Raw genomic sequence first — 57,671 nt, 5'->3', positions numbered from 1 at the left:
CACCGCCGGGCCGCCGGCCTGCCGGCCGTGTCGCTGGCGTGGGGGCTGTGGGCCGACGCCGAGGACGCCCCGGCGAGCGCGATGACCGGCCGCCTCCGCGCCGCCGACCTCGACCGGCTCGCCCGGTTCGGCATCGGCGCGCTCACCCCAGCCGCCGGGCTGGCCCTGCTGGACGGCGCGGTCGCCGGCACCGAACCGGTGGTGGTCCCGGTCCGGCTCGACGTCCCGGCGCTGCGGGCCCGCGCCGACGGCGTGCCGGCCGTGCTCCGGGGAATCGCCGGCGTGCCACCCAGGAAGGCGCCGGTGGCGGTCGAGGTCCCGCTGGCCGAGCGGCTGGCCGAACAGTCCACCCAGGACCGCGACCGAACCGTGCTCGACCTGGTGCGGGACCACGTCGCCGGGGTGCTCGGCCGTCGCGACCCGCGCTCGATCGACCCGGACAAGGGGTTCCTCGACCTCGGGCTGGACTCCCTCGCCGCGCTTGAGCTGCGCAACCGGCTGGCGAAGGCCACCGGCCAGCGGCTGCCCGCGACGCTCGTGTTCGACTTCCCGACCGCCGCGCTGCTGGCGAAGTTCCTGCGCACCGAGCTGGTCGGCGACGACCCGGCCGAGCCGGAACCGCCCGCCGCCGAGCCCGACCGGGCCGAGTCGATCAAGACGATGGACATCGACGACCTCGTCCGGACCGCGCTGAGCCGCGGCGCCGGCCAGCCGAAGGGTTGACGACCGTGGAAGCCTCCGTCGAACAGATCGTCGCCGCGCTGCGCGAGTCCATGGTGGACAACGAGCGGCTGCGCGAGCAGCAGGAGCGGACCACCGAGCCCGTCGCGATCGTCGGCATGGCCTGCCGGTACCCCGGCGGCGTCGGCTCGCCCGAACAGCTGTGGGACCTGGTCGCCGACGGCGTCGACGCGATCGGCGAGTTCCCCACCGACCGCGGCTGGGACGTCGAGCGGCTGTACGACCCCGAACCGGGCGTCCCCGGCCGCAGCTACACCCGCTCCGGCGGGTTCCTGTACGACGCCGCCGGGTTCGACGCGGAGTTCTTCGGCATCAGCCCACGCGAGGCGACCGAGATGGACCCGCAGCAGCGGCACCTGCTCGAGGTGTCCTGGGCGGCGCTGGAGAACGCGGGCGTCGACCCGCGCTCGCTGCGCGGGGGCCGCACCGGCGTGTTCGCCGGCGTGATGTACCACGACTACGGCTCCGGCGGCGCCGACGGCAGCCTGGTCTCCGGCCGGGTCGCCTACACCCTCGGCCTGGAGGGACCGGCCGTCACCGTGGACACGGCGTGCTCCTCGTCGCTGGTCGCGCTGCACTGGGCGATCCAGGCACTGCGCAAGGGGGAGTGCACACTCGCCCTGGCCGGCGGCGTGACCGTGATGGCGACCCCGGAGACGTTCGTCGAGTTCAGCCGCCAACGGGGGCTCGCCGCCGACGGGCGGTGCAAGTCCTTCTCCGACGACGCCGACGGCACCGGCTGGGGCGAGGGCGCCGGCGTGCTCGTCGTCGAACGGCTCTCCGACGCCCGCCGCAACGGCCACCGCGTACTCGCCGTGGTCCGCGGCAGCGCGGTCAACTCCGACGGCGCGAGCAGCGCGATCACCGCCCCCAACGGCACCGCGCAGCAGCGGGTGATCCGCGCGGCGCTCGCCGACGCCGGACTGTCCACACGCGACGTCGACGCGGTCGAGGCGCACGGCACCGGCACCACCCTCGGCGACCCGATCGAGGCGCAGGCCCTGCTCGCCACCTACGGCCGCGACCGGGACGAGCCGCTGTGGCTCGGCTCGCTCAAGTCCAACATCGGCCACACCCAGGCCGCGGCCGGCGTCGGCGGCATCATCAAGGTGATCCAGGCGATGCGGCACGACACGCTGCCCAGGACCCTGCACGCCGGCACCCCGTCCCGGCAGGTCGACTGGACCGCCGGCCGGGTCGAGCTGCTCACCGAGCCGGTGCCGTGGCCACGCGGCGACCGCCCGCGCCGCGCCGCGGTGTCCTCGTTCGGCATCAGCGGCACCAACGCGCACGTGATCGTCGAGGAGGGCGACCCCGCCGACGCCCCGGCCCCGGACCCCCGGCCGGTGCCCGTGCTGCTCTCCGCCCGCACGGAGCCAGCCCTGCGTGCGCTGGCCGCCCGGCTCGCGTCCCGCGCCGACGACGCCACCCTGCCGGACCTCGGCTACACGCTCGCCACCGGACGCGCCGCCCTCGACCACCGCGCCGCCGTCGTCGCGGCCGACCACACCGAGCTGCGCCGCGGCCTGGACCTGCTGGCCGAGGGCGGGGGAGCGGTCGCCGCGGGCGACGGCCGCACCGCGTTCCTGTTCACCGGTCAGGGTGCCCAGCGGCCCGGCATGGGCCGGGAGCTGGCCGCCGCGTTCCCGGTGTTCGCGGACGCCCTGGACGAGGTGTGCGCGCTGCTCGACCCGCACCTGGACCGGCCGCTGCGCACCGTGCTGTGGGCCGGACCGGACACCGCCGACGCGGCCCTGCTCGACCAGACCGCCTACACCCAGCCCGCGCTGTTCGCGTTCGAGGTCGCACTGCACCGGCTGCTGGCGTCCTGGGGCGTGCGCCCGGACGTGGTCGCCGGGCACTCGATCGGCGAGGTCACCGCCGCGCACGTCGCCGGCGTGCTCTCCCTGCCCGACGCCTGCACCCTGGTCGCCGCCCGCGGCCGGCTGATGTCGGAGCTGCCGGCCGGCGGCGCGATGCTGGCCGTCGGCGCGCCGGCGGACCGGGTGCGTCCGCTGCTCACCGCCGGGTTGGACCTCGCCGCGGTGAACGGCCCGGCGTCGGTCGTCGTGTCCGGAGTGGACTCCGAGGTGGCCGCGCTCGCCGCGCGGTGTGCGGACGAGGGCCACCGGACCACCCGGCTCAGCGTGTCGCACGCGTTCCACTCCGCGCTGATGGACCCGATGCTGGCCCGGTTCCGCGAGGTCGTCGCCGGGCTCACGTTCACGCCGCCCCGCCTGCCGCTGGTGTCCACCGTGACGGGCACCGTGACCGGCGCCGAGGTCGACCCGGAGCACTGGGTGCGGCAGGTGCGGGACACCGTCCGGTTCGCCGACGCCGTCACCACGCTCGCCGGCACCGGCGTGGACACGTTCGTCGAGGTCGGCCCGGACGCGGTGCTCGCCGCGATGGGCGCCGCCACGCTTGACGCGGTGTTCGTGCCGACCGCCCGGCGCGGCCACGACGAGGTCGGGGAGCTGACCGCCGCCGTCGCCCGCCTGCACACGCACGGCGTCGCCGTCGACTGGGCCGCCGTGTTCGCCGGCCGCGGCGCGCGCCTGGTGCCGCTGCCGACGTACCCGTTCGAGCACCGGCGCTTCTGGCTGTCCCAGGACACCGGCCGGGACCGCGCCGTCGCCACCGCCGGGCTGACCGGCCTCGACCACCCGCTGCTCGGCGCCGTCGTGCCGGCCGCGGACTCCGACGGCCTGGTGCTGACCGGGCGGCTCTCGGTCGAGGCGCAGCCGTGGCTCGCCGACCACGCGGTGCACGGCGCGGTCCTGGTGCCCGGTACCGCGCACGTCGAGCTGGCCAGGTGCGCCGCCGAGCAGGCCGGGTGCGCCTCGGTCGAGGAGCTGACCCTGCTGGCCCCGCTCGTACTGCCCCCACGCGGCGACGTGCCGGTGCAGGTGGTCGTGGGCGCGGACGAGGCGGGCCGCCGCCCGGTGCGGATCTTCTCGCGGTCCGACGCGGACACCTGGACCTGCCACGCGAGCGGCACCCTCGCCCGCGACACCGCCCCCGGCACACCGCTGACCCAGTGGCCGCCGCCGGACGCGGTGCCGCTCGACGTCACCGGCGCGTACGACCGGCTGGCCGGGCGCGGCTACGACTACGGCCCGGCGTTCCGCGGCCTGCGCGCGGCCTGGCGCCGGGGCGAGGAGCTGTTCGCCGAGGTCGAGCTGCCCGAGCAGGCGCGTGGTGGCGGGTTCGGGCTGCACCCGGCGCTGCTGGACGCCGCCCTGCACGTCGGCCTGCTCGCCGACGACGGCCAGGACGTCGCGCTGCTCCCGTTCGTGTGGCACGGCCTGCGCTGGCACGGCGCCGCGGACACCGTGCGGGTCCGGCTCACCCGCGTGCGCGGCGACGAGGAGACCGCCCTGGTCGTCGCCGACCAGGCCGGGCGGCCGGTGGCCGAGGTGCGTTCGGTGGTCGCGCGTCCGGTGTCGGCCACCCAGCTCGCCGCCGGCACGGTCCACGACGCCCTGTTCGGCGTCGACTGGATCCCCACCGGCGACGCGGCCCGCGAGCCGGTGCCCGAGTCGGCGCTGCTCGTCCTCGACCCCGACGTCGACGACCAGCCGGCCGCCGCGCGGGCGCTGCTCGGTGCCGTGCTCGACGCCGTGCGCGCCAGGCCGGCCGGCTTCCGCCTGGTCGTGGTGACCAGGAACGCGCAGGCGAACCCGGCCGCCGCCGCCGTGTGGGGGCTCGTGCGGGCGACGGAGGCGGAGAACCCCGGCCGGTTCGTGCTGCTCGACCTCGACCCCGGTGCCGAGGTACCGGCGTCGCTGCCCCCGCACGAGCCGGAGCTGGCCGTGCGCGGCGGCGACCTGCTGGTGCCCCGGCTGGCCAGGGTCACCCCCGGCGAGTCCACTGTGGATCTCGGTGCCGGCCCGGTCCTGGTCACCGGTGGCACCGGCGGGCTCGGCGCGCTGCTCGCCCGCCACCTGGTGACCACGCACGGCGTCCGGCACCTGCTGCTCACCAGCCGCCGCGGCCAGGACGCCCCGGGAGCGGCCGAGCTGCGGGCCGAGCTGACCGCGCTCGGCGCCACCGTCACGATCGTCGCCTGTGACGTGTCCGACCGGGACAGCGTCGCCGCGCTGCTGGCCGCGCACCCGGTCCGCGCGGTCGTGCACGCGGCCGGCGTCGCCGAGGGCGGCACCTCGGACACCCTCACCGTCGAGCGGATGGACCGGACGCTGCGGGCGAAGGTCGACGGCGCCTGGCACCTGCACGAGCTGACCCGCGACCGGGACCTGGCCGCGTTCGTGCTGTTCTCCTCCGCCGCCGGCACGCTGCTCGGCGCCGGGCAGGGCGGCTACGCGGCGGCGAACGCGTTCCTCGACGGCCTCGCCGAACGCCGCCGCGCCGACGGCCTGCCCGCGGTCTCGCTGGCCTGGGGCCTGTGGGCCGACCGCACCGGCATGGGCGGCGACCTCACCGACGCCGACCTGCGCCGGATGGACCGCCTCGGCCTGCCCGCCCTGTCCACCGCCGACGGCCTGGCCCTGTTCGACGCCGCCCTCGCCACCGACCGTCCCGTCCTGCTGCCCGTGCGCCTCGACCTGCCGGTACTGCGCGCCAGGACCGACGCGATCCCGGCGGTGCTCCGCGACCTGGTCCGCCGCCCGGCCCGCGGCACGTCCGCCCCGGCCGGGCTCGCGCACCTGGCCGGCCTGCCCGCCGACGAGCGCGACCGCGCGTTGCTCGACCTCGTGCGGACCCAGGTCGCCACCGTCCTCGGGCACGCCGGCCCGGACGCGGTCGAGCCGGGCCGCGCCTTCGCCGAGCTGGGCTTCGACTCGCTCGCCGCGCTGGAGCTGCGCAACCAGCTGTCCGGCGTCACCGGCCTGCGGCTGCCGGCGACCCTGGTGTTCGACCGCCCGAACTGCCGCGCCGTGGCCGACCTCCTGGCCGGCGAACTGTCCGCCCCCGCACCCACGGTCACCCGCCCGGCGGCCGAGCTACCCGACGACGACCCGATCGTGATCGTCGGCATGGCCTGCCGCTACCCGGGCGGCGTGGCGTCCCCGGAGGACCTGTGGCGGCTGGTCGCCGACGGCGTGGACGCGATCGGCGAGTTCCCCACCGATCGCGGCTGGGACACCGGCGCGCTGTTCGACCCGGAGCCGGGCCGGCCGGGTCGCAGCTACGTGCGGCACGGGGGTTTCCTGTACGACGCGGGGGAGTTCGACGCCGGCTTCTTCGGCATCAGCCCGCGGGAGGCGCGGGCCATGGACCCGCAGCAGCGGCTGCTGCTGGAGACCTCGTGGGAGGCGTTGGAGCGGGCCGGCATCGATCCCGCCGGGCTCGCCGGCAGCCAGACCGGCGTGTTCACCGGCGTCATGTACCACGACTACGGGCCGGGCGGGAGCGCCGGCAGCATCGTCTCCGGTCGGGTGGCCTACCACCTGGGGCTGGCGGGGCCGGCGGTGTCGGTGGACACGGCGTGCTCGTCGTCGCTGGTGGCGCTGCACCTGGCGGTGCGGTCGCTGCGGCAGGGCGAGTGCTCACTGGCCGTGGCGGGCGGGGTGACGGTGATGGCGACCCCCGGCATGTTCGTGGAGTTCAGCGAGCAGCGCGGCCTGGCCCCGGACGGGCGGTGCAAGCCGTTCGCGGAGGCCGCCGACGGGACGGCGTGGTCCGAGGGCGCCGGGATGCTCGTGGTGGAGCGGCTCTCGGACGCGCGGCGCAACGGGCACCCGGTGCTGGCGGTCGTCGCCGGCTCGGCGGTCAACTCCGACGGCGCGTCGAACGGCCTGTCCGCCCCGAACGGTCCGGCGCAGCAGCGGGTGATCCGTGCCGCCCTGGCGGACGCGGGACTGTCATCCGCCGATGTGGACGTGGTGGAGGCGCACGGCACCGGTACGGCGTTGGGTGACCCGATCGAGGCGCAGGCCGTGCTGGCCACCTATGGCCGGGACCGGGACGAGCCGTTGTGGTTGGGGTCGCTGAAGTCGAACCTCGGCCACACCCAGGCGGCCGCCGGTGTGGGCGGCGTGATCAAGATGGTGTCGGCTATGCGCGCCGGGATCCTGCCGAGGACCCTGCACGTGGACGAGCCGTCGTCGCATGTGGACTGGTCGTCGGGGAATGTGCGGCTGTTGACCGAGGCTCAGGAGTGGGCCGCCGGTCCGCGCCGCGCGGCCGTGTCCTCCTTCGGGCTCAGCGGCACCAACGCCCACGTCATCCTGGAGCAGGTCGCGCCGGTCGAGGTGGAGCCGTCGCCGGATCGGGTGGTGCCGTTGGTGTTGTCGGCGCGGAGTGAGGTGGCGTTGCGGGAGTTGGCGTCCCGGTTGGCTGATGATGTGGAGCCGCTGGTCGAGGTGGCGCGAACGCTTGCGGTGTCGCGGTCGTCGTTGGAACACCGGGCTGTCGTGGTGGCCGCCGATGGGGACGACGCGATCGTGGGTCTGCGTGCGGTGGCCGATGGTGGCGGGATCACCGGTACGGCTGTGGATGGCCGGTTGGCGTTCGTGTTCACCGGTCAGGGCGCGCAGCGGATCGGGATGGGCCGTGAACTGGCCGCCGTGTTCCCCGTGTTCGCGTCGGCGTTCGACGAGGTGTGTGCTCAGCTTCCTGGGGTGTACTCGGGTGACGACCCGGAGGTGTTGAACCGGACCGAGCACGCGCAGGCGGGGCTGTTCGCGTTCGAGGTGGCGTTGTTCCGGCTGCTGGAGTCCTGGGGTGTGCGCCCGGACTCGGTGGTCGGGCACTCGATCGGGGAGATCGCGGCCGCGCATGTGGCCGGGGTGTTCTCGTTGGCGGATGCCTGCGCGTTGGTGTCGGCGCGTGGCCGGTTGATGCAGGCCCTACCGGCGGGCGGCGCGATGGTCGCGGTGCATGCCGCCGAAGCCAATGTGCTGCCGCTGTTGACCGAGGGGGTGGCGATCGCGGCGGTGAACGGGCCGCGCTCGGTGGTGGTTTCCGGTGTGGAGGCCGAGGTGCTGGCGGTGGTGGAGCGGTTGGGTTGTCGGCACACGCGCCTTCGGGTGTCGCACGCCTTCCACTCGCCGTTGATGGACCCGATGCTCGACGAGTTCCGCACCGTCGCGGAGTCCCTGACCTACCAGTCGCCCCGGCTGCCGCTGGTGTCCACTGTGACCGGTCGTGTCACGGATGTGGCGAATCCCGGCTACTGGGTGGACCAGGTTCGGGCGACCGTGCGGTTCGCCGACGCCATGGCCACCCTCGACGATGCCACCTGCCTGGAGGTCGGTCCCGACGCCGTGCTGCCCGGCTGTGTCCCGACCCAGCGCGCGAGCCAGCCAGAGGACGGCGCCCTGCTCACCGCGGTCGGACGGCTGCACGTCACCGGCATCAGCCCCGACTGGACCGCCCTGCTCGGCGCACCGACCCGGCACGTCGACCTGCCCACCTACCCGTTCCAACGCCAGCGGTACTGGACCAGCACCGGAACCGCGCTGCTCGACACCACCGTCACCCTGGCCGACTCCGGCACCGTCGTGCTCACCGGACGCCTGTCCACCGACACCCAACCCTGGCTCGCCGACCACACCGTCGACGGCACGATCCTGTTCCCCGGCACCGGGTTCGTCGAACTCGCCCTGCACGCCGCCCACGAGACCGGCCACGACCGCGTCGAGGAACTGACCCTGCACGCGCCCCTGCCACTCGACCACGGCGCCGACCTCCAGGTCGTGGTCACCGAGGACCGGTTCACCGTCCACGCCCGCCCCCACGACGAAGCGCCCTGGACCCGGCACGCCTCCGGCACCCTCACCACCGGCGACCACCGGACCCCCGCCCGGCTCGACGAATGGCCACCCCCCGGCGCCGAGCCACTGCTCCTCGACGACCTGTACGACCGGCTCGCCGAGCGCGGTCTCGCCTACGGTCCCGCCTTCCAGGGAACCCGAACCGCCTGGCGCCGCGGCGACGAGGTGTTCGCCGAGGTCACCCTTCCCGGCAACGATCCGTCCTCGTTCCACCTGCACCCCGCGCTCCTCGACGCCGCCACGCACGCCCGCCTCGACACCGACGGCCCCGTCGAGGTCCCGTTCGCCTGGCACGGCGTCACCTCGCACGCCACCGGCGCCACCGCCGCCCGGGTGCGGATCGCACCCGCCGGCACCGACGCCGTCACGCTGACCCTCGCCGACCAGGCAGGCGAACCCGTGGCCACCGTCGAGTCCCTCATCGCCCGCCCGATCGCCACCACCGGCCGCACTGACGACCTCTACACCCTGGACTGGCGCCCCGGCCCCACCCCGGCCGCCGCCGACCCCTACCCCGAGTTCGACACCCTGCCACACGGGACTCCCGAGGTCGCCGTCCTCACCTGTCACGCCGAGCCGGGCCTGGACCCCGGCACGGCCACCCACCGCGCGGTCCTACGCGCCCTCGACGCCACCCGCCGCTGGCTCACCGACGAACGGTTCGCCACCTCCCGGCTCGCCGTCGTCACCTCCGGCGCCGTCGCCACCGGACCAGACGACCAGGTCACCGACCTCCCGGCAGCCGCCGTCTGGGGCCTCGTCCGCGCCGCCGAGGCCGAGAACCCCGGCCGGTTCACCCTCGTCGACGCCGGCCAGGAGGTCCCGCCGCACACCCTCGCCGGCGCCATCGCCACCGGCGAACCCGAGCTGGCCGTCCGCGACGGCGCGCTCCTGGTGCCGAGGCTCCGCCGCGCCGACCAGCCGACCGGTGAGCCGGCCTGGCCGACCACCGGAACCGTCCTGGTCACCGGCGGCACCGGCGGCCTCGGCCGCCTGGTCGCCCGCCACCTCGCCGGCACCCACGGCGTCCGGGACCTGCTCCTGGTCAGCCGTCGCGGCCCCGCCGCCCCCGGCGCCGACGACCTCGTCGCCGAACTGGCCACCCTGGGCGCCCGGGCCACCGTCGCGGCCTGCGACGTCGCCGACCGCGCCGCCCTGGCCGACCTGCTGAGCCGGCACCGACCCACCGCCGTCGTGCACACCGCCGGCGTCCTCGACGACGGCGTGCTCACCGCGCTCACCCCGGAACGCACCGCCGCCGTACTGCGCGCCAAGGTCGACGCCGCCTGGCACCTGCACGAGCTGACCCGCGACCACGGCCTCGACGCGTTCGTCCTGTTCTCCTCGATCGCCGGCATCGGTGGCGCCGCCGGCCAGGCCAACTACGCCGCCGCCAACGCGTTCCTCGACGCCCTGGCCCAGCACCGCCACGCCCGAGGCCTTCCCGCCCACGCACTGGCCTGGGGCCGCTGGTCCACCGGCGACGACATGACCGCGACCCTCACCGCCACCGACCAGACTCGGATGTCCCGCTCCGGCCTGACCCCGATGCCCGAGGCGCTCGCACTGTCCCTCCTGGACACCGCACTGTCCACGCGGGACCCCTACCTGGTGCCCGCCCGCCTGGACCTCCCCGCACTGCGTGCCCAGGCCGACACCCTGGCCCCCGTCTTCCGCGGCCTCGTCCGCCACCGCACCCGCCAGGCCGCCGAGCCCACCGAGTCCGCTCTGACCACCCGCCTGACCACCGCGCCCCCCGCCGAACGCCGCCACCTGCTGCTCGACCTGGTGCGCACCCACGCCGCCGCGGTGCTCGGCCACGACCGCCCCGACGCGATCCCCGCCGAACAGGGCTTCCTGGAGATGGGCTTCGACTCCCTGACCGCTTTGGAACTCCGCAACCGCCTCACCGGCGTGACCGGCCACCGCGTGCCGGCGACCCTGGTGTTCGACCACCCGAACCCCGCCGCGGTGGCCGACCACCTCGCCGCCGAACTGGCCCCCGACGACCCGGCCCGCCGCCTCGACACCGAGCTGACCGCCCTGGAGAAGTCGGTGGCCGCCGCCCCCGCCGAGGCCCGCGCCCAACTCGCCACCCGACTACGCGAGCTGGCCGCGCGCTGCGCCCCGCAGGCCGGGACGGACCTGGAGACCTCGACCGCGGACGAGCTGTTCGCGATCCTCGACGCCGAACTCAGGTGAGCCGGGAACGCGCGTTGGCGTACTTGCGGGCGGCGAACGCGTGCGCCTCCGCCAGCAGCGGCGGAATGGCGTCCCGGGTCGCCGGCCCCGGGTTCACCACGGCCACCCAGTATTGCGACGCGTAGATCGGATGCGGCGTCAGCCGGTCGCGCGCCGCGTGGTCGTGCCCGGTCACCAGGATCCCGTTCTCGTCCCGCTCGGTCGGAGCGGCACCGAACATCGACGTATAGGTGCCCTTCGTCAGCCCGATGTTCAACCGGTACGCGCCCGGCTCGTCCAACGCGGACACGCTGTCGTAGTTGTCCCCGGTCACGATCGTCACGAACGGGAACGTGCGCTCGTCGGGCAGGTCGGCCTCCGGGTCGTAGATCAGGAAGATGTCCCCGGCGTTCTCCATCACCCGGATCCCGTCGAACGTCTCGCAGATGTGCTGCTTCATCTCTTCGGCATTCATGCCTTCAAGTCTGTCATTGAACTCCTTTTGGAGACTTGGACGCCGATACTCGCCAGCCTGCCTGGCGAAGCCTCAAATCGGACTATGGTCGCGCAACGCCCGCGCCGCGTCGTCGGACACCTCGGCTTCGACCAGCAGGTCGTAGGACTCGGCCCGCAGGTTCGGCACCGAACTGAAGTCCCGCCGCCCGCCCGTGCCGAGATGGGACAGCCACCCCACGATCGCGCCGATGACCGCCCCGATGACCGCGCCGTAGAGGGCGACCAGAAGCCCGGAGATCACCGGCGCCATCCAGTTGAAGAGGCCGAGCAGCCAGCCGAGCAGCGCACCGGCGACCGCCCCGGACGCGGCCCCCCGCCCGGCCGCCGTGAGCGCGGTGAGCCGACCCGTGACCTGCTCCACCCACTCCAGCCCCCGGCCGACGATCGCCGTATGCCGAACGGGGAAGCCGTTGTCGGACAGGAAGTCCACCGCCCGCTCCGCGTCCGCGTAGCGCGGGTACGACGCGATGACGACGCTCGGGCGCTGGGTGGTGTCCTCGGTTGGTGGTGTCATCGTCAGCTCTCCTTGTCGGGTTCCTCCCGCAGCGCTACCCATGCCCGGCGGTCGGAAACCCGGGGGAGAGGCCGAGCGCACGCCGCGTCTGGAATCCGAGACATTCGCTCCGGACGTCGTGTTCCGCGTGGTGGAAGAGCGTGCGAGGCTGCCCGGGCGGAGGTGGTGTGCCGATGGCGACAGAGCAGCACGGCGAAGCCCGGACCAGCGAGAACGTCACCGGTGACGTGCCCATGTGGACGTTCTTCGTCTACAGCCTGGTGGGTGCGTTCGTGTTCTTCGTGCCGGTCGAGCTGAACGGTGAGAGCTCCATCCTGCTCGACCACACGGTTAGCGCGATCGAGTCGTGGGTGCCCGGCGTGCTGCCGTACTTCGCGCTGGCGATCATCCTGGCCGGCGCGGTGCACCCGTTCGTCACCGGCACCTGGCGGCGGTCGGCGGTGACCGTGGTGTTCTCGGTGTTCAAGGTGGTCGGGCTGGTCGTGGGCGTGATGCTCGTGTTCGACGTCGGTCCGGCGTGGCTGTTCGCCGAGGACATGGGCCCGTTCCTGCTGAACAGTCTGGTGATCCCGGTCGGCCTGCTGGTGCCGATCGGCGCGGTGTTCCTGGCGCTGCTGGTCGGCTACGGCCTACTGGAGTTCATCGGTTCCCTGGTACAGCCCGTGATGCGCCCGGTATGGCGCACCCCAGGCCGCTCCGCGATCGACGCCGTCGCCTCGTTCGTCGGCAGCTACTCGCTGGGTCTCCTGATCACGAACCGGGTCTACAAGGAGGGCAAGTACTCCGCCCGCGAGGCCGCCGTCATCGCGACCGGGTTCTCGACGGTGTCGGCCACTTTCATGGTGGTCGTAGCGACGACGCTGGACCTGATGGGCAGCTGGAACACCTACTTCTGGACCTCGTTGTTGGTGACGTTCGCCGTCACCGCGATCACCGTACGGATCTGGCCCCTGTCCAGGATCGAGGACAGCTACTTCGAAGGCGCCGTGCCCCAACCGGAGCAGGTCAGCCGAGGCCAACGCTTCCCCCAAGCGTGGCGCGAAGCCCGCAAAGCCGTCGCCGAAGCCCCACCCCTGGGCAGGAACATCCTCCGCAACCTCCGCGACGGCATCCTGATGACGATGGCGATCCTCCCGTCGATCCTGTCCATCGGCCTACTCGGTCTGGTGCTCGCGACCTACACCCCGGTGTTCGACTGGCTCGGGTACGTCTTCTACCCGTTCACCTGGGCCCTGCAACTCCCCGAACCACTCCTGGCCGCCAAGGCCTCCGCGGTCGGCATCGCCGAGATGTTCCTCCCCGCATTGCTGGTCGTGGAGTCAGCGGCCGCGGTGAAGTTCGTTGTCGGCGTGGTGTCGGTGTCCCAGATCATCTTCTTCTCCGCGCTGGTGCCGTGCATCGTCGCCACCGACATCCCGATCTCCGTCCCCAAGCTGATCGTGATCTGGTTCCAGCGCGTGGTCCTCACCCTGATCATCGTGACCCCGATAGCCCTACTGCTGTACTGACGCCGAGCCTCCACGCTTTCACTCGTGGTCCAACAGCGTGAAGCCGAGCCGGGTGACGACCGCCATCGAGGCGGCGTTCTCGGGGCCGACAGCGGCACGATGCGGTGCAGACCGAGCGTGACGAACCCGAAGGTGACCATCGTTCGGGCGGCGTCGGTGGCGTACCCCTTGCCCAGTGGCGGGCGGAGATGGCGTAACCGAGTTTGGCCGCCTTGACTCCGGTCAGACCGAGGAAGAACTCCGTGCGAGGATCCAGTCGCGCACGCTCGATCACGCCGACAAGCAGCGCCGTACCGACCACGCAACTCGTGTGGGAGCCCGGTCATCCGGACGGGTGAGCGCCGAGGGCTGCGATCTGGTCGGAGAGCGCGGTGACGATCTCCTGTTGGTGGTCCTGGAGGAAGAAGTGGCCGCCGGGGAACACGGTGAGGGTGAACGGGCCGGTGGTGTGGGCGGCCCAGTCGCGGGCCTCGTCGACGGTGACCTTCGGGTCGTTGTCGCCGACGAGGGCGATGATCGGGCAGCGGAGGGTTTCGCCGGGGGAGTGGTGGTACGTCTCGGCGGCCCGGTAGTCGGCCCGGAGCGCGGGCAGGATCATCCGCACCAGCTCGTCGTCGGCGAGGAGCGTGGCTTCGGTGCCGGACATGCGGCGTAGTTCGGCGAGGAGGCCGTCGTCGGGGAGTAGGTGGACGCGTTCGTGGCGGGTGGTGGTGGGGCCGCGGCGGCCGGAGGCGAACAGGGCGACTACCTCCCGTCCGGACGACTGGAGGCGGCGGGCCGTCTCGTACGCGATGCTCGCGCCCAGGCTGTGGCCGAACAGGACGATCGGGAGGTCCAGCCACGGGTCCAGTGCCGAGGCGGCGGCGTCGGCGAAGGCCGACACGTCGTCCAGGCACGGCTCGGTGCGGCGGTCCTGGCGGCCGGGGTACTGCAGGCAGATCACCTCCACCGACGGGGCCAGCGCCCGCGACACCGGGAAGAAGTAGCTGGCCGAGCCCCCGGCGTGCGGGAAGCAGACCAACCGTGCGCGCGGGTCGTCCGAGGGGTGGAAACGCCGGACCCATTCCGTCACAGGGGCTCCTCACCCTCGATCGTGGACACCGTGAGCAGGAGCGGGCTGGTGACGCCCTGCTGCGCGGCCAGGTCGCCGAGGAACGCACCCAGCCAGCCGAGAGCGTCCGGCGACCACTCGGCGAGCGTCCCCTCGAACGTCACCCGCTGCCCGGGCGGCCCGTTCCAGAAACCGTCGTCGAACGGCGGCGCCGGCGGCTCGTGCCCACCGACCTCGGAGGACTCACACACGAAAACGTCCTGGTGCAGCTGGCGGATCCGGTCACGTAGCGCGCCGGCCGCCTCGGGCACCGACGTGGCCCGCCCGCTGTCCAGCGTGACCCGCACCGGCGTCCTCGACCGGGGATCCCGGTCATCGAACCATCGGGCGGCGAACATCGACGGCGTCCTCGGCGACGGTTCCAGGCCCTGTACCGGCAACAGCACCTGCACCGCCCGCAACCCCAGCCGCCCGATCCGCGCCACCACGTCCCCCGCACAGCGCAGGAACGGCTGCACCGGAAGCGGCCGATCCCCGGGCACCGCCTCGGCCCCCACCTGGAACCACGCGACCAGCGACGACCCGGGATCACCCAGCCCGGCGTCGTTCATACCCCACAGGCCGTCGATCCACCCCATGGCGACCGACCGGTCGTGGAACAGGGCGTACGGGTCCCGCGAACCCCGCTCCGGGTGCGGCCGCAACGACCCGTACAGCGCCGCGAACATCGGGCCAGCGGTCCTCGGACCCGCGGGATCCAGGCCGGGGTGGGCGTCAGTAGGCATGCCTCACAGCATGCCTCACAGCCAGTCGTGTTCGCGGGCGTACCGGGCGGCTTCGTGCCGGGTCCTGGTCTGGGTCTTCTGCATGGCGTTGGACAGGTAGTTGCGCACCGTGCCCTCGGCGAGGTGGAGCTGGCCGGCGATGTCGGCCACCGAGTAGCCGTCACCGGTCGCGCGGAGCACGTCGACCTCGCGGTCGGTCAGCGGGCAGTCGTCCACGACGGCGAGCGCGGACACGTCCGGGTCGATCCACCGCTTGCCCCCGTGCAGGGTTCCGATCACCGTGGCGATGTGCGCCGGCTCCGCCGACTTGCTCACGAACCCCTGCACCCCGAGCTTCAGCGCCTTGCGGAGCACCCCCGGCCGGGCGTGCCTGGTCAGCATCAGGATCACCTGGTCCGGCCGGGTCCGGCGGATCTCCGCGACGGCGCCGAGCCCGTCCACGCCGGGCATCTCCAGGTCGACGACGAGCACGTCGGGCCGGTGCCGCAGGGTGGCCTCGACGGCCTCCGCGCCGTCCGATGCCTCGGCGAGCACGGTGATCTCGCCCTCGAGCGGGAGCAGCGACGCCATCGCCTTGCGGAGCAGGGCCTCGTCGTCGGCGAGTACGACCGTCGTCATGGGTCCTCCCGCCATTGGCCACCGGGGAACGCCGCCGCGGTCAGGAAACGCCCGCCCTGCTGCTCCACTGTCAGCTCGCCTCCGTCGCCCGCCACCCGTTCCCTGAGCGTAGCCAACCCGCGCAGCTCGTCGAGCGGGGCTTCCGGTGCGCCGTCGTTGTCGATGGCGATGCCCGACCGGGACAGGGTGATCAGCACCTCCGTGGCCTGGGCGTGCCGCAGGATGTTCGTCGTGGTCTCCCGGAGCACCTGGCCGAGCAGCTCGTTGGCGTGCGGGTCGACGTCCGACTCGCGCTCGACCCGCACGCGAATTCCCGCGGCCTCGAACAGGTTCTTCGCGTTCTCCAGCTCCGCGGACAGGTTGAGCCGCCGCTGCGCGTAGGCGAGCTCCTTGGTCTGCTTGATCGTGTCCCCGACCAGGGCGTGGATCTCCCGGAGCTCCTCGGCCGCCCGGTCGGCGTCGGTGCGCACGAGCCGCTCGGCCAGCGCGACCTTCAGCTTCACCACGTGCAGGGTGTGGCCCTGGATGTCGTGCAGGTCGCTGGCGAAGCGGGCCCGTTCCTGGACGACCGCCAGCTCCGCCTCGCGTTCCCGCGCCTCGTCCAGCTCGTCCAGCACTCTGTAGAACGCCTGGTTGGCGAACATGAACCCGATCGTCACCACGATGACGCCGGTGGGGATGAGCACGTACGTGACCAGGACGCCGGGCACGTCGTCGGACAGCGACAGCCTGGTCGCGCCCACCGCGGCGACCAGCGCGGTCATCCCGACGGCCGCCGCCCCACGGTGGCGGGGCAGTGCCGGCACGATGAGACAGGCGACGACGGAGATGCCGTAGAACGCGGTGTGGCCTTCCGTCAGCACCCCGAACACCCACACCGCCATGCTGACGACCAGGCACGGGACCGCCACCCGAGCGAGGTCGTCCGCCGCCCAGCGCACGACGGCCACCAGCGCCGTCAGCACGCCCAGGGCCAGGACCGCGGCCTGCCACCAGTTCGTGGCGTCGATCACGACCAGGAGCGTCCCCACGGGCGCGAGCGCACTGACCTGCGTGACGATGTTCAACGTCCGCAGCCTGCCCCGCGCCGTGTCGCCGCAAGCGGCCGAGCGGTAGGTCCGTCGGTGCTCGGTCACCGCCGCGTCCTCGGGCTGATCAGGGGGAGCGCCAGTGCACTGGCGACCGCGATGGCCACGGCCGTCCACATCAGCCACTCGTTGTTCTCGAACCACGCCGCCACGTCGTCCGGGAAGAGGCCGAAGCCGAGGTAGTGCAGCAGGAACGCCACGCACACCAGGAGGAACACGGCCAGGTTGGCCGTCAGCAGGATGCGCATCGGTCTGGTGTCCATTGTGCCCAGTATTCGTCGAATCCCCCGACCTCACCAGTGACGCCGTGTCATGCCTTCACCCCGAGATTCGTCATGCCCAAGTGGTGACGTGGCCGCACTGGTCGGTGGCCGTTCCGACGGCTGGAATTCAGGGCATGACCTCCACAGCAGTCATCGACGTCGAACACCTGCACCTCTCCTACGGCGACTTCCACGCCGTCCGGGACCTGTCCTTCCAGGTGCGGCAGGGCGAGCTCTACGCCCTGCTCGGCACGAACGGCGCGGGGAAGACCTCGACGCTGGAGACCGTCGAGGGCCACCGCGCGGCCACCTCCGGCACGGTGCGGGTCTTCGGGCAGAGCCCCCGCGACCGGCGCGCCGTGCGGTCCCGGATGGGCATCATGCTGCAGGAGAGCGGGTTCTCCCCGGACCTGACGGTCAAGGAGTCGGTCGGACTGATCGGCGGGCTCACCGGGCGCACCGACCGGGTCGACCGGGTGCTCCACATCGTCGACCTCACCCGCAAGGCCGGCACCAGGGTGTCCCAGCTCTCCGGCGGCGAGAAGCGGCGCCTGGACTTCGCCACCGCCGTGTACGGCACGCCCGAGCTGGTCTTCCTGGACGAGCCGACCACCGGCCTGGACATCCAGTCGCGGGACGACCTCTGGGCCACCGTGGGCAGGCTGCGCGAGGCCGGCTCCACCATCGTGCTCACCACGCACTACCTGGAGGAGGCGCAGCAGCACGCGGACCGCATCGGCCTGATGCACCAGGGCACGTTCCACCGCGAGGGCACCGTCGCCGAGCTGACCAGGACCCTGCCCGCCGTCATCCGCTTCGGCCTGCCGACGCCCGCGCCCGCGCTGCCGGTGCAGGCCACCCGTGAGGCCGACGGCAGGTTCCTCGTCGAGACCTTCAGCCTGCAGAAGGACCTGCACGTCGTGCTCCGCTGGGCGCGGGACAACGGGTTGGAGCTGCGGGACCTCGAAGCCGGCCCGACCCGGCTCGACGACGTCTTCCGCGCCATCGGCACCGAATAGACCACGTACGGAAAGGACTTCCGCAATGCTTCCCATCGCGCTCAGCGAACTCGTTCAGATCTTCCGGAACCGGCTGGTCCTGGTCACCAGCTTCATCATGCCGGTGGCCATCGCCGCGTTCTTCATCTACCGCCACGAGCTGTTCGCGTCGGTCGGCAGCCTCGGCTACATCGCGGCGATCGTGATGTTCACCGTCGGCGCGTTCGGCCTCTACACCACGACCGTGACGACGCTGGCCTCGCGCCGGCAGAACCTGTTCCTCAAACGCCTGCGCTCCACCGCGATCGGCGACGCCGGCATCCTGTCCGGGCTGCTGCTCCCGGTCACCGTGATCGCGCTGGTCCAGGTGGTGGTGATCCTGGTGGTGCTGGCAGTGGTCGCCGGCGGTCCGGACAACGTCGTCCTGCTGGCGGCGGCCGTCGTCTCGATGCTGGTGATGATGCTGGGCCTCGGCCTGGCCACGGCGGGCCTGACGAACTCCCCGGAGCACGCGCAGGTGACCACCCTGCCGGTCAGCATCGGCACGATCGCCGTGGCCAGCTGGGTGGGCATCGCCGGCACCGAGGAACTCACCCTGGTCAAGCGGCTGCTGCCCGGCGGCTCGGCCACCGAACTGGTCGTCAACGCCTGGAACGGCGGCGTCGCCGTGACGGACTCGCTGCTCCTGCTGGCGCCCACGCTGGCCTGGGTGATCGTCGCCGTCACGCTGGCCTCCCGGATGTTCCGCTGGGAACCGCGCCGCTGACGATGGTGGCGAGCCGATGGATGCCTTCCTCGATGCGGTGGGGCGTGAGCCTGCTGTAGCCCAGTACGAGCGCCGCGGGCCGTTCTCGCGTCGAGCCGAACCGGTAGCGGTCCAACGGCCGGACCAGGATGCCGTGGCGTGCGGCGGTGGCGGCGAGACGGGGCGCGTCCGTGCCCTCGGGCAGCCTGACCAGGACGTGCAGACCCGCGGAGATGCCGGTCGCACGGGAGCCGGGCAGCAGTCGGCGCAGGGCCGCGATCAGCGCGTCGCGTCGAAGGCGGTACTCGCGACGGGTTCGCCGCAGGTGCCGGTCGAGGTCGCCGCGGGCGACGAACTCGGCGACGGTGGCCTGGATGATCGAGGCGGTGAACCCGTCGCCGTGCGCGCGGGCGGCGACCACTTCGTCGCGCAGCGCCGGAGGAACGACCAGCCAGCCGAGTCGCAGCCCGGGCGCCAGGCTCTTGGACAGGCTGCCGACGTGGATGACGTGATCGGGCGCGATCCCTTGCAGGGCACCGACCGGGTGACCGTCGTAGCGGTACTCGGCGTCGTAGTCGTCCTCGATGACGTACGCGTCGCTGGTGCGTGCCCAGTCGAGCAGGTCGATCCGGCGGCCGGCCGAGAGCACCACGCCGGTCGGGTACTGGTGGGCGGGCGTGACGAGCACCGCGCCCGCCCCGGACGCGGCCAGCCGGTCCACCCGCAGCCCCTCGTCGTCGACCTCGACGGGGTGGCAGCCGGCGCCGAGCTGCTCCCGCCAGCTGGGGTGGCCCGGGTCCTCGACCGCGACGCCCCGCGAGGCGAGTACCCGGGCCAGCAGGCTCAACCCGTGCGAGAACCCGTTGCACACCACGATGTCGTCCGGCCCGCAGGACACGCCCCGGACCCGGCCCAGGTAGTCGGCCAGCGTCTCGCGCAGTGCCGGGAGCCCAGCCGGGTCGCCGTAGCCCAGTGCCTGGTCGGGTAGGGACCGCATGGCGGTGCGGGTCGCGCGAGCCCAGGCCGCGTGCGGGAACAGGCCGACGTCCGGGGCTCCCGGCCGGAAGTCGTGACGAACACCGTCCGGCCGCGGGTGCCGGGATCGTGGTTCCCGGGGCGTGGTGATCGCGTTGACGACGGTGCCCCAGCCCTGCCGGGAGGTCAGGTAGCCCTCGGCGGTCAGCTGGTGGTAGGCCGCGACGACGACCCCGCGGGTGATCCGGAGGTCCGCGGCGAGCGTGCGGGACGAGGGCAGCCGGACGCCGGGGCGCAGCCGGCCCGCCCTGATGGCGTCCCGCAGGTTCCGCTCCAACTGGGCGCGCAGACCGCGCGGACGGGAGCGGTCGAGCTCCACGAACAACTCGGGTGAACTGGTACTCATAACCGGTCCGGAATTGGAACTCCTATCGGCACCACCCTACGCATAGTGTCGGCCGATGAACACGACCGAATCCCGCCCGGCGCTGGGAAAAGTGCTCTTCGCCTTCACGATGTCGCTCGACGGCTTCGTGGCCGGACCCCAGCACGACATGAGCTGGATGACCGGTTTCACCGCCCAACGCGGCCTGATCGACGAGTACATCGCGACCACCGGCGCCGTACTGGCCGGCCGCGACGGCTTCGACAGTGCGATCGGCGACTCCCGGCCCTGGGGCGGGGCGTGGACCGGACCGATCTTCGTCCTGACCCACCATCCCGAGGACGCACCGCCCACTCCGGACATCACGTTCCTGTCCTGCCCCGTCGAGGAGGCGGTGCGGACCGGGCTGGCCGCGGCCGGCGGCCGGAACCTCGGAGTGTTCTCGCCGACCATCGGCGCGCAACTCCTGGAACTTGGCCTGATCGACGAGATCGACATCCACGTCGCGCCGATCCTGCTCGGCGACGGGATCCGGCTGCACCACAACCCCGGTACGGCGCCGATCCGCCTGCACCGGCTCGACGGCGACCCCACCGCCGCCACCCGCATCCGCTGCCGGCCCGATGCCCGCTGAGTATCGGCCCCACCGAGAAGGTCTTGGACGATCCCCCGGGGTACGGGCTGGACTGGGGGCGTGGACGACGACGGAACACCGAACCTGGACCTGCCCGACCCGGCGGTCGACCCGGCCCGTGCCGAGGACATCGCCCCCGACCTCCTCGTCGTGCCGAACCGCGGCGTCCAGCTCGTGCCGAACATCGGCGTCGTCGGCGGCAGCCACTCGGTACTGGTGATCGACACCGGCCTGGGGCGTGACAACGCGGAGCAGGTCCTGGCCTTCGCCAGGGAACAGGCCCGCGGCCGCCGGATCTACCTGACGACCACCCACTTCCACCCGGAACACGCCTTCGGCGCCCAGGTGTTCGCCGGCGAGGCGACCTACCTGGTCAACCGGGCCCAGGCCGACGACCTGGCGACCAAGGGCCCCGGCTACCTGAGCATGTTCCGCGGCCTGGGGGAGTCGGTCGCCCGCCGCCTCGACGGCGTCCAGCTCGCGACCCCGGACGTCGTCTACGCCGACGACCGGGGCCACGACCTCGACCTGGGCGGACGCGTGGTCCACCTGCGGCCGACGGGACGCGCCCACAGCCGGGGCGACCAGGTCGTCACGGTCCCCGACGCGGGCGTGCTGTTCACCGGTGACCTCGTGGAGACGGGCCAGTTCGCCATCTTCCCGTGGTTCCCGCCGCACGACACCGACGTCTCGGGCGTCCGCTGGATCGAGGTCGTGGACCGGCTCGCGGCGCGGCGCCCCGCCACCGTGGTCCCCGGGCACGGCGACCTCGGTGGCGCCGACCTCCTCCACGTCGTACGCGACTACCTCACCGAACTCCGCGACGAGACCTGGCGCCGCCGCGACTCGGCGATGTCCGAGGAGACCGTGGTCGCCGAGGTGACCGACGTGCTGCTGCGGCGCCACCCGGACTGGGCCGGCCGCGAATGGATCGCTCCCGGCGTCGGTTGCCTGTGCGCCGAGCACTCCGGGTAGCGATACCGTTCGAAGGTGGACCTGCGCCTGCTCCGCTACTTCGCCGTGGTGGCCGACGAGCGCAACTTCGGCCGCGCGGCCAACCGCTTGCACATGACCCAGCCGCCCCTGAGCCGCGCCATCCGCCGGCTCGAGCGTGACCTGGGCGCCGTGCTGCTCGAACGGTCGCCCCGGGGCGTGACCCTGACCAGCGCGGGCGAGGCTCTGTACCGGGAGGCCCGTGACCTCCTGGAACGCGCGGACCGGACCAGGGCTCGCGTCGCCGAGGCAGCCGGCGGCATGAGCGTCACCATCGGCACCCTCGCCGACAGCGTCCGGGAGACCGGTTCCCGCCTGGCGCGGGCCTTCCGCGAGCAGCACCCCGCCGTTCCGGTCACCGTCCGCGAGGCCGACTTCGGCGACCCGAGCGCCGGTCTGCACGCCGGCGTGGTCGACCTCGCGCTTACCCTGCTGCCCTTCGACACCACCGGGTTGCGTACCCGGGTGCTCCGCACGGATCCGGTCGGCGCCGTGCTCCGGCTCGACGACCCGCTCGCCGGACGCGCCGGCATCAGCCTCGCCGACCTCGCCGACCGGCAGTGGTTCCGCTTCCCCGACACGACCGACCCGCTGTGGTGCGAGTTCTGGACCGGCGCCGCGCCCCCGCACGCATCGCGACCCGTGGTCCGCACCGCGAGCGAATGCCTCCAGGCCGTTGTCTGGAACAACACCGTCGGCCTCATCCCGCTGTCCCACGACCTACCGGAAGGACTGACCGCGGTTCCACTGGTGGACCAACCACCCACCGAACTCGTCGTCGCCTGGCGAGCCGATGACGGCAACCCGCTCGTCCGCTCGCTCGTCCGGATGGCCGTCGACGGCCATCAGGACGCGACCGAGTCGAGCAGCCAGTGATAGCGGAGCCGCAACGCCCGTTCGACGGCGGCCAGGACCCCCGCGACGGCCAGCGCGACGGTTCCCCACCCGGGCAGCCGCACCGGCGAGGTGAACGCGCCGACGTGCTCGGCGACGGGAGGGATCCGGGTCACGGCCTCCACGCCCTTGAGCAGGGCGACGGCGAGCGCCGTCCCCAGGACGACGACGGCCACCGTGCCGATCACGGCGCTGGTACGGGGAAACCGCTGCTCGAACCGTGCCCGTAGCCCTTCCTGGGACCGGCGGTGCGGGCGCAGGGCGTGTTCGCTGCCGTCCTCGGCGACGAAGCGCAGGCGCTTGAGCCCGAACGCGCTGGTGGCGACCTCGATGACGCCGCCGGGCACGGGGAACGTCGCCGGCAGGTTCGAGCGGTGGACCTGGACGCCGTCGCGGTACAGCGCGGCGGGGCTCTTCCCGGCCCCGTCCTCGTGCTGCTTCCTGGTCTTCGCGTCCGCCAGGTACCGCACGTCGACGGCGAAGACGTGGTTGCCGCCCGCGGGGGCCGCGAGTTCGAGGAAGAACAGCGAACGGGTGAAGAGCTGCCAGCCGCGGTACTCCTTGAGCGCACTTCCGTCGCCGCGCCCGACCCTGCTGAGCTGCCAGTTCCGCCGGAGCTTCTTGACCATGCGCCCAGTACAAACGCTGACCTTGGGGCACGGTCAAGTCGCCGTGCGGCGACCCGGCCGGTTTCCGAATACGGTTGTCCAATGGGCGCGAGGCTGAACGCGACGAGGACCCGGACCGCGCTGCGCACCTCGGCGCGCGTCTCCTTCGACCTGTTACTCGTCCTGCTGCTGACCTGGGTGGTGCTGTGGCTGCTCGGCAGGGCGTGGTCGATCATCTGGCCGATCGTGATCGCACTGCTGATCACCACGCTCACCTGGCCCGTCGCCCGTTTCCTGCGTCGGCGAAGGTGGCGGCCGGCGTTGGCCGCGTCGGTGGTGACCCTGGCGTTCCTCCTGGTCGTCGGGGGAGTCGTGGCGTTGATCGCGGTGCCGGTCGCGTCGGAGTCGGGTGAGCTGGCCGACGGGGTGGTGGCCGGGATCGACAAGCTGCGCGAGTGGGTGGCCGGACCTCCGTTGAACATCGACGAGGCGCAGATCAGTGGCGCGCTGGACTCCGCGGTGTCCCGGGTGCAGGACAGCATGGGCAGCATCGCCAGCGCCGCCGTCACCGGCGTCGGCACCGTGGTGAACGGCGTGGTCACCGCCGTGCTGGCGCTCTTCCTGATGTTCTTCCTGCTCAAGGACGGCCCCCGGTTCCTGCCGTGGCTCGGCCGCCAGCTGCCCGGCCGGCTGGCCGACGACGTCCCGGCGGTGGCGGCGCGGTGCTGGGCCACGTTGGGCTCGTTCGTGCGGTCGCAGGCCTTCGTGGGGTTGCTGGACGCGGTGTTCATCGGTCTTGGGCTGTGGATCCTGGGCGTTCCGCTGGTGCTGCCGCTGGCGGTGCTGACGTTCGTCGGCGCGTTCGTGCCCATCGTCGGGGCGCTGTTCGCCGGGTTCGTCGCGGTGCTCATCGCCCTGGTGTTCAACGGGCTGACCACCGCACTGATCGTGCTGGCGATCATCATCGTGGTGCAGCAGCTGGAGGGAAACGTCTTCCAGCCGATGCTGCAGAGCCGCGGTCTTGGCCTGCACGCCGCCGTGGTGCTGCTCGCGGTCACCCTGGGCGGCAACCTGGCGGGCATCGCCGGCGCCCTGCTCGCCGTCCCGGTCGCCGCGATGATCGCCGTGGTGTGGAACTACGTGCGCGAGCAACTGAGCGACCCGCCGCCCGAACCGGCCGCCGGAACCGAAACGGAAACCGGGACGACCTGACCACCGGGCGGCCTGGTCACGTCGGCAGTCGCCCCGCGAGCAGTTGTTCGGAGCGCTCCCACAGTCCACGGGCGAGTTCGGCGTCGAGCGCCTGCGCGTTCCGCGGCCTGCTGGCCCTGCGCTTGTAGTAGTAGGCCCCCGACCGCCAGTCCGTTCCGGGAGTGCCCTCGGCGAGCCACACGATCTGGTCCGCACCCTGGTCGGGCGTGGACAGCATGGCGCGCCGGATCAGCGGGTTGGCGCCGAGGAAGCGGACGAGACGCATGGCCGGGCTGGTGGACTCGGCGGCGAAGTTCGTCCAGACGTTGCCCGGGTAGAAGGACGCGGCCGAAAGACCGTCGGCGTGGTAGCGCCGGTGGAGTTCCGTGGTGAACAGGATGTTCTCCAGCTTCGCCGCACCGTAGGCGCGCACCGGGTCGTAGTTGCGGTCGTGGTCGAGGTCGTCCAGGTCGATCTCCTTGGTGAACCGCACCGTGCTGGACGTCTGCAGCACCGACGCCCGCGACGCGACGAGCGTGTCCAGGAGTCGTCGGGTGAGCAGGAACGGCGCGAGATGGTTGATCTGGAACGTCTTCTCGAAGCCGTCCACGGTCCTGGTGCGCGGACCGAAGACACCGCCGGCGTTGTTGGCGAGCACGTCGATCCGTGGGTACGCGGCACCGAGTTCACCGGCGAGACGCTCGACGTCGTCGAGCCGGGTGAAGTCCGCGACGTGGCTGTCGACACCGAGTTCCGTGGCCACCGCACGGGTCTTCTCGGCCGAACGGCCCACGACGACGACGGTGTGCCCGTTCGCGTGCAGCCGTCGCGCCGCGGCCGCCCCGATGCCGTCGCTGGCCCCGGTGATGACGACCACCTTCTTATCGCTCATCGCTCTCATCTCTCCGTGGTACTGGATCGCATATATGAGACACAGTATCACCAATGAACCGTAGTACCATCGCGCTCATGGGTCCGAACCAGCCGGCGCGGGGCGTACGGGCGCGAGCGCGTGCGGCCATGCGTGCCGAGGTGGCCGCCGCCGTCCAGAACCTCGTCCTCGAGCGCGGCTACGAGGAGACGACGGTGGAGGACATCTGCGCGGCCGCCGAGATCTCCCGCAGCACGTTCTTCCGCTACTTCCCCTCGAAGGAGGACGCCCTCTTCGGCGCGGTGGCCGACGCCGGTGAGCGCCTGCGTGCCGCGCTCACCGCTCGACCGCCCGACGAACCGCCCTGGGTGGCCATGCGGCGCGCGCTCGACGTACTGATCGAGCAGTACGAGGCCCACGACGAACGCATCCGACGGCTCACTCGCCTGATCGTGAACACACCGGCACTGGCCGCCCGGCATCGCGAGAAGAACGCCCGCTGGCACGCCCTGCTCCGACCCGAGGTCGCCCGCCGACTCGAAGCCGATCCGGCCGACGGTTCCGACCCCCGCGCCGACGCGGTCATCGGCGCCGCCCTGGCCTGCGTGGAGGCGGCGCTGACCGCGTGGACCTCGAACGACCAGCCACAACCGCTCGCCACGATCCTGGACCGCGCCATGGGCGCCTTCGCCCCTCCGGCGTGAGTCAGTCCTGGGTGGCGGTGAAGTCCGGTGGTGCCTGCAGGTCGTGGGCGCGGAACAGGACGGCGTGCTCAACGCCCACGGCCTTGCCGCTCATCGCGGTGAACGTCGGGATGAAGTCCTTGGGGGCGGGGTGGTTCGGGATCGCGGCCAGGTACGCCCCGTGCGCCTCGAGCGAGGCGACGCCGCGGCGCAGCGGCTCGCCCGTGACGTCGACGCCGTGGGTCGCGCCGGAACCGGGCAGTCCGGGCACGACGAGCCAGCGCGCGGAGTGCGGTTCGAGGCCCTCGTCGTCGACCTGTTCGGGGAAGACCCACCGGTTGCCCGCGTCGCGCACCGCGTCGAGCGTCGCCAGGCCGGCCGCGCGGTGGTCGGCCTGGTCGAAGCCGAAGGGCGTCTCGACGTCCCACCCCATGCCGAGCACCACGTCGGGTCGGAACCGCCGGATCTCCCGGCAGATGTCGCGGCGCAGGTCGAGGCCGTGGACGAGCACCCCGTCCGGATGCTCCAGGACGGTCAGGTGCGTGACGCCGACGACCTCGCACGCGGCCCGCTGCTCGGCGACGCGCAGCCGGGCCGTCTCCTCGGGCGGGTTCGGCATGCCGGCCTCGCCCCGGGTGAGCAGGAGATAGCCGACCTCGATGCCGCGCGCGGTCCAGCGCGCCACGGCCGCGGACGTGCCGTACTCCATGTCGTCGGGATGCGCGACGACGCAGAGCACGCGCTGGAAGGACTCCTCGGGGAGGGCGGGCAATGCCATGTCGCCCATCCTTCCGTGTTCGGCGCCGTCGCGCATGTAAGGTTTTCTTGACACGAAGTCGGCACCGCTTTACATTGGCCATGTCAAAGTTGCTTTACATCAGGAGCTCGCGTGGCACTCGACGAGAAGCGTGCGTGGATCACGGCGGTGGTCTCGGCCTGCGGATACGTGGTCTACCTGGTGATCGTGCTCAGCCGTGCCGCCGGTGACGTCCCGCTCGCCGACGTGGCGTACGTGGCCCCGCTGCTGTGGACGGTCGGCGCGGCGATCGTGGTGACGATCGGGATCGGCATCGCCACCGGCCTCGCGTCGCCGCGGGAGGCCATGCGCACCGACGAGCGGGACCGGGAGATCGACCGGTTCGGTGAGTACGTCGGCCACTCGTTCGTCGTGATCGGCGGGGTCGCCACGCTCGTCATGGCGATGGCCGAGACAGCGCACTTCTGGATCGCGAACACCGTGTACCTCATGTTCGCGCTGTCCGCGATCGTCGGCTCCGTAGCCAGGATTTTCGCCTACCGTCGGGGATTTCAGCAGTGGTGAAGTCGACCAAGGTGACCAACTCGATTCGCGCGCTGCGGTTCGCGAACGGCGAGATGACCCAGGCCGAACTGGCCGACCGGGTCGGCGTGACACGCCAGACCATCATCGCCGTCGAGCAGGGTCGCTACTCGCCGTCGTTGGAGATGGCATTCCGGATCGCCCGGGTCTTCCGCGCGCCGATCGACGACGTCTTCCAGTACCCGCCAGGGGAGGAACCATGAAAGCGATCACCCAGGACAGCTACGGTCAGGCCGACGTACTGGCGCTCACCGACGTCGAGCAGCCCGTCGCGGGCGAGGGCGAGGTGCTGGTCCGGGTTCGCGCGGCCGGGCTCGACTACGGGGTCTGGCACTTCATGGCCGGCCTGCCCTACCCGGTGCGCGCCGTCACCGGCTTACGCACCCCCCGCGACGGCTTCCGAATCCGCGGCCGGGACGTCGCCGGAGTCGTCGACGCGATCGGCTCCGGAGTGACCGGATTCCGCCCGGGCGACGAGGTGTTCGGCATCTGCGAGGGCTCGTTCGCCGAGTTCGCCAGGGTCCCGGTGCGCAGATGCCTGCCGAAGCCGGCGCGCCTGTCCTTCGAGCAGGCCGCCGCCCTGCCCATCTCCGGCCTCACCGCGTTGACCGCCACGGAGAACGTGGTGCGCCCAGGTGACGACGTACTGGTGATCGGCGCGGCCGGCGGAGTCGGCACCTTCGCCGTACAACTCGCGAAGACGTTCGGCGGCACCGTCACCGGCGTGTGCAGCACGGCGAAGGTCGACCTGGCCGGCTCGGTCGGCGCGACCCGGGTGATCGACCACACCCGCGAGGACTTCGCCGACGGAACCCGCTACGACGTCATCATCGACACGGCGGGCCGCCGCCCGCTCCGACACCTGCGCCGAGCACTGGCCCCGAAGGGAACCCTGGTCATCATCGGCGGTGAGGGCGGCGGCCGGTGGCTCGGCGGCCTGGAGCGCAACCTGGCCGCGCGCCTGCTCTCCCCGTTCGTGCGGCAACGCCTGACCGCGCCGATCTCCCGGGAACGCAAGGACGCCCTCGAACGACTCGTGAACCTCGTCGAGGCCGGGCACATCGCCCCCGTGGTGGGCCGGACCTACCCGCTCGCGGACGCCCCCCAGGCCATCCGCGACCTGGTCGACGGCCGGATCCCCGGCAAGGCCGTCATCACCGTCTGAGCCCCGACCAGGCCCGTGCCGGTAGCCACCGAACGGATGCGCTAAGCTTCCCACCGTCGGAGACGACGGGCCCTTGTAGCTCAGGGGATAGAGCACTGCCCTCCGGAGGCAGGTGTCGCAGGTTCGAATCCTGCCAAGGGCGCCCTATTTGTCAGAACATCTGTCGCACCAATGTCGTCATGGCTGTGACCTCCTGGGGCACGACAGTGGAATGGCTGACAAGGGGGATCGGCTGTCTGCCGATCCTGGTGGTGGGGCACGGAAACCGGCATCGTCAAGGGCGCGGTCGTCTTCGTCGGCGTGGCGACGATCCAACTGCGACGAGCCGCACGCCGCATCCGCGACACCCGGCCGCCGGCGGCTCCCTGACCGGCTCAGGAGGTGCCCCGCCGGCCGTGTCGGTACCACTCCTCGGCATCCTCGCCCTTGACCATGCCGATGACCGCGACGGCGAGCGCGAAGCCGAGGAAACCGGACGGCACACCCTGGACCAGGTTGACCACACTGCTGACGACGGCGATCGCCTCGATGGTGAAGATGATCGGTCGCACCCAGGCACGGGGGCGCAGCGTGAAGACGACACAGGCGAGCAACACCCCCGCGATCACCAGGTTGAGATAGGAGAGGAAGTACGCCAGACCCGCGCCGTCCGGGGTACGGCCGTGGCTGGCGTCCTCGTTGAGTTCGTCGATGACCAGCCAGCCGATGAAGCCGTCGGCCAGCATCTGGACGACCAGGATGGCCAGGACGGCCCAGAGGCGGCGGGGCATGGTCATCCGCTGCTCGGTTCGTTCACTCGTGCGCTCGCTCATGGCGGCCATGATGGGCGGCGTCGGTCGACCGCCACTACCGGAAACTTCCGAACTACGGTGGCGGTATGAGCGCGAAGCGGCGGCAGGTGGAGTCGGGCGGGGTTCGGCTGGCGGTGTTCGAGCGCGGCGACCCCGGCGCGCCCACCGTGGTGTTGGTGCACGGCTACCCGGACAACTCACACGTCTGGGACCGGGTGGCGGACCGGCTCGCTGAGCGGTTCCACGTCGTCACCTACGACGTCCGTGGGCACGGGGAGTCCTCGACGCCGGAACACCCGGACGGGTACCGGATGGCGGAGCTGGTCGCGGACCTGCACACCGTCATACGCGCGGTGAGCAGCGAACCGGTGCACCTCGTGGCCCACGACTGGGGGTCGGTGCAGGCCTGGCCCGCGCTGGAACCCGACCTCATCCGCTCCTTCACCTCCCTCTCCGGCCCGCACCTCGGGCACGTGGGGGAGTGGCTGCGCGGATGGCGCCGCCGGCCGCTCGCGGTCGCGCGGCAGAGCCTGCACTCGTGGTACATCGCCGCGTTCCGGGTGCCGGTCCTGCCCGAGCTGGCCTGGCGCGTGTTGCGGGGGAGGTTCCGGGCCGACTACCGGGACGCGCGGAACGGGCTCCAGCTCTACCGGACGAACATGTTCCGGCGCCACGAGACCCGGCGCGTCACGGTTCCGGTGCAGCAGGTGGCGCTCACCGGCGACCCGTTCGTCACGACCCGGCTGCTGGAGGCGGCCGAACCCTGGTGCGAGCGGCTGTACCGGCGCGACCTGGTCGCGGGGCACTGGGCACCCCGCACCCACCCGGACGCGGTCGCCCGGATGATCACCGACTTCGTCGAGCACGTCGACGGGGCGCCCGCCGCCCGGGAACTCGCCCGGGCGCGCGTGGGGGAGCGGCGGGAACCACTCGCCGGGCAGCTCGCGCTGGTCACCGGCGCGGGCAGCGGGATCGGGCGGGCCACCGCGGTCGCGCTCGGGCGACAGGGGGCACGGGTGCTGTGCGCGGACATCGACTTCGCCGGCGCCGAGCGGACGGCCGCGGACGTCGGCGGGGCGGCGTTCCAGGTCGACGTCGCCGACGAGGCCGGCATGCGACGGCTCGCCGAGCACGTCACGGCCGAGTACGGGGTGGTCGACCTGCTGATGGCCAACGCAGGGGTCGGGGTCAGCGGGCCGTTCCTGGACACCTCGGTCGAGGACTGGCGGCGGGTGCTCGACGTCAACCTGTGGGGCGTCATCCACACCCTGCGCGCGTTCCTGCCGGGCATGGTGGACCGGGGCGAGGGCGGCCACGTCGTCGTCACGTCGTCGGCGGCCGGGTACTTCGCCACTCCCTCGCTCCCGGCCTACGGCACCACCAAGGCCGCCGTGCTGATGCTGGCCCAGTGCCTCGCCGGCGAGCTGCGGCCGGCCGGGGTCGGGGTGAGCGCGATCTGTCCCGGCTTCGTGCACACCAACATCGCCGCAACCTCGCGGTTCGCTGGGGCCGGGGTCGAGGAGGAGCGGCGCCGGCAGGCCAGCGCCGACGCCGCCTACCGGAAGCGCGGGTACGGTCCGGAGAAGGTCGCGAACGCCGTGCTCAGGGCCGTGCGGGACGACCGGCTCGTCGTGCCGGTGACGCCGGAGGCCAGGGTCGGCGCCCTCGGCGCGCGGTTTCTCCCCGGCACCACGCGGGCACTCGGACGGTGGATGAACACCCAGGCGCGTAAGCTCTGAGTTGCAAAGATGCGCATGTGACTATATGTTCGGCCGGCGAGAAAGGAGCCGGTAGATGGGGCACGGTCACGGGCACGGCCAGGTCGCCAGCGCCTCCGGGCGACACGTGGGCCGGCTCGCCGCCGCGTTCGCGGTCACCGCCGCCTTCATGGTGCTCGAGCTCACCATGGGCTTCGCCACCTCCTCGCTCGCCCTCATCTCCGACGGTGCCCACATGGTCACCGACGTCCTCGGCATCGGCCTCGCGCTCATCGCCATCCTCGCCGCCCGCCGCGCCAGGCAGAAGGCGGGACGCACCTTCGGGCTCTACCGCGCCGAGGTGCTCGCCGCCCTCGCCAACGCCGTCCTCCTGTTCGGCGTCGCCGGCTACGTCGTCTACGAGGCGATCGCACGCTTCCAGGACCCGCCCGCCGTCCCCGGGCTCACCGTGCTGCTCGTCGCCGCCGGCGGACTGGTGGCCAACGTCGTCGCGTTCCTGCTGCTCCGCGACGGCGCCAAGGAGAGCCTGAACCTGCGCGGCGCCTACCTCGAGGTCCTCGCCGACCTCGTCGGCTCCGTCGGGGTACTGGTCAGCGGCCTGGTCACCCTGCTGTTCGGCTGGCGGTACGCCGACCCGGTCGTCGGGGTCGCCATCGGCCTGTTCGTGCTGCCCCGCACCTGGGCGCTCGCCCGCCGGTCGCTGCGCATCCTGTTCCAGCACGCGCCGGAAGGGGTCGACGTCGACGCGCTGACCGCCTCCGTCTGCGCGCTCGACGGCGTCCGCGAGGTGCACGACGTGCACGTCTGGACCCTCACCTCCGGCATGGAGGTCGCCTCCGCGCACGTGGCCGTCGAGCCGGGCCGGGACCAGTCCGCGATCCTCGCGGCCGCCCAGCGGCTGCTCGCCGAGGAGTACCAGATCGAGCACGCCACCCTGCAGGTCGAGACCGGCGAGGCCGCCGTCGGCTGCCGCGAGCTGCGCTGGTGAACTACGGTACCGGCAGTGGCTCGGCGCCCCGCCTGGCCAGGTACGCCGCCATCAGGTCCGCCTCGGCCTGCTGGCTCTCCACGATCTTCTTCGCCAGGTTCCGCACGTAACCCGTGCTGGCGTGCACGGCCCCGTACGCGGCCATCTCCAGCCCGCCCTGGTGGTGGCGCAGCATCAGCTGCAGGAACATCACGTCCAGCTTGCGACCGGTGGCCTCGCGCAGGGCGTTCAGCTCCTCGGTGGTGGCCATCCCGGGCATCCGCTGGACCGCCTCGGTGGTCTCGCCGCCCGAGCCGTCCGAGTGCATGTGCGTGCCGCCCTCGGACATCCAACCCATGTGCCCGGCACCCGGCGGCGGCAGCGTCGAACGGCCCCAGACCGTCAGCCAGCCCGACATCTGACCCGCCTGCGCGAGCTGGGTCGACTCGATGTCGAAGGCCAGCCCCCGGATCACGCCGTCGTCGCTGTTGTCCCGCGCGATCCCGGCCATGGTCACCGCCTGCAGGTGGTGCACCCGCATGTCCTGCGCGAAACCCACGTCCACCGATTCCGGCCCGGGCGGGGTCGCGCTGTCCACCTGCGAGAGCGTCAGCAGCATGCCGCCGGCCGCGCCGACCAGCAGCACGGCCACCATGGCGGCGACGATCACCACGACCCGGCTCGACCGGCTGGGCCGGGCGTCCTCCTGCTCGCGCTGTGTCATGGTTCGCTGCGCTCCTCCGCTACCCGCCGCCTTCCCTCGTCGCGTGCTCGGGGACGCTCCGTCGCTCCGCTCACTACTGGCTGGGCGGTGCCCCGGTCGAGGCGCCGGTCGGCTGCGAACCATCGGTGGCCGGCGGCTCGGACGCGCCGGTCGGCGCGGGCGGCGTCATACCCTCGTCGGTGGCCTCGATCGCGCCCGTGCCGTCCATCTGCACGGCGCCCTCGCCCGGCGGCTCGGCCACGAACGGCGGCGGGTTCAGCGGGTCGAAGCCGGTGCCGTCGGAGTCACAGCGGCCACCCGGCTCCGGGTGCTGGTACTGGTTCTGGCGCAGCGCCCTGATGAACTGGTCGACGCGCTCGTCGTCGGCGCTGTCCAGCTTGAGCTGGTGGCCCCAGGACTGCAGCGAGATCGGCCGGTCGAGACCGGGGTAGGGCGACATCATCATGTGCGGCTGGCCCTCGACCTTGGCCTTGAGCGTGTCCAGCGCTGCGCCCTTGACCTCGTCGGGGTTGTAGGCGATCCAGATCGAGCCGTGCTCGAGCCCGTGCACCATGTTCTCGTTGCGCACGGCCGTGTCGTAGACGGTGCCGTTGCAGTTGGCCCAGACCTGGTCGTGCGGGCCGCCGAACGGCGGGCTCTGGTCGTAGGCGACCCGCTGGTCACCGCTGACGTGCTGGGCGCCGTCGTACTCGACCTTGGTGACGCCCTCGATGTCGTCGGACGGGTCCTGGTTCTCCTCGGACGCCACCCACTGTTCCTGCTCGTCGATCTGCATGAACGCGTAGGTGAACACGCCGGCGGCGAGCGCCACGACCAGCACGACCGCGCCGATCGTGCCCCACGGCTTGGGCCTGCGCGGCCGCGACACCGACGAGCCGCGCCCGCTCTTGGCCCCGCCCTTGCCCTTGGGCTTGCCCTTGTTCTTCGTCCCGCTCGCCATGCCGGTCTCGGACCTCGTCTCGTACAGGTGAACGCGCTGCAGCGACTTAGTGTAAGGACCCGGTGTGGGCTCGGCGTCAACGGCCGGGTTCAGTCGCCCGTCACGGGCATCGCGTCCGGGCCTGGCTCGCTCGGGTCGAACGGCGGCGGGTCGGTCGGGTCGAACGCGCGCGGGTCGATGTCGCACGGCGCGCCGGGCTCCGGGGTGGTGTACGGGTTCGCGCGCAGGGCCTGGATGAACTGGTCGACGCGCTCGTCGTCGGCGCGCTCCAGCTTGAGCTGGTGGCCCCAGGACTGCAGCGAGACCGGGGTGTCCATCTCCGGGTAGGGCGACATCAGCAGGTACGGCTGGCCGTCGACCCGCTCGGCCAGCGCGGTCACTTCGGCCTCGTCGAGCACCTCCGGGTCGTAGGCGATCCACACCGCGCCGTGCTCGAGCGCGTGCACCATGTGCTCGGTGCGTACCGCGCGGTCGTACACCACGCCGTTGCAGCTGGCCCAGACCTCGTCGTGCGCGCCGCCGAGCGGCGGGTGCCGGTCGTAGGCCACCCGCTGGCCGGGGTCGGCGTGCATGCCGCCCGGGTAGTCGACGGTCTCCACGCCCTCGATGCGCTCGGACGGGTCCTGGTCGTCCTCGTTCGGCGCGTACGGCCCGGCCGGCGGCGCGGACGTCTCCGCGCCCTCCTCGCCCTCGGCGTTTCCGCCGTCGTCCGTGCCGCAGCCGGCCAACAGGACGAGCCCGGCGGCCAGGGTGGCGAGTGTGCGTGGCATGTTGATGGCGATCGTCCTCCCGGTCCTGGCCCCCCGGGCAAGGCTACCTAGACTTCCGCAGGTGACTCCCGCCGCTCTTGCCGACCTCGTCCGCGCCGTCGCCGTGGACGTGCTGACCAGCCGAGACCTCGATCACGCCGCGCTGCCGCCGACCGTGGTGATCGAGCGTCCGCGCAACCCGGAGCACGGGGACTACGCGACGAACCTCGCGCTGCAGGTGGCCAAGAAGCTCGGCGTGCCGCCGCGTGACCTGGCCGGCTGGCTCGCCGAGGGCATCGCCGGACGCGACGGGGTGGCCTCGGCCGAGATCGCCGGGCCAGGGTTCATCAACCTCCGGCTCGCGGCGGACGCGCAGGGCGAGATCGTCCGGCAGGTGCTCGCCGCCGGCGCGGACTACGGCCGGGGCGACGCGCTCACCGGCACGAGGATCAACCTGGAGTTCGTCTCCGCCAACCCCACCGGACCGCTGCACCTCGGCGGTACCCGCTGGGCCGCGGCCGGCGACGCGCTGGGCCGGGTGCTGTCCGCGCAGGGCGGCGAGGTGGTCCGCGAGTACTACTTCAACGACGCCGGTGCGCAGATCGACCGGTTCGTCCGCTCGCTGATCGCCTCCGCCAAGGGCGAGCCACCGCCCGAGGACGGCTACGCGGGCGCCTACCTGTCCGACGTCGCCGCCGCGGTGCTGCGCGCCGAGCCGAACGCGCTGGCGCTGCCGGACGCCGAGTGCCGGGAGACGTTCCGCCGGATCGGCGTCGGGCTGATGTTCGACGAGATCAAGCGGAGCCTGCACGAGTTCGGCACCGACTTCGACGTCTACTTCCACGAGGACTCCCTGCACAGCTCCGGCCAGGTCACCGAGGTCGTCGAGGCGCTCAAGGAGCACGGCCACCTGTACGAGGCCGACGGCGCGTGGTGGCTGCGGTCCAAGGAGTACGGCGACGACAAGGACCGGGTGGTCGTCAAGTCCGACGGCGCCCCGGCCTACATCGCCGGCGACATCGCCTACTTCCGGGACAAGCGGCGCCGCGGGTTCGACCTGTGCATCTACATGCTCGGCGCGGACCACCACGGCTACATCGCCCGGCTCAAGGCCGCGGCCGCCGCGCTGGACGACGACCCGGCCACCGTCGAGGTGCTCATCGGCCAGCTGGTGAACCTGGTGTCCGACGGCAAGCCGGTGCGGATGAGCAAGCGCGCCGGCACCGTCGTGACGATGGACGACCTGGTCGACGCGGTCGGCGTGGACGCGGCGCGGTACGCGCTGATCCGGTCGTCGGTGGACGCCACCCTGGACATCGACCTGGACCTGTGGAGCAGGCGCAGCAACGACAACCCGGTGTTCTACGTGCAGTACGCGCACGCCCGGCTGGCGTCGCTGGCCCGCAACGCCGAGGACCTCGGCGTCAAGGTGCCGGACAGCGCGTCCGACGTGGACCTGTCGCTGCTGACCCACCAGCGGGAGGGCGAGCTGATCCGCACGATCGGCGACTTCCCGAAGGTCGTCTCGACCGCCGCCGCGCTGCGTGAACCGCACCGCGTCGCGCGGTACCTGGAAGAACTGGCGAGCGCGTACCACAAGTTCTACGACGCCTGCCGGATCCTGCCGCAGGGCGACGAGGAGGCGACGCCGCTCACCACGGCCAGGCTCGCCCTCTGCGCCGCCGCGCGCCAGCTGCTCGCGAACGGTCTCGGCCTGCTGGGCGTGACCGCACCGGAACGGATGTAGGAAACAGTGAGAGCACACCCGGCCGGGCCCCGGCACGCCGACGTCCTGCCGCCAGGCCACGCCGCCATCCCGCGACCGTCCACGAGTGACGAACTGGACGAGCTGCTGCCCGCCGTCTGGCCACGCAACGCCGGGCGCGCCGACGACGGCTCGGTGCGGATCGCCGGCGTCGACGTGCGCGACCTCGCGGCCGAGTACGGCACCCCGCTGTTCGTCGTCGACGAGGCCGACTTCCGCGCGCGCTGCGCCGAGCACGCCCGCGCGTTCGGCGACCCGGCGCTCGTGCACTACGCGTCGAAGGCGTTCCTGTCCGTGCAGGTCGCCAAGTGGGTGGCCGAGGAGGGCCTCTCGCTGGACGTGTGCAGCGGTGGTGAACTGGCGATCGCGCTGCGCGCCGGGTTCCCGCCGGAGCGGATCGCGTTGCACGGCAACAACAAGTCCGCCGCCGAGCTGGCCGAGGGCGTGGCCGCCGGGGTGGGCGCGGTGGTGCTCGACTCGTTCTTCGAGATCGCCCGGCTGGACCGGATCGCCCGTGACCACGGCGTCGTGCAGCCGGTGCTGGTGCGGGTCACGGTCGGGGTCGAGGCGCACACCCACGAGTACATCGCGACCGCGCACGAGGACCAGAAGTTCGGCTTCTCGCTGGCCGGCGGGGACGCCGCCGAGGCGGTACGCCGGGTGCTCGGCTCGCCCGGGCTGCGGCTGGTCGGCCTGCACAGCCACATCGGCTCGCAGATCTTCGACGCCAACGCCTTCGAGCTGTCCGCGCACCGGGTCATCGGACTGCTCGCCGAGCTGCGTGACGAACACGGCGCGAACGCGCTCGCCGATGTGTCCACAGTGGATCTCGGTGGTGGGCTCGGCATCGCCTACACCGCGCTGGACGACCCGCCGCCGCCCGGCTGGCTCGCCGAGCAGCTGCGCACGATCGTGGCCAAGGAGTGCGAGCAGTACGAGCTGCCGGTGCCCAAGGTCGCCGTGGAACCGGGCCGCGCGATCGTCGGGCCGGGCACGGTGACGCTGTACGAGGTCGGCACCACCAAGGACGTCGCGCTCGGGCACGGCACCGCTCGCCGGTACGTCAGCGTGGACGGCGGGATGAGCGACAACATCCGCACCGCCCTGTACGACGCCGAGTACGACTGCCGCCTGGTGTCCCGGTTCTCCGACGAGGGCATGCGCGGCGGCGAGCCGGTGCTGTCCAGGGTGGTCGGCAAGCACTGCGAGTCCGGCGACGTGGTGGTGCGGGACTGCTGGCTGCCGGAGAACCTCGCGCCGGGCGACCTGATCGCGGTCGCCGCCACCGGCGCGTACTGCTACGCCATGGCGTCGAGCTACAACCGGCTGCCGCGCCCCGCCGTGGTCGCGGTCCGCGACGGCGAGGCCAGGCTGCTGCTGCGCCGGGAGACCGTGGACGACCTGCTCCGGCTGGAGGTCTCATGAGTGTCAAGGTGGCCATGCTCGGCTGCGGAACCGTTGGCGGGCAAGTGGTCCGGCTGCTCACCGAGCAGTCGGGCGACCTCGCCGCGCGGATCGGCGACGACGTCGAGCTGACCGGGGTCGCGGTCCGCAGGCCGAACCGGCACCCGGACGTGCCGGCGCACCTCATCACCACCGACGCCGCCGCGCTCGTCGAGTCCGATGTGGACGTCGTAGTCGAGGTGATCGGCGGCATCGAGCCGGCCCGTGCCCTGCTCGTCCAGGCCCTGCGGGCCGGCAAGTCCGTGGTCACCGCGAACAAGGCGCTGCTCGCCGAGCACGCGGCGGAACTGTTCGCCGCCGCCGAGTCCTCCGGCGCCGACCTGTACTTCGAGGCGGCCGTGGCGGGCGCGATCCCGCTGCTGCGCCCGCTGCGCGAGTCGCTCGCCGGTGACCGGATCACCCGGGTGATGGGGATCGTCAACGGCACGACCAACTACATCCTGTCCGAAATGGACTCCTCGGGCGCCGGCTACGCGGAGACGCTCGACGAGGCGTCCCGGCTCGGCTACGCGGAGGCCGACCCGACGGCCGACGTGGACGGCTACGACGCCGCGTCCAAGGCCGCCATCCTCGCCTCGATCGCCTTCCACACCAGGGTGACCGCGGCCCAGGTGTACCGCGAGGGCATCTCCTCGGTCACTCCGGCCGACGTCGCCGCGGCCCGCGCGCTCGGCCGCACGATCAAGCTCCTCGCCATCTGCGAACGGGTCGACAGCGAGGGCGCCGAGGCCGTCGCGGTGCGCGTGCACCCGGCGATGATCCCGCGCACCCACCCGCTCGCCGGCGTCGGCGGCGCGTTCAACGCCGTGTTCGTCGAGGCCGACGCGGCCGGCTCGCTGATGTTCTACGGCCAGGGCGCAGGCGGCGCGCCGACCGCGAGCGCGGTGCTCGGCGACCTGGTCGCGGTGGCCCGCAACCGGGTGGTCGGCGGGCGCGGGCCGGGGGAGTCCTCCTACGCCGCGCTGCCGGTGCGGCCGATCTCCCGGGTGGACACCCGCTACCACATCAGCCTCGACGTGGCCGACCGCGCGGGCGTGCTGTCCTCGGTGGCGTCGGTGTTCGCCGAGCACGACGTGAGCATCGCCGCGGTGCGCCAGCAGGGCCGCACCGACGACGCGAGCCTGGTGATCGTGACGCACTCGGCCCCGGACGAGGCCCTGCGTTCCACAGTGGACAAGATCGCCGGCCTGCCGGTGGTGCACGACGTGGTCAGTGTGATGCGGGTCGAAGGCGAGGAACAATGACAGCGGCCTCCACGACACGGCCGGCCTGGCCCGGGATCATCCAGGCCTACGCCGACCGGATCAGCCTGCCCGACGGCGCCAGGGTGGTCACCCTGCAGGAGGGCGGCACGCCCCTGCTCGAGGCGCCACACCTGGCCGAGCTGACCGGGTGCCGGGTGTACCTCAAGATCGAGGGCGCGAACCCGACCGGCTCGTTCAAGGACCGCGGCATGACCGTGGCGATGACCCACGCCCTGGCCACCGGCGCCACCGGGGTCATCTGCGCGTCCACCGGCAACACCTCGGCGTCCGCCGCCGCCTACGCCGCCCGTGCCGGCCTGACCTGTGCCGTGCTGGTGCCGCGCGGCAAGATCGCGCTGGGCAAGCTCGCCCAGGCCGTCGCCTACGGCGCCCGGATCCTGCAGATCGACGGCAACTTCGACGACTGCCTGGAGCTGGCCCGCAAGACCGCGGCCGAGTACCCGATCGAGCTGGTGAACTCGGTCAACCCGATCCGTCTGGTCGGCCAGCAGACCGCCGCCTGGGAGATCTGCGACGCGCTCGGCCGCGCCCCGGACGTGCACCTGCTGCCGGTCGGCAACGCGGGCAACATCACCGCGTACTGGAAGGGCTACACGGTCTACGCCGCCGACGGAGTGGTGGACGCCACACCGCGGCTGTTCGGCTTCCAGGCCGAGGGCGCCGCGCCGCTGGTCCACGGCGAGCCGGTACGCGACCCGGACACCATCGCCACCGCGATCCGGGTCGGCAACCCGGCGTCCTGGGCCGGCGCGATCGCGGCCAGGGACGCCTCGAACGGCCTGATCGACATGCTCCCCGACGAGCGGATCCTGGACGCCTACCACCTGCTGGCCAGCCGCGAGGGCGTGTTCGTGGAGCCCGCGTCCGCCACCAGCGTGGCCGGTCTGCTGCTGACCGCGTCGGACGGGCGCCTGCCGGCCGGCTCGACCGTGGTCTGCACGGTCACCGGCCACGGCCTCAAGGACCCGGACACCGCACTGGCCACCATGGCCCCCGTGGAACCGGTCCCGGTCGAGCCGGGGGCGGTGGCGTCGGCCCTGGAGCTGGTGTGAGGGCGGTCCGGGTCACCGTCCCCGCGTCGGCCGCCAACCTCGGGTCCGGGTTCGACGCGCTGGGGCTCGCGCTCGCCCGGTACGACGTGGTCGAGGTGCGGGCCACCGGCACCGGGGTCACCGGAACCGTCACCGGTGAGGGCGCCGACCTCGTCGTCGACGAGAAGCACCTGGTCGTCCGCGCCCTGCGGGCCGCCGCCGACCGGCTCGGTCTCGACCTGCCCGGCGTGGAGCTGACCTGCGTCAACGCGATCCCGCACGCGCGTGGGCTCGGGTCATCGGCCGCCGCGATCGTGGCCGGGATCGCCGCCGGGTACGCGCTCGCCGACCGTCCGCTGGACGACGACACCCGTGCCGACGCCCTCGACCTGGCCGCGTCGTTCGAGGGACACGCCGACAACGTGGCCGCCAGTCTCTCCGGCGGGCTCGCCCTGGCCTGGGTCGAGGACGACTCGACGTACCGTGCCGTCCGGCTCGAGCCGCACGCCGGGCTGCGGCCGGTCGTCCTGGTACCCGAGGAGCACTCCGCCACCTCGCTGACCAGGGGCCTGCTGCCGGCGACCGTGCCGCACGCCGACGCCGCGTTCGCCGCCGGCCGGTGCGCGCTCGCGGTGCACGCGCTGACCGCCCGGCCCGACCTGCTGCTGGCCGCCACCGCCGACCGGCTGCACCAGGACTACCGGGAGTCGGCCTGGCCGAACACCATGCGAGTAGTGCGTGAACTTCGCGCGAACGGTGTTCCCGCAACGGTTTCCGGTGCCGGACCGACCGTGCTCGCGCTGCCGCCGGACGGGGCGCTGCCGGCCGGTGTGGACACCGGGGGGTTCGCCGCGCTCGACCTGCCGATCGACCGGCACGGGGTCCGCGCCGAGCGGATCGGAACAAATTCCAGGTAGGGGGCGTTGAATCGGTCAGCCACGCCGGCACCCCGGTTGTTGCACCCGGATGCGGGGCGGTCTACCCTCAGGGACGTCAGTCACCGCGCGTACGGGCGCCCGGTGTCGTTCCCGGGGAAATCATTTCCGGGTCGCATCATCCGTTCCTGACGCCGGCTCGGCCTTCCGAGGTCGGAGTCGACGCTGGCGGATACCGAAAGCCGTGGTGGCCGAGAGACAGCTCCGCGTTGACGATCATCGTCCGCAATGGCGAAACGCCAGGTGGCCATGGCCGTGACGGAGGTCAATCAACCGGGGAATACGCCGTCTCGAGTTCGTCGGACGGCGGTCCGCTGGTACACGGGTCCTCCTGTGGAGGCGGGGACCTGGTCAGGAAGGACATGAGTGAGCAACACTGATCTGCTGGGCAGCGAAACAGCCAACGGCGCGCAGGACGCGTCCGGGACTGTCGCCGACGCGGCCGAGGCGCCGCGCACCAGCGCAAACGGGGGCACGACCAAGCGGCGCGCCGGCCTGTCGGGCATGGTGCTCGCCGAGTTGCGGGAACTCGCCGGCCAGCTGGGCATCACCGGCACGACCGGGATGCGCAAGGGCGACCTGATCGCCGCGATCAAGGAGCGGCAGAGCGCGGGCTCGTCCGCACCGGCCAAATCGGCATCGCCGGCGCCGGCCGAGACCCTTCCGCTCGGTGTGGGGGACAAGACCGAGCCCGCGAGCGAGCCGAAGACCGAAGGGAAGACCGAGGTCAAGGCGGAGTCCAAGACGGAGCCCAAGACCGAAGGCCGGGCGTCGAAGGCCAAGCCGGAGCAGAAGGCCGACCAAGCCGCCGCGCCGACCAGGACCGACACCCCGCCCGCCGAGGGCGAGGACGGCGAGCGCCGCGAGGGCGGCAGCCGCCGGCGCCGTGGCTCCGGCCGCGCCGCCGGCAGCCCCGACACCGACCAGCGCTCCGGCGACGACCGAGGCGACAAGTCGGACAAGCGGGACGACCGGAGCGACAACCGTTCCGAGAACCGCTCGGAGAACCGCTCCGACAAGGGCGACCGCTCCGACAACCGCGACAACCGGGACGGCCGCGACAAGGGCGACCGGCAGGGCCGGGACCGCGACCGGGACAGGGACCGCGACCGCAACGACGGCCGGGGTCGCGACCGCAACCAGAACCGCAACCGGGACAACGGCCCGGACGACGATGACGACGACGAGGGCGGCCGGCGCCGCGGCCGTCGGTTCCGCGACCGCCGCCGCCGCGGTGGCGGCCGGGGCGAGGGCGGCGGCGGTGCCGACACCGAGGTCCGCGAGGACGATGTCCTGCTGCCGGTGGCCGGCGTGCTGGACGTGCTCGACAACTACGCGTTCGTGCGCACCTCCGGCTACCTGTCCGGCCCCAACGACGTCTACGTCTCCCTCTCGCTGGTCCGCAAGTACGGCCTGCGCCGGGGTGACGCGATCACCGGCATGGTGCGCCAGCCCCGCGAGGGCGAGCAGCAGCGGCAGAAGTTCAACCCGCTGGTGCGCGTCGAGACCATCAACGGGTTCGAGCCGGACCAGGCCAAGAACCGGCCCGAGTTCACCAAGCTGACGCCGCTGTACCCGAACGAGCGGCTGCGCCTGGAGACCGAGCCGCACCTGCTCACCACCCGCGTCATCGACCTGGTGATGCCGGTCGGCAAGGGCCAGCGCGCGCTCATCGTGTCGCCGCCCAAGGCCGGCAAGACCTCGGTGCTGCAGTCGATCGCCAACGCGATCACCACCAACAACCCCGAGTGCTACCTGATGGTCGTGCTCGTGGACGAGCGGCCGGAAGAGGTCACCGACATGCAGCGGTCGGTGAAGGGCGAGGTCATCGCCTCCACCTTCGACCGCCCGCCGGGTGACCACACCACCGTCGCCGAGCTGTCCATCGAGCGGGCCAAGCGCCTCGTCGAGATGGGCCACGACGTGGTCGTGCTGCTCGACTCGATCACCCGCCTCGGCCGCGCCTACAACCTGGCCGCGCCCGCGTCCGGCCGGATCCTGTCCGGTGGTGTCGACTCGACCGCGCTGTTCCCGCCGAAGCGGTTCCTCGGCGCGGCCCGCAACATCGAGGACGGCGGCTCGCTGACCATCTTCGCCACCGCGCTGGTGGAGACCGGGTCCGCCGGTGACACGGTGATCTTCGAGGAGTTCAAGGGCACCGGCAACGCCGAGCTCAAGCTCGACCGCAAGATCGCCGACAAGCGCACCTTCCCCGCGGTGGACGTGGACGCGTCCGGCACCCGCAAGGAGGAGCTGCTGCTCTCGCCGGACGAGCTCGCGATCACCGTGAAGCTGCGCCGGGTGCTGCACGCGCTGGACACCCAGCAGGCCATCGACCTGCTGCTCACCCAGCTGCGCAAGACCCGCACCAACATCGAGTTCCTGATGCAGGTGGCGAAGAACACCCCGACCGTCAACGACGACTGACCAGCGGGGACGCCGGAATACGTCCTGGTAGGGGAGCGTTGAACCCCCTGCCAGGACATCTGGCAGACTGTTGGGTCGAGTCCGGCACCGGTTCACCCCTCGTCGCGAGGGGACCCGGCGGCCACCGAGAAAGGGCAAGATCTGTGAAGACCGGTATCCACCCCGAGTACGTCACGACCGAGGTCGTCTGCGGCTGCGGGAACACGTTCACCACGCGCAGCACCAAGCAGTCGGGCAGCATCCACGTCGAGGTCTGCTCCAACTGCCACCCGTTCTACACGGGCAAGCAGAAGATCCTCGACACCGGCGGCCGGGTCGCGCGCTTCGAGGCCCGCTACGGCAAGCGGCAGAAGAACAAGTAGCTTCCGCGACGGCGCCCACCCGCACATCCGGGTGGGCGCCGTTTTCGTGTCTCGACCCGTTCCCCGAAAGAAGGTCGCCCGTGGACTCGACATCGCTCAAGGAGCTGCTGGCCGAGTACGACGAGCTCGAGCAGGCGCTCGCCGATCCGTCGGTGCACGGCGACCAGAACCGGGCCCGCAAACTCGGCCGCCGCTACGCCGAGCTGACCCCGACGGTGAAGACGCTGCGCGAGCTGGAGTCCGCCCGCGAGGACCTCGCCACCGCGCGGGAGTTCGCCGGCGAGGACGAGTCGTTCGCCGCCGAGGCGTCCGCGCTGGCGGAGCGGATCCCCGCGCTGGAGGCCAGGCTCACCGAGCTGCTCCTGCCCCGCGATCCGCACGACGCCTCCGACCTGCTGCTGGAGATCAAGTCGGGGGAGGGCGGCGACGAGTCCGCCCTGTTCGCCGGCGACCTGCTGCGCATGTACCTGCGCTACGCCGAACGGCACGGCTGGCAGGCCGAGGTGCTCGACGGCACCGACACCGAGCTCGGCGGCTACAAGGACGTCACGGTCGCGATCAAGAGCCGCACGGCCACCGCCGACGGCGTGTGGTCGCGGCTGAAGTTCGAGGGCGGCGTGCACCGGGTGCAGCGGGTGCCGGCCACCGAGTCGCAGGGCCGCATCCACACCTCGGCGGCCGGCGTGCTGGTGTACCCGGACGTCGAGGACGTCGAGGTGGAGATCGACGAGAAGGACCTGCGGGTTGACGTGTTCCGGTCCTCCGGCAAGGGCGGGCAGAGCGTGAACACGACCGACTCGGCGGTACGGATCACCCACCTGCCGACCGGGATCGTGGTGTCCTGCCAGAACGAGCGCAGCCAGTTGCAGAACAGAACCCGCGCCATGCAGGTCCTGCGCGCCCGGCTGGTGGCGATGGCCGAGGAGGAGGCGGCGAAACAGGCCGCCGACAACCGCCGCAGCCAGGTCCGGACCGTCGACCGCTCGGAGCGGGTCCGCACGTACAACTTCCCGGAGAACCGGATCTCCGACCACCGGGTCAACTACAAGGCCTACAACCTCGACCAGGTGATGAACGGCGAGCTGGACGGCGTCCTGGACGCCCTGGCCGCCGCCGACCGCGAGGAACGCCTCGCCGCCCACCAAACCGGGTGAGAACCGTTCACCTGTGCGATCGTGAGCCAGTGAATCGACAGCCCCTCCGGCTGGCCGTGATGGAGGCCGAGCGCATCCTCGCCGGCGCCGGTGTGCCGTCGCCGCGCGTGGACGCCGAGCTGATCGCCGCGCACGTACTCGGCGTCGAGCGCGGCAAGCTCATGCTGGTGCCGCTGGTCGACCGGCAGGTGGTGGAGGCGATCGGGCAGCTGGTGACCCGGCGCGCCAAGCGGATCCCGCTGCAGCACCTGATCGGCTGGGCCGCGCTCGGCCCGGTCACCGTCGAGGTGGGCCCCGGCGTGTTCACCCCCCGGCCGGAGACCGAACTGCTGCTGGAGTGGGGCCTGGCCGAGCTGACCGGCGTGCCGAACCCCCTGATCGTCGACCTGTGCACCGGCTCCGGCGCGCTGGCCCTCGCGTTCGCCGCCGCCCGGCCGGACGCGACCGTGCACGCCGTCGAGCTCGACCAGCGGGCACTCGCCTGGGCCAGGCACAACGCCGACCGGCGCGCCGAGGCCGGCGACAGCCCGATCGTGCTGCACGCCGGCGACGTGTCCGACCCCGCGCTGCTCGCGGACCTGGACGGACGGGTCGACCTGCTGGTGTGCAACCCGCCCTACGTACCGGTCAGCACGGTCGTACCCCCCGAAGTTGGCGAGCACGACCCGTTCCAGGCCGTGTTCGCCGGCGCCGACGGCCTGTCGGTCATCCCGCACGTGGTCCGCTGCGCCGCCCGCCTGCTGGCCCCCGGCGGCCGGTTCGCCATGGAGCACGACGAGTCCCACGCCGACGCCGTGCTCGACCTGCTCACCACCCGCCGCGTCCTCACCGACGTCCAGGGCCACCCCGACCTCGCCGGCCGCCCCCGCTTCGCCACCGCCCGGTCACGGGCGTGAGTTGGCCACCATCTCGTCGTAGATGGGTTGCATGCGCTGCCACTGGGGCCGAGGGCCGGACGCGTAGATGAAGTACTCGATCCCGTCGACCTGCCAGAACAGGGCCCGCACCCGCTGCGGGCCACTGCCGTCGTCGTGCTCGTACTGCCACTCGACCGCGGGGTGGCCGGCGTAGTTCGCCCGGTTCAGCTCGATCCGCCGGTAGTCGTCGGTGCGCTCGGCGAACCGCGTCTCGTTCTCCGCGTGCACCGTGGCGATGTCCTCCGGCGACGCGGGCGCGCCGCCGTAGCCGACGAACCGGCCGCTGTCGGCCGGGTCGGTCGCGCGCATCGCACCCGGCGCGCCGCCCTTGGCGACCTGCCAGCCGACCGGAATGACGGTCCGCACCCGCTCCGGCCCGGTCACCCGCTGGTAACCGGCCGGCGGCGGCCTCGGCGTCCCGACGGTGCTCTCGGTACCCCGGTCCGCGATGTGCGTAGGTCCGTCCGCGGCCGGGACCCGCACTTTCTCCGGCTGTGGCGTGGACAGCAGGGCGGCACCGACGACCGCGCTCACCACGAGGTAGAGCGCGGCGCAGGACACCGCGAGCCACCTCGAGCTCAGCGACCGGAAGCTCGGCACCTTCTTCACCTCGACACCCCCCCGACACGGGTCTACCGAGAGTAACGTGCCGGCCGGGGTGATCCAATGCTTCGAGCGTGGCAGGACGTGATCGTCAAGTGGCGACTGGTGCCGAACGACCTCCCCGGGACCGTCCCGGAGGCCGTCCAGCACGCCGCTTCGGCGAGATCCGCGCTGCTCGACGGACAGCTGGACACCGCGTACGACGAGTTCAGCGCCGCGGCCCGACTGCGTGACGATCCACTGGATCAGGTGGGACTGGGTGATGTCCACCTGGCCCGCGGCCGGTGGCACCAGGCCGACGAGCACTACCGCCGCGCGCTGGCCGGTGGTGGGGCCGCCGCCCTGCTGGCCCGCCTCGGCCGCACCCAGGTCATGGTCGGCGAGGGCCACGCGGCCGGCGCGGTGGCCGACCTCGAGCACCTGGTCGCCGACCGGCCGGGCGACCCGACGCTGCGCTACTACCTGGCCAGCGCCTGGTACTCGGTGGCCGAGCAGTGCCGGGCCAGGACCGAGGACGACACCCTGGTGATCGCCAGCGAGCAGCAGCTGCTGATCTGCGAGCAGGCCGCCGAACGGATCCTCTCGCTCGACGTCGGCGACGACGAACTCGACCGCGGCGCCCAGCAGCTGCTCCGCGAGGTGGCGCTGGGCCGCCGGTGGACGTGGTCGCCGGAGGGCATCGCGGTGAGCCTCGCGGTGCTCACGGTGGCGCTCGGGCTGATCACCGTGGTGGCCGGCGGCCTGATGGGCAACCCGGTCCTGGTGGTCGTCGGCGCGGTCGTCGGGGCCGGCCTGGTGTTCGCGATCGTGTTCCGGTTCCGCCGCCAGACGTGGCGAAGGCACGCGCGCGAGATGGCCGGACGGATCACGAAGTCGGGCGTATAGGGTTCCGTCCGTGAGCGGAGCTTGCGGAGCGAACCAACAAGCACAGGGTGGCCGCGAGCGGCAGCACCGAGCCTGCGAGGGGCTGTCGTGAGTGTGGTGTACGACTGCTCCGCGGAGCAGGACCGGGCCGACGGCCTGGCCGCCGCGGCGAGCGCGGTGCGTGCTGGTCGCCTGGTGGTGGTCCCGACCGACACGGTCTACGGCATCGGCGCGGACGCGTTCTCCTCGTCGGCCGTGCGCGCCCTGCTGGCGGCGAAGAACCGCGGCCCCGACATGCCGGTCGGCGTGCTGGTCGGCTCGTGGACGACCATCGACGGACTGGTGCTGTCGGTGCCAAGGACCGCGCGCGAGCTGATCGAGGCGTTCTGGCCCGGCGACCTGTCGATCGTGCTGCCGCACGCGCCGTCGCTGGCCTGGGACCTCGGCAACAGCAACGGCACCGTGATGCTGCGCATGCCCCTGCACCCGGTGGCGATCGAGCTGCTGCGCGACGTCGGCCCGATGGCCGTGTCCAGCGCCAACACCTCCGGCAAGCCACCGGCCGCCACGGTCACCGAGGCCAAGGACCAGCTCGGCGACTCGGTCGCCGTCTACCTCGACGGCGGCCCGTCCGGCGAGCCGGTCCCGTCCACGATCGTGGACCTCAGCGGCGACAGCCCGGTGGTCCTGCGCGAGGGCGCGGTCCCCGTCGCGGCCGTCGAGGAGGTCATCGGCACCGAGGTCACCCGGCCCGCCTAGTACACCTCGGGGATCCACCGCTGCGACTCCAGCGGCGGCCGCTCGTAGCCAGGGTCGGCCTCCCCGCGCGGCGGCAGCTCCAGCGTGGACGGCTCGACGTCCTCGTACGGCACCCGGGACAACAGGTGGCTGATGCAGTTCAGCCGCGCCCGCTTCTTGCTGTCCGCGTCGACCACCCACCACGGGGAGTCGTCCACGTCCGTGTGGGCGAACATCACGTCCTTGGCCTTCGAGTAGTCGAACCAGCGCCGCCTGGCCTCCAGGTCCATCGGCGAGATCTTCCAGCGCTTCGTGCGATCCGCGATCCGGTCCTGGAACCGCCGCTCCTGCTCCTCGTCGGACACCGAGAACCAGTACTTCACCAGCACGATCCCCGACCGGATCAGCAGCCGCTCGAACACCGGCGCCGACTCCAGGAACTCCCGGTACTCCGCGTCGGTGCAGAACCCCATCACCCGCTCGACCCCGGCGCGGTTGTACCAGGACCGGTCGAACAGCACGATCTCCCCGGCCGCCGGCAGGTGCGCCACGTACCGCTGGAAGTACCACTGCGACTTCTCCCGCTCGGTCGGCGTGCCCAGCGCCGCGATCCGGCAGACGCGCGGGTTCAGCGGCTCCGCGATCCGCTTGATCACCCCGCCCTTGCCGGCCGCGTCCCGGCCCTCGAACAGCACCACCACCCGCAGTCCGCGCGCCCGCACCCAGTCCTGCAGCTTCACCAGCTCCAGCTGCAGTCGGGCCAACTCCGCCCGGTACTCGGACTTCTTCAGCTTGGTCACCACGAAACCGTAGCCCCGCCGGGGCGCGGTAGCCTGACGCCACTGCAGCCTCGTGGAAGAAGCAACTCGCGTGGACACGCCGTTCTGGGGCCCGGACTTCGACGCCCTGGCCAGCACGGATCCCGAGATCGCCGACGTCGTGCTCGGGGAGCTCGAGCGCCTGCGCGGCGGCCTGCAGCTGATCGCCAGCGAGAACCTCACCAGCCCCGCGGTACTGGCCGCACTCGGCTCGACGCTGTCCAACAAGTACGCCGAGGGCTACCCGGGCCACCGCTACTACGGCGGCTGCGCCCAGGTCGACGTCGCCGAGGAACTCGGCGTCGCCAGGGCCAAGGCGCTGTTCGGCGCCGAGCACGCGAACCTGCAGCCGCACTCCGGGGCCAGTGCCAACCTCGCCGCCTACGCCGCGTTCTGCGAGCCGGGTGACACCGTGCTGGCCATGGACCTCAAGCAGGGCGGCCACCTCACCCACGGCTCCCTGGTCAACTTCTCCGGCCGCTGGTTCCAGGCGGTGTCCTACGGCGTCCGCGCCGACACCGAGCTGATCGACTACGACCAGGTCCGCGAGCTGGCCATCGCCCACGAGCCGCGCATGATCATCGCCGGGGCGACCGCCTACCCCCGGCTGATCGACTTCGCCGCGTTCCGGTCGATCGCCGACGAGGTGGGCGCGATCCTCATGGTCGACGCCGCGCACTTCATCGGGCTGGTGGCCGGCCGGGTCATCCCGTCCCCGGTGCCGTTCGCCGACGTGGTCACGCTGACCACGCACAAGGTGCTGCGCGGCCCGCGCGGCGGCATGATCCTCTGCCGCGCCGAGCACGCCAGAGCCATCGACAAGGCGGTGTTCCCGTTCGGCCAGGGTGGCCCGCTCATGCACGCGGTCGCCGCGAAGGCGGTCGCCCTGCGCGAGGCCGCCGCGCCGGAGTTCGGCGGGTACGCCACCCAGGTCGTGGCGAACGCGGCCGCGCTGGCCAAGGGTCTGGAGGCCGAGGGCATGCGCGCGGTCTCCGGCGGCACCGACACCCACCTCGCACTGCTCGACGTGCGCGGGCTGGAGATCACCGGCGCGGAGGCCGAGCGGCGCTGCGAGGCGGCCGGGATCACGCTGAACAAGAACGCGATCCCGTTCGACCCGGCACCGCCCGCGACCGCGTCCGGCATCCGCATCGGCTCGCCGAGCGTCACCACCCAGGGGATGACCGAGCCGGACATGGCCGAGATCGCCCGCCTGGTCGGCCGCGCGGTGCGCGCCGAGCCGGGCACCGCGACCGGTGACGCCGAGCACGCCGCCGTGCGCGACGCCGTCGGCCGCCTCACCGCCGCCCACCCGGCCTACCCCCGGTGAGCGCGCCGGTGAACCTCGCGCAGAGCTTCGAACCGGCCGGGCTTCCGATCCGGGAGTACGTGCTGGTCGGCCTCACCGCCGCCGTGCTGACGTTCCTGTTCACCGGGCTGGTGCGGCGGTTCGCGCTGCGCTGGGGCGCGGTGGCCCACCCGCGCCAGCGCGACGTGCACACCGTGCCGATCCCTCGGCTCGGCGGCCTCGCCATGTACCTCGGGGTGTGCGGCGGCATGCTGCTCGCCCACCAGCTGCCGGTGCTGCGCCGCGGGTTCGAGTTCACCCTCGACCCGACCGCGGTGCTGATCGGCGGCGGCGTGATCATGCTGATCGGCATGCTCGACGACCGCTACGAGCTGGACTCGCTGACCAAGCTCGCCGGGCAGACCACCTGCGCGGGCATCCTGGTGCTGTTCGGTCTGCAGTGGATCGTCATGTGGGTGCCGTGGGGCGGCGGCACCCAGCTGGTCCTCGACGAGAACCAGGGCGCGCTGCTGACCGTGCTGCTCGTGGTCACCATGGTCAACGCGATGAACTTCGTCGACGGCCTGGACGGGCTCGCCGCCGGCATCGGGCTCATCTCCGCGGCCGCGATCTGCGCGTTCTCCCTGCACCTGCTGGACGAGACCGGCGGCGACGTGAACAACTACGCGCCCGCGCTGATCTCGGCCACGCTCGCCGGCGCGTGTCTCGGCTTCCTGCCGCACAACTTCCAGCCGGCGAAGATCTTCATGGGCGACTCCGGTTCGATGCTGATCGGCCTGATGATCGCCGCGGCCAGCACCTCGGCCTCCGGGCGGGTGTTCAACCCGCAGGCCACCGAGACGATCGCGCTGCTCTCGCCGCTGCTGGTGATGGCCGCTGTGCTGTTCGTGCCGCTGCTGGACCTGCTGATGGCGGTCGTGCGGCGCACCCGCAAGGGACTGAGCCCGTTCCACGCCGACAAGATGCACCTGCACCACCGGCTGCTGGAGATCGGGCACACGCAGCGCCGCGCGGTGCTGCTGATCTACCTGTGGGCCGCCCTGCTGGCGTTCGGCACGGTCGCGTTCACCCTGTTCGACGTGCTCGCGGTGGCCTGGGTGATGGGCTTCGCCCTCCTGGTCGCCCTGGTCGTGTCGGCCGTACCTAGACTGAGGTCGAGATGACGGACAAGAAGAACGAGAACGAGGGACTCGGCCTGCTCGCGGACCTGCCGCGCACGCACGCCGAGTCCGTGCACAAGCTCGCCGACGCCATGCTGCGCCACGCGCTGTGGCCGGCGATCGCGGTCGTGGTGGCCGGGATCACGGTGGGCACTCTGGTGGCGGGGCTCGAGGGGACGTCGGGTGCGCTGGTCGGCGGCGTCGTGGCGTTCGCCTCGTCGTTCGCCACGCTGTGGCTGATGCGCAGAACCGCCGCGATGAACCCGATGCTGGTCATGGCCGCCGCACTGGGCGGGTTCATCGCCAAGATGCTCGTCCTGCTGGTCGTGATGCTGCTGCTGCGCAACGTGGGCTTTCTGCACACCGAGTCGCTCGCGTTCACCATGCTCGCCGTCGTGGTCGTCTGGGCGGCGATGGACGTGGTCGCGTCCCGCCGGACCAAGATTCCGACCTTGATCATCGACAGCGGCGACCGGTAGGTCCGCTGCCGATCATGTGGGTCGCGTCACCGCTGGCCAGGGGTAAGTAGTACGCGCGTCCGGGTAGTCGAAGAGCGGCTGATATGGTGCGCGCGTGCGCCTTCGGGGCACCTCTCGGGAGCAGGGGTGCCGCCGTCAGGCGCCCAGGGTCGCTGAGGTACGTTAAGTCCTGATCGTGACGATTCCCCCGGCGGTTTGTCTGCCGGCCGGGAGAACCGGAAGGAGCCCAGTTGCGGGCGCTGTGGCTAGCACAGGGTGAGTTCAATCCCCCTGGTGCGGGTGATTTCAACCTCCCGCCGATTTTCGCCGGGGTTACCAAGCCTATGGTGCTGATCGTCTTGTCGGTCATCATCATCGCGGTGTTCTTCCTGGCGGCGACCAGCCGCATGAAGGTGGTGCCCGGCAAGTTCCAGTTCTTCGCCGAGTCGGTTTATGACTTCGGGCGGAACAACATCGCGCGGGAACAGATCGGTTCGAAGGACTTCATGCCCTTCGTGCCGCTTATTCTCTCGTTGTTCACCTTCGTGCTGGTGAACAACATCTTCGGGATCATCCCGATCATCCAGTTCCCGACGATGTCGCACATCGGCTTCCCGCTCGCGCTGTCGGTCCTGATCGTGTACCCCCTCTACCACACTGTGGGGTTCCGCCGCCACGGTTTCGTCGGTTACCTCAAGCACGCGTTGTTCCCGCCGGGTGCACCCAAGCTGGTCTACCTGCTGCTAGTGCCGATCGAGATCTTCCAGAAGTTCATCATGAACCCGATCACGCTGGCGGTCCGAGTATTCGCCGCGATGTTCGCGGGTCACCTGATCCTGCTCCTGTTCACCCTGGCCGGGGAGTACCTGCTGATCGAGGCGGGCGGTGCGTTCAACATCGGGGTCTCGTTCGTCTCGTTCGCCTTCGCCATCGCGATGACGTTCCTCGAGGCACTGATCCAGGTGATCCAGGCCTACATCTTCGCGCTGCTGGCCGCCAACTACATCGGGCAGGCGCTGGCCTCGGATCACTAGTCGAACACCAATCTGGACACACACCCGATCCGCGGGAACTCGCGGACCGAGTTGAAAGGGAAATCTCAAGTGAGCAACGTTCTTCTTGCCCAGGCGGCCGACATCAACCCCGGCCTTGGGCTCATCGGCTACGGCCTCGCCGCGATCGGTCCGGGCATCGGCGTGGGCATCATCTGGGCCGCGGTCATCAACGGCACCGCGCGCCAGCCGGAGGCCCAGGGCAAGCTGATGAACATCGCCTGGACCACCTTCGTGCTGACCGAGGTGCTCGCACTGATCGGCCTGGTGCTCTTCTTCACCCTCTGATCCCCCCGGCCTCGAGGGAGACGCCATGTTGAACACCGTCGTGCTCGCCGCGGAGGAGCCGAGTCCGGTTCTGCCGCACGTTTCCGAGATCATCCTCGGGTTGGTCGCCTTCGGCCTGCTGCTGTTCGTGCTCTGGAAGTTCGCGGTGCCGCGCTTCGAAGCCGCGTACAAGGAGCGGTCCGAGAAGATCGAGGGCGGCATCAAGCGGGCCGAGCAGGCCCAGGCCGACGCGGAGAAGGCGCTGCAGGAGTACAAGGCGCAGCTCGCCGACGCCCGTGCCGAGTCGGCCCGGATCCGGGACGACGCCCGGCTGGAGGCGGAGCAGATCAAGGAGGAGCTCCGCGTCCAGGCCCAGGAGGAGGCCGCGCGCATCGTGGCCCAGGGGCAGGCGCAGCTGGAGGCGCAGCGATCCCAGATCGTCGCCGAGCTGCGGGCCGACCTCGGCCGGACCGCGGTCGAGCTGGCCAGCCGGATCGTCGGCGAGTCCCTGGAGGACGAGGCCCGGCGCAGCGGCACGGTCGACCGGTTCCTCGACGAGCTCGACTCGGTCTCGGCACCCGCCAAGAACTAGGACCCGCAGATGACATTCCATGCCGCTAGCCGCGACGCCCTCGCCGCCGCCGAGCTCACCCTGCTCGACGTGCTCGGCGGTGCGGACGCCAAGCCCGCGTCCGCCCGGGCCCGGTCCGCCAAGGCTCCGGCCGCCCCGGCGGACGACCTCGGCGACGAGCTGTTCTCCGTGGTCCGGCTGCTCGACGCGGAGGTCGGCCTGCGCCGTGCCCTCGGCGACTCCTCGGCCGAGCCGGAACGCCGGGAGCAGCTGCTCACCGGGCTGCTGTCCGGCAAGGTCAGCGCCAAGGCTCTCGAGGTCCTGGCCGCGACCGTCCGGCAGCGGTGGTCCACGCCGCGCGAGCTGGTCGACGGGATCGACCACCTCGGCCGGACCGCGCTGCTGGTGCGGGCCGAGCGGGAGGGCCGGCTGGACGCGGTGGAGGACGAGCTGTTCCGGTTCGGCCGGATCGTGGCCGGCGACACCGCGCTCGAGCAGGCGCTCACCGACCGGGCCGCGCCCGCGTCGGCCAAGGCCCAGCTCGTGCGCACGCTGATCGGGAACCAGGCGGAGGACGTGTCCGTTCGACTGGTGGAGCAGCTGGTGGTCGCCCCGCAGGGCCGGCCGCTGGTGGCCGGGCTCGCCGCGCTGGCCGACGAGGCCGCCAAGCGCCGCGAGCGGTCGGTGGCCCACGTGGTCTCCGCCGGTCCGCTGTCCGCCGCCCAGCAGGAGCGGCTGTCCGCCGCGCTGAACCGGATCTACGCGCGGCCCATCGCGCTGCACGTGGAGGTCGACCCCGACATCCAGGGCGGCCTGGTCGTCCGGGTCGGTGACGAGGTCATCGACGGCAGCGCGATCGGCCGGCTCGACCAACTGCGTCGCCGCCTCGCCGGCTGAGCGGCGCCCCAGACAGTGAAGTACAAGACGGTAGGAGCGGGTTAGACATGGCGGAGCTGACGATCTCGTCGGACGAGATTCGCAGTGCGATCGACAACTACGTGTCCAGTTACTCGCCCGACGTCAGCCGGGAGGAGGTCGGCCTCGTCGTCGACACCGGTGACGGCGTGGCGCACGTCGAGGGCCTGCCCTCGACGATGGCCAACGAGCTGCTGGAGTTCCCCGGCGGCATCCTCGGTGTGGCCCAGAACCTCGAGGCGCGCCAGATCGGTGTGGTCATCCTCGGCAACTACGAGCAGATCGAGGAGGGCCAGGAGGTCAAGCGGACCGGCCGGATCCTCTCGGTCCCGGTCGGCGACGCCTTCCTCGGCCGCGTGGTCGACCCGCTCGGCAAGCCGCTGGACGGCCTCGGCGACATCGAGTCGAGCGAGACCCGCGCCCTGGAGCTGCAGGCCGCCTCGGTGGTGCAGCGCCAGCCGGTGGGCGAGCCGCTGCAGACCGGCATCACCGCGATCGACGCGATGACCCCGATCGGCCGCGGCCAGCGCCAGCTGATCATCGGCGACCGCAAGACCGGCAAGACCGCGGTCTGCGTCGACACGATCATCAACCAGCGGGCGAACTGGGAGACCGGCGACCCGAAGCAGCAGGTCCGCTGCATCTACGTCGCGGTCGGCCAGAAGGGCTCCACGATCGCCACGGTGCGCCAGGCCCTCGAGGAGCAGGGCGCGCTGGAGTACACCACGATCGTCGCCGCGCCCGCGTCGGACTCGGCCGGCTTCAAGTGGCTGGCCCCCTACACCGGCTCCGCGATCGGCCAGCACTGGATGTACCAGGGCAAGCACGTCCTGATCGTCTTCGACGACCTGACCAAGCAGGCCGAGGCCTACCGCGCGCTGTCGCTGCTGCTGCGCCGCCCGCCGGGTCGCGAGGCGTTCCCCGGCGACGTCTTCTACTTGCACTCCCGCCTGCTGGAGCGCTGCGCGAAGCTGAACGACGAGCTGGGCGCCGGCTCGCTGACCGGTCTGCCGGTCATCGAGACCAAGGCCAACGACATCTCGGCCTACATCCCCACCAACGTCATCTCGATCACCGACGGGCAGTGCTTCTTCCAGTCCGACCTGTTCAACTCGGGCCAGCGCCCCGCGGTCGACGTGACCACGTCGGTGTCCCGGGTCGGTGGTGACGCGCAGATCAAGGCGATGAAGTCGGTCTCCGGCTCACTGCGCATCGACCTGTCGCAGTACGAGGAGCTGAAGGCGTTCGCCGCGTTCGCCTCCGACCTCGACCCGACCTCGCGCGCGCAGCTCGACCGAGGAGCCCGGCTGTACGAGGTGCTCAAGCAGCCGCAGTACTCGCCGGTTCCGGTCGAGCAGCAGGTGCTGACCGTGTGGCTGGGCACCAACGGCCACTTCGACCAGGTGCCGATCGAGGACGTGGCCCGGTTCAACAAGGAGTTCCTGGAGAACGTCCGGCACCGGCACGAGGGCATCCTCGCCGAGATCCGCGACAAGGGTAAGTGGTCCGACGAGCTCGCCGAGCGGGTCGCCGCCGCGTCGGACGAGTTCAAGAAGGGCTTCACCACCTCCGAGGGCAAGTCCCTGGTCGAGGTGGAGGCCGACGCCATGGACGCCGACGAGGTCGGGCAGGAGACCGTGAAGGTCAACAAGCCCGCCCCCACGAGCTGACCGGATAGGTTATGGCAGCACAACTTCGCGAGCTCCGGAGCAAGATCCGGGCGACCAAGTCGATCGGCAAGATCACCAAGGCGATGGAACTCATCGCCACCTCGCGCATCAGCAAGGCGCAGGCCCGCGTTGCCGCGGCCCGGCCGTACGCCTCGGAGATCACCAAGGTGCTCTCCGCGCTGGCCGGCGCCGCGTCCAACCTGGACGACCCGCTGCTGACCGAGCGGGAGAACCCCAAGCGGGTCGGCGTGCTGGTCATCACCAGCGACAAGGGCCTGTCCGGTGCGTACAACAGCAACGTGCTGCGGGCGGCGGAGGAGTTGCTGTCGCTGCTGCGGGAGCAGGGCAAGACGCCGGTGCTGTACGTGATCGGTAGCAAGGGCGTGGGCTACTACCGGTTCCGCGGGCGGGAGATCGCCGACAGCTGGACCGGGTTCTCCCAGGTGCCGCGCTACGAGAACGCCGCCGAGGCCGGCAACACGCTGGTGAAGGCGTTCCTCTCCGGCGCGGACGACGACGGCGACCAGCCCGGCGAGGACGGAATCCTCGGCGTGGACGAGCTGCACGTCGTCTACACCGAGTTCCGGTCGATGCTCTCCCAGGTGCCGGTCGCCCGGCGGATGGCTCCGCTGGAGGTCGAGTACACCGAGGTTGGCGAGGAGCCCCAGCCGAGCGACACCATCGCGCCGGCCTACGAGTTCGAGCCCAACGCGGAGACCCTGCTCTCGGCCCTGCTGCCGAAGTACATCAACACCAGGATCTACGCGGCTCTGCTCGAGTCGGCCGCCTCCCAGCTCGCCGCGCAGCGCAACGCGATGAAGTCGGCGTCGGACAACGCCAGCGACCTGGTGCAGACCTACACCCGCCTGGCCAACCAGGCCCGTCAGGCTCAGATCACCCAGGAGATCAGCGAAATCGTCGGCGGTGCGGACGCACTGGCCGCGGTAGGAAGTGAAGACTGATGACGACAACCGAGAACGCCGCCAAGGGCCGCATCGTGCGGGTGACCGGTCCTGTGGTCGACGTCGAGTTCCCCCGCGGTTCGGTCCCCGAGCTCTTCAACGCCCTCAAGGTGGACATCGCGTTCGAGGAGCTGAAGAAGACGGTGACCCTCGAGGTCGCCCAGCACCTCGGCGACAACCTGGTCCGGACGATCTCCCTGCAGCCGCAGGACGGTCTGGTGCGGGGGGCCGAGGTGCACGACACCGGCGCCGCGATCTCCGTGCCGGTCGGCGACAAGGTCAAGGGCCACGTCTACAACGCGCTCGGCGAGTGCCTCGACGAGCCCGGCTACGGGTCGGACTTCGAGAAGTGGGAGATCCACCGCAAGCCGCCGGCGTTCGACCAGCTCGAGGGCCGCACCCAGATGCTGGAGACCGGCCTCAAGGTCATCGACCTGCTGACCCCGTACGTGACCGGTGGCAAGATCGGCCTGTTCGGCGGTGCCGGCGTCGGCAAGACGGTGCTCATCAAGGAGATGATCACCCGCGTCGCCAAGAACTTCGGTGGCACCTCGGTGTTCGCCGGGGTCGGCGAGCGCACCCGTGAG

52 protein-coding genes, 1 tRNA gene and 1 pseudogene (2 of these 54 only partly in view) are annotated in these 57,671 nt (G+C 72.0%); 37 read left to right on the top strand and 17 right to left on the bottom strand.

What is annotated here, in order from left to right; genetic code table 11:
• Positions 1–723: pseudogene (locus tag JT362_RS35430) on the top strand (SDR family NAD(P)-dependent oxidoreductase) (its annotated part extends 9,435 nt beyond the left edge of the window); the annotation flags it as partial.
• A 5-nt stretch (positions 724–728) separates the two neighbouring features.
• Positions 729–10,685 (top strand): type I polyketide synthase, encoded by a 9,957-nt coding sequence (locus JT362_RS18655; protein ID WP_260192585.1) that lies wholly within the window; start codon positions 729–731, stop codon positions 10,683–10,685.
• Here JT362_RS18655 and JT362_RS18650 read toward each other — a convergent pair.
• Positions 10,678–11,139, bottom strand: a complete 462-nt coding sequence (locus JT362_RS18650; protein WP_260192583.1) for a DUF6194 family protein — start codon at positions 11,137–11,139, stop codon at positions 10,678–10,680. The genes JT362_RS18655 and JT362_RS18650 overlap by 8 nt on opposite strands.
• A 72-nt stretch (positions 11,140–11,211) precedes the next feature.
• Positions 11,212–11,694 (bottom strand): YflT domain-containing protein, encoded by a 483-nt coding sequence (locus JT362_RS18645; RefSeq protein ID WP_260192581.1) that lies wholly within the window; start codon positions 11,692–11,694, stop codon positions 11,212–11,214.
• A gap of 173 nt (positions 11,695–11,867) precedes the next feature.
• On the opposite strand from JT362_RS18645, the gene JT362_RS18640 reads away from it, so the two are divergent.
• Positions 11,868–13,202, top strand: coding sequence for a YjiH family protein (locus JT362_RS18640; RefSeq protein WP_260192580.1), 1,335 nt, complete (start codon positions 11,868–11,870; stop codon positions 13,200–13,202).
• 322 nt (positions 13,203–13,524) lie between these two features.
• Here JT362_RS18640 and JT362_RS18635 read toward each other — a convergent pair whose 3' ends face one another.
• The 5 genes from JT362_RS18635 to JT362_RS18615 are packed head-to-tail and all read right to left on the bottom strand — an operon-like array spanning position 13,525 to position 17,007.
• Positions 13,525–14,274 carry a thioesterase II family protein gene (locus JT362_RS18635; RefSeq protein WP_260192578.1) on the bottom strand — a complete coding sequence of 250 codons (750 nt, stop codon included), beginning with the start codon at positions 14,272–14,274 and terminating at the stop codon, positions 13,525–13,527.
• On the bottom strand, positions 14,271–15,038 hold the full coding sequence (locus JT362_RS18630; RefSeq protein ID WP_260192576.1) for a hypothetical protein: 768 nt from the start codon (positions 15,036–15,038) through the stop codon (positions 14,271–14,273). Before JT362_RS18630 ends, JT362_RS18635 begins: the two co-directional genes overlap by 4 nt.
• A 15-nt stretch (positions 15,039–15,053) precedes the next feature.
• Positions 15,054–15,656, bottom strand: a complete 603-nt coding sequence (locus tag JT362_RS18625; protein WP_260192575.1) for a response regulator transcription factor — start codon at positions 15,654–15,656, stop codon at positions 15,054–15,056.
• A complete protein-coding gene (locus JT362_RS18620; RefSeq protein ID WP_260192574.1) occupies positions 15,653–16,792 on the bottom strand; it encodes a sensor histidine kinase in 1,140 nt (379 codons plus the stop codon). The genes JT362_RS18625 and JT362_RS18620 overlap by 4 nt, the downstream gene beginning before the upstream one ends.
• Complete coding sequence (locus tag JT362_RS18615) at positions 16,789–17,007, bottom strand: hypothetical protein (protein WP_260192572.1); 219 nt, start codon at positions 17,005–17,007, stop codon at positions 16,789–16,791. The genes JT362_RS18620 and JT362_RS18615 overlap by 4 nt, the downstream gene beginning before the upstream one ends.
• A 134-nt stretch (positions 17,008–17,141) precedes the next feature.
• On the opposite strand from JT362_RS18615, the gene JT362_RS18610 reads away from it, so the two are divergent.
• Both JT362_RS18610 and JT362_RS18605 read left to right on the top strand, forming a co-directional pair.
• Positions 17,142–18,026, top strand: a complete 885-nt coding sequence (locus JT362_RS18610; protein ID WP_260192571.1) for an ABC transporter ATP-binding protein — start codon at positions 17,142–17,144, stop codon at positions 18,024–18,026.
• 25 nt (positions 18,027–18,051) lie between these two features.
• Positions 18,052–18,771, top strand: a complete 720-nt coding sequence (locus JT362_RS18605) for an ABC transporter permease (protein ID WP_260192570.1) — start codon at positions 18,052–18,054, stop codon at positions 18,769–18,771.
• Here the strand turns inward: JT362_RS18605 and pdxR are convergent.
• Positions 18,728–20,131 carry a MocR-like pyridoxine biosynthesis transcription factor PdxR gene (pdxR, locus tag JT362_RS18600; RefSeq protein ID WP_260192568.1) on the bottom strand — a complete coding sequence of 468 codons (1,404 nt, stop codon included), beginning with the start codon at positions 20,129–20,131 and terminating at the stop codon, positions 18,728–18,730. The genes JT362_RS18605 and pdxR overlap by 44 nt on opposite strands.
• 55 nt (positions 20,132–20,186) lie before the next feature.
• Here pdxR and JT362_RS18595 point away from each other — a divergent pair, with 55 nt between their 5' ends.
• The 3 genes from JT362_RS18595 to JT362_RS18585 are packed head-to-tail and all read left to right on the top strand — an operon-like array spanning position 20,187 to position 22,613.
• Positions 20,187–20,744, top strand: a complete 558-nt coding sequence (locus tag JT362_RS18595) for a dihydrofolate reductase family protein (RefSeq protein WP_260192567.1) — start codon at positions 20,187–20,189, stop codon at positions 20,742–20,744.
• 60 nt (positions 20,745–20,804) lie between these two features.
• A complete protein-coding gene (locus JT362_RS18590; protein WP_260192566.1) occupies positions 20,805–21,719 on the top strand; it encodes an MBL fold metallo-hydrolase in 915 nt (304 codons plus the stop codon).
• Between the two features lie 15 nt (positions 21,720–21,734).
• Positions 21,735–22,613 carry a LysR family transcriptional regulator gene (locus JT362_RS18585; RefSeq protein ID WP_260192565.1) on the top strand — a complete coding sequence of 293 codons (879 nt, stop codon included), beginning with the start codon at positions 21,735–21,737 and terminating at the stop codon, positions 22,611–22,613.
• Here the strand turns inward: JT362_RS18585 and JT362_RS18580 are convergent.
• Positions 22,583–23,260 carry a hypothetical protein gene (locus JT362_RS18580; RefSeq protein ID WP_260192563.1) on the bottom strand — a complete coding sequence of 226 codons (678 nt, stop codon included), beginning with the start codon at positions 23,258–23,260 and terminating at the stop codon, positions 22,583–22,585. The two genes, JT362_RS18585 and JT362_RS18580, sit on opposite strands and share 31 nt — an antisense overlap.
• A gap of 81 nt (positions 23,261–23,341) precedes the next feature.
• Here JT362_RS18580 and JT362_RS18575 point away from each other — a divergent pair, with 81 nt between their 5' ends.
• A complete protein-coding gene (locus JT362_RS18575; RefSeq protein WP_260192561.1) occupies positions 23,342–24,451 on the top strand; it encodes an AI-2E family transporter in 1,110 nt (369 codons plus the stop codon).
• A gap of 16 nt (positions 24,452–24,467) precedes the next feature.
• On the opposite strand, the gene JT362_RS18570 is transcribed toward JT362_RS18575, so the two are convergent.
• Positions 24,468–25,322, bottom strand: a complete 855-nt coding sequence (locus JT362_RS18570) for an SDR family NAD(P)-dependent oxidoreductase (RefSeq protein ID WP_260192559.1) — start codon at positions 25,320–25,322, stop codon at positions 24,468–24,470.
• 53 nt (positions 25,323–25,375) lie between these two features.
• Here JT362_RS18570 and JT362_RS18565 point away from each other — a divergent pair, with 53 nt between their 5' ends.
• A complete protein-coding gene (locus tag JT362_RS18565; protein ID WP_260192557.1) occupies positions 25,376–26,005 on the top strand; it encodes an acyl-CoA-like ligand-binding transcription factor in 630 nt (209 codons plus the stop codon).
• 1 nt (position 26,006) lies between these two features.
• Here JT362_RS18565 and JT362_RS18560 read toward each other — a convergent pair whose 3' ends face one another.
• On the bottom strand, positions 26,007–26,771 hold the full coding sequence (locus tag JT362_RS18560; RefSeq protein WP_260192556.1) for a PIG-L deacetylase family protein: 765 nt from the start codon (positions 26,769–26,771) through the stop codon (positions 26,007–26,009).
• A 102-nt stretch (positions 26,772–26,873) separates the two neighbouring features.
• Here JT362_RS18560 and JT362_RS18555 point away from each other — a divergent pair, with 102 nt between their 5' ends.
• The 4 genes from JT362_RS18555 to JT362_RS18540 all read left to right on the top strand — a co-directional run bounded on the left by JT362_RS18555 (position 26,874) and on the right by JT362_RS18540 (position 28,630).
• A complete protein-coding gene (locus JT362_RS18555) occupies positions 26,874–27,305 on the top strand; it encodes a hypothetical protein (protein WP_260192554.1) in 432 nt (143 codons plus the stop codon).
• Complete coding sequence (locus JT362_RS18550; protein ID WP_260192552.1) at positions 27,299–27,526, top strand: helix-turn-helix transcriptional regulator; 228 nt, start codon at positions 27,299–27,301, stop codon at positions 27,524–27,526. Before JT362_RS18555 ends, JT362_RS18550 begins: the two co-directional genes overlap by 7 nt.
• Positions 27,523–28,488: an NAD(P)-dependent alcohol dehydrogenase gene (locus JT362_RS18545; RefSeq protein WP_260192550.1), complete on the top strand. Its 966-nt coding sequence runs from the start codon at positions 27,523–27,525 to the stop codon at positions 28,486–28,488. Before JT362_RS18550 ends, JT362_RS18545 begins: the two co-directional genes overlap by 4 nt.
• Before the next feature lie 69 nt (positions 28,489–28,557).
• Positions 28,558–28,630: transfer RNA gene (locus JT362_RS18540), tRNA-Arg, on the top strand.
• Positions 28,631–28,862: 232 nt separating this feature from the next.
• Here JT362_RS18540 and JT362_RS18535 read toward each other — a convergent pair.
• A complete protein-coding gene (locus tag JT362_RS18535; protein ID WP_260192549.1) occupies positions 28,863–29,300 on the bottom strand; it encodes a hypothetical protein in 438 nt (145 codons plus the stop codon).
• A gap of 65 nt (positions 29,301–29,365) precedes the next feature.
• Between JT362_RS18535 and JT362_RS18530 the strand changes: the two genes are divergently transcribed.
• A complete protein-coding gene (locus JT362_RS18530; RefSeq protein WP_260192547.1) occupies positions 29,366–31,018 on the top strand; it encodes an SDR family oxidoreductase in 1,653 nt (550 codons plus the stop codon).
• 55 nt (positions 31,019–31,073) lie between these two features.
• Complete coding sequence (locus tag JT362_RS18525; protein ID WP_260192545.1) at positions 31,074–31,985, top strand: cation diffusion facilitator family transporter; 912 nt, start codon at positions 31,074–31,076, stop codon at positions 31,983–31,985.
• Between the two features lies 1 nt (position 31,986).
• On the opposite strand, the gene JT362_RS18520 is transcribed toward JT362_RS18525, so the two are convergent.
• From JT362_RS18520 to JT362_RS18510, 3 genes are all read right to left on the bottom strand, one after another.
• The gene (locus tag JT362_RS18520; RefSeq protein ID WP_260192544.1) at positions 31,987–32,688 is read right to left on the bottom strand and encodes a DUF305 domain-containing protein; all 702 of its coding nucleotides are present in this window, start codon (positions 32,686–32,688) and stop codon (positions 31,987–31,989) included.
• 73 nt (positions 32,689–32,761) lie between these two features.
• A complete protein-coding gene (locus tag JT362_RS18515) occupies positions 32,762–33,628 on the bottom strand; it encodes a thioredoxin-like domain-containing protein (RefSeq protein WP_260192542.1) in 867 nt (288 codons plus the stop codon).
• Positions 33,629–33,717: 89 nt separating this feature from the next.
• Positions 33,718–34,398, bottom strand: coding sequence for a thioredoxin-like domain-containing protein (locus JT362_RS18510; RefSeq protein ID WP_260192541.1), 681 nt, complete (start codon positions 34,396–34,398; stop codon positions 33,718–33,720).
• Positions 34,399–34,459: 61 nt separating this feature from the next.
• On the opposite strand from JT362_RS18510, the gene argS reads away from it, so the two are divergent.
• From argS to prmC, 9 genes are all read left to right on the top strand, one after another.
• Positions 34,460–36,124, top strand: a complete 1,665-nt coding sequence (gene argS, locus JT362_RS18505) for an arginine--tRNA ligase (RefSeq protein WP_260192540.1) — start codon at positions 34,460–34,462, stop codon at positions 36,122–36,124.
• 6 nt (positions 36,125–36,130) lie between these two features.
• Positions 36,131–37,567 (top strand): diaminopimelate decarboxylase, encoded by a 1,437-nt coding sequence (lysA, locus tag JT362_RS18500; RefSeq protein WP_260192539.1) that lies wholly within the window; start codon positions 36,131–36,133, stop codon positions 37,565–37,567.
• Positions 37,564–38,850: a homoserine dehydrogenase gene (locus tag JT362_RS18495; protein WP_260192538.1), complete on the top strand. Its 1,287-nt coding sequence runs from the start codon at positions 37,564–37,566 to the stop codon at positions 38,848–38,850. Before lysA ends, JT362_RS18495 begins: the two co-directional genes overlap by 4 nt.
• Positions 38,847–39,923, top strand: coding sequence for a threonine synthase (gene thrC, locus JT362_RS18490; protein ID WP_260192537.1), 1,077 nt, complete (start codon positions 38,847–38,849; stop codon positions 39,921–39,923). The genes JT362_RS18495 and thrC overlap by 4 nt, the downstream gene beginning before the upstream one ends.
• The gene (thrB, locus tag JT362_RS18485) at positions 39,920–40,819 is read left to right on the top strand and encodes a homoserine kinase (protein WP_260192536.1); all 900 of its coding nucleotides are present in this window, start codon (positions 39,920–39,922) and stop codon (positions 40,817–40,819) included. The genes thrC and thrB overlap by 4 nt, the downstream gene beginning before the upstream one ends.
• A gap of 384 nt (positions 40,820–41,203) precedes the next feature.
• On the top strand, positions 41,204–43,264 hold the full coding sequence (rho, locus tag JT362_RS18480) for a transcription termination factor Rho (RefSeq protein WP_260192535.1): 2,061 nt from the start codon (positions 41,204–41,206) through the stop codon (positions 43,262–43,264).
• 143 nt (positions 43,265–43,407) lie between these two features.
• The gene (rpmE, locus tag JT362_RS18475) at positions 43,408–43,626 is read left to right on the top strand and encodes a 50S ribosomal protein L31 (protein ID WP_260192534.1); all 219 of its coding nucleotides are present in this window, start codon (positions 43,408–43,410) and stop codon (positions 43,624–43,626) included.
• Between the two features lie 80 nt (positions 43,627–43,706).
• On the top strand, positions 43,707–44,780 hold the full coding sequence (gene prfA, locus JT362_RS18470; RefSeq protein WP_260192532.1) for a peptide chain release factor 1: 1,074 nt from the start codon (positions 43,707–43,709) through the stop codon (positions 44,778–44,780).
• Positions 44,781–44,809: 29 nt separating this feature from the next.
• On the top strand, positions 44,810–45,676 hold the full coding sequence (gene prmC, locus JT362_RS18465) for a peptide chain release factor N(5)-glutamine methyltransferase (RefSeq protein WP_260192531.1): 867 nt from the start codon (positions 44,810–44,812) through the stop codon (positions 45,674–45,676).
• On the opposite strand, the gene JT362_RS18460 is transcribed toward prmC, so the two are convergent.
• Positions 45,665–46,306, bottom strand: a complete 642-nt coding sequence (locus tag JT362_RS18460) for a serine/threonine kinase C-terminal domain-containing protein (RefSeq protein WP_260192530.1) — start codon at positions 46,304–46,306, stop codon at positions 45,665–45,667. The genes prmC and JT362_RS18460 overlap by 12 nt on opposite strands.
• A gap of 57 nt (positions 46,307–46,363) precedes the next feature.
• On the opposite strand from JT362_RS18460, the gene JT362_RS18455 reads away from it, so the two are divergent.
• A complete protein-coding gene (locus JT362_RS18455; RefSeq protein ID WP_260192528.1) occupies positions 46,364–47,185 on the top strand; it encodes a hypothetical protein in 822 nt (273 codons plus the stop codon).
• Positions 47,186–47,272: 87 nt separating this feature from the next.
• Entirely contained in the window at positions 47,273–47,923 is a 651-nt protein-coding gene (locus JT362_RS18450) for an L-threonylcarbamoyladenylate synthase (RefSeq protein ID WP_260192527.1), read from the top strand.
• Here the strand turns inward: JT362_RS18450 and ppk2 are convergent.
• Positions 47,920–48,702: a polyphosphate kinase 2 gene (gene ppk2 / locus JT362_RS18445; protein ID WP_260192526.1), complete on the bottom strand. Its 783-nt coding sequence runs from the start codon at positions 48,700–48,702 to the stop codon at positions 47,920–47,922. The two genes, JT362_RS18450 and ppk2, sit on opposite strands and share 4 nt — an antisense overlap.
• A 70-nt stretch (positions 48,703–48,772) precedes the next feature.
• Between ppk2 and glyA the strand changes: the two genes are divergently transcribed.
• The 10 genes from glyA to atpD form a co-directional block, all read left to right on the top strand.
• A complete protein-coding gene (gene glyA, locus JT362_RS18440; RefSeq protein WP_260192525.1) occupies positions 48,773–50,050 on the top strand; it encodes a serine hydroxymethyltransferase in 1,278 nt (425 codons plus the stop codon).
• Positions 50,047–51,192 (top strand): glycosyltransferase family 4 protein, encoded by a 1,146-nt coding sequence (locus tag JT362_RS18435; protein ID WP_260192524.1) that lies wholly within the window; start codon positions 50,047–50,049, stop codon positions 51,190–51,192. Before glyA ends, JT362_RS18435 begins: the two co-directional genes overlap by 4 nt.
• Positions 51,189–51,668 carry a Cg1360 family ATP-synthase-associated protein gene (locus JT362_RS18430; RefSeq protein ID WP_260192523.1) on the top strand — a complete coding sequence of 160 codons (480 nt, stop codon included), beginning with the start codon at positions 51,189–51,191 and terminating at the stop codon, positions 51,666–51,668. Before JT362_RS18435 ends, JT362_RS18430 begins: the two co-directional genes overlap by 4 nt.
• A gap of 230 nt (positions 51,669–51,898) precedes the next feature.
• Complete coding sequence (atpB, locus tag JT362_RS18425) at positions 51,899–52,681, top strand: F0F1 ATP synthase subunit A (protein WP_260192522.1); 783 nt, start codon at positions 51,899–51,901, stop codon at positions 52,679–52,681.
• A 69-nt stretch (positions 52,682–52,750) separates the two neighbouring features.
• Positions 52,751–52,987: an ATP synthase subunit C-like protein gene (locus JT362_RS18420; RefSeq protein WP_260192521.1), complete on the top strand. Its 237-nt coding sequence runs from the start codon at positions 52,751–52,753 to the stop codon at positions 52,985–52,987.
• 25 nt (positions 52,988–53,012) lie between these two features.
• Positions 53,013–53,558 (top strand): F0F1 ATP synthase subunit B, encoded by a 546-nt coding sequence (locus JT362_RS18415; protein ID WP_260192520.1) that lies wholly within the window; start codon positions 53,013–53,015, stop codon positions 53,556–53,558.
• A gap of 9 nt (positions 53,559–53,567) precedes the next feature.
• On the top strand, positions 53,568–54,434 hold the full coding sequence (locus JT362_RS18410) for a F0F1 ATP synthase subunit delta (protein WP_260192519.1): 867 nt from the start codon (positions 53,568–53,570) through the stop codon (positions 54,432–54,434).
• Between the two features lie 47 nt (positions 54,435–54,481).
• Entirely contained in the window at positions 54,482–56,122 is a 1,641-nt protein-coding gene (gene atpA, locus JT362_RS18405) for a F0F1 ATP synthase subunit alpha (RefSeq protein ID WP_260192518.1), read from the top strand.
• Positions 56,123–56,133: 11 nt separating this feature from the next.
• Positions 56,134–57,084: a F0F1 ATP synthase subunit gamma gene (locus JT362_RS18400; RefSeq protein ID WP_260192517.1), complete on the top strand. Its 951-nt coding sequence runs from the start codon at positions 56,134–56,136 to the stop codon at positions 57,082–57,084.
• Positions 57,084–57,671 carry the beginning of a F0F1 ATP synthase subunit beta gene (gene atpD, locus JT362_RS18395; RefSeq protein ID WP_260192515.1) on the top strand. Its footprint extends 837 nt past the window's final position, so the window shows 588 of its 1,425 coding nt (coding positions 1–588); the start codon lies at positions 57,084–57,086; its stop codon lies off the right edge, out of view. The genes JT362_RS18400 and atpD overlap by 1 nt, the downstream gene beginning before the upstream one ends.

It is taken from the genome of Actinophytocola gossypii, assembly GCF_025165815.1.
GTDB classification, from domain to species: Bacteria; Actinomycetota; Actinomycetes; order Mycobacteriales; family Pseudonocardiaceae; genus Actinophytocola; species Actinophytocola gossypii.
The sequence above is the reverse complement of the archived record's forward strand: the minus strand, read 5'-3'. Positions and strand labels throughout refer to the sequence as shown.

Excerpts from the sequence above, each read along its gene's own strand:
- JT362_RS18650 (WP_260192583.1), bottom strand. The coding sequence starts at position 11,139 with ATGAATGCCGAAGAGATGAAGCAGCACATCTGCGAGACGTTCGACGGG.
- JT362_RS18630 (WP_260192576.1), bottom strand. The coding sequence starts at position 15,038 with ATGCCTACTGACGCCCACCCCGGCCTGGATCCCGCGGGTCCGAGGACC.
- JT362_RS18565 (WP_260192557.1), top strand. The coding sequence starts at position 25,376 with ATGAACCGTAGTACCATCGCGCTCATGGGTCCGAACCAGCCGGCGCGG.
- pdxR (WP_260192568.1), bottom strand. The coding sequence starts at position 20,131 with ATGAGTACCAGTTCACCCGAGTTGTTCGTGGAGCTCGACCGCTCCCGT.
- JT362_RS18575 (WP_260192561.1), top strand. The coding sequence starts at position 23,342 with ATGGGCGCGAGGCTGAACGCGACGAGGACCCGGACCGCGCTGCGCACC.
- atpA (WP_260192518.1), top strand. The coding sequence starts at position 54,482 with ATGGCGGAGCTGACGATCTCGTCGGACGAGATTCGCAGTGCGATCGAC.
- JT362_RS18415 (WP_260192520.1), top strand. The coding sequence starts at position 53,013 with ATGTTGAACACCGTCGTGCTCGCCGCGGAGGAGCCGAGTCCGGTTCTG.
- JT362_RS18545 (WP_260192550.1), top strand. The coding sequence starts at position 27,523 with ATGAAAGCGATCACCCAGGACAGCTACGGTCAGGCCGACGTACTGGCG.
- JT362_RS18645 (WP_260192581.1), bottom strand. The coding sequence starts at position 11,694 with ATGACACCACCAACCGAGGACACCACCCAGCGCCCGAGCGTCGTCATC.
- JT362_RS18515 (WP_260192542.1), bottom strand. The coding sequence starts at position 33,628 with ATGGCGAGCGGGACGAAGAACAAGGGCAAGCCCAAGGGCAAGGGCGGG.
- JT362_RS18560 (WP_260192556.1), bottom strand. The coding sequence starts at position 26,771 with ATGGGCGACATGGCATTGCCCGCCCTCCCCGAGGAGTCCTTCCAGCGC.
- JT362_RS18605 (WP_260192570.1), top strand. The coding sequence starts at position 18,052 with ATGCTTCCCATCGCGCTCAGCGAACTCGTTCAGATCTTCCGGAACCGG.
- JT362_RS18625 (WP_260192575.1), bottom strand. The coding sequence starts at position 15,656 with ATGACGACGGTCGTACTCGCCGACGACGAGGCCCTGCTCCGCAAGGCG.
- JT362_RS18410 (WP_260192519.1), top strand. The coding sequence starts at position 53,568 with ATGACATTCCATGCCGCTAGCCGCGACGCCCTCGCCGCCGCCGAGCTC.
- JT362_RS18580 (WP_260192563.1), bottom strand. The coding sequence starts at position 23,260 with ATGGTCAAGAAGCTCCGGCGGAACTGGCAGCTCAGCAGGGTCGGGCGC.
- JT362_RS18400 (WP_260192517.1), top strand. The coding sequence starts at position 56,134 with ATGGCAGCACAACTTCGCGAGCTCCGGAGCAAGATCCGGGCGACCAAG.
- JT362_RS18455 (WP_260192528.1), top strand. The coding sequence starts at position 46,364 with ATGCTTCGAGCGTGGCAGGACGTGATCGTCAAGTGGCGACTGGTGCCG.
- JT362_RS18520 (WP_260192544.1), bottom strand. The coding sequence starts at position 32,688 with ATGACACAGCGCGAGCAGGAGGACGCCCGGCCCAGCCGGTCGAGCCGG.
- JT362_RS18595 (WP_260192567.1), top strand. The coding sequence starts at position 20,187 with ATGAACACGACCGAATCCCGCCCGGCGCTGGGAAAAGTGCTCTTCGCC.
- JT362_RS18510 (WP_260192541.1), bottom strand. The coding sequence starts at position 34,398 with ATGCCACGCACACTCGCCACCCTGGCCGCCGGGCTCGTCCTGTTGGCC.
- JT362_RS18610 (WP_260192571.1), top strand. The coding sequence starts at position 17,142 with ATGACCTCCACAGCAGTCATCGACGTCGAACACCTGCACCTCTCCTAC.
- JT362_RS18640 (WP_260192580.1), top strand. The coding sequence starts at position 11,868 with ATGGCGACAGAGCAGCACGGCGAAGCCCGGACCAGCGAGAACGTCACC.
- JT362_RS18525 (WP_260192545.1), top strand. The coding sequence starts at position 31,074 with ATGGGGCACGGTCACGGGCACGGCCAGGTCGCCAGCGCCTCCGGGCGA.
- JT362_RS18570 (WP_260192559.1), bottom strand. The coding sequence starts at position 25,322 with ATGAGCGATAAGAAGGTGGTCGTCATCACCGGGGCCAGCGACGGCATC.
- JT362_RS18430 (WP_260192523.1), top strand. The coding sequence starts at position 51,189 with ATGACGGACAAGAAGAACGAGAACGAGGGACTCGGCCTGCTCGCGGAC.
- JT362_RS18495 (WP_260192538.1), top strand. The coding sequence starts at position 37,564 with ATGAGTGTCAAGGTGGCCATGCTCGGCTGCGGAACCGTTGGCGGGCAA.
- JT362_RS18615 (WP_260192572.1), bottom strand. The coding sequence starts at position 17,007 with ATGGACACCAGACCGATGCGCATCCTGCTGACGGCCAACCTGGCCGTG.
- thrC (WP_260192537.1), top strand. The coding sequence starts at position 38,847 with ATGACAGCGGCCTCCACGACACGGCCGGCCTGGCCCGGGATCATCCAG.
- JT362_RS18535 (WP_260192549.1), bottom strand. The coding sequence starts at position 29,300 with ATGAGCGAGCGCACGAGTGAACGAACCGAGCAGCGGATGACCATGCCC.
- JT362_RS18530 (WP_260192547.1), top strand. The coding sequence starts at position 29,366 with ATGAGCGCGAAGCGGCGGCAGGTGGAGTCGGGCGGGGTTCGGCTGGCG.